The 57671-nt window shown below is 44.7% G+C and carries 54 protein-coding genes and 1 pseudogene (1 of these 55 only partly in view); 41 read left to right on the top strand and 14 right to left on the bottom strand.

Annotation, left to right across the window (positions count from 1 at the left end):
* Positions 1–595: 595 nt before the first annotated feature.
* Both CHX35_RS02015 and CHX35_RS02010 read left to right on the top strand, forming a co-directional pair.
* A complete protein-coding gene (locus CHX35_RS02015) occupies positions 596–1807 on the top strand; it encodes a protein kinase domain-containing protein (protein WP_091833042.1) in 1212 nt (403 codons plus the stop codon).
* Between the two features lie 264 nt (positions 1808–2071).
* The gene (locus CHX35_RS02010) at positions 2072–2380 is read left to right on the top strand and encodes a hypothetical protein (protein ID WP_091833039.1); all 309 of its coding nucleotides are present in this window, start codon (positions 2072–2074) and stop codon (positions 2378–2380) included.
* A 124-nt stretch (positions 2381–2504) separates the two neighbouring features.
* On the opposite strand, the gene CHX35_RS02005 is transcribed toward CHX35_RS02010, so the two are convergent.
* The gene (locus CHX35_RS02005; RefSeq protein WP_091833036.1) at positions 2505–2909 is read right to left on the bottom strand and encodes a DUF6841 family protein; all 405 of its coding nucleotides are present in this window, start codon (positions 2907–2909) and stop codon (positions 2505–2507) included.
* A 338-nt stretch (positions 2910–3247) separates the two neighbouring features.
* Between CHX35_RS02005 and CHX35_RS02000 the strand changes: the two genes are divergently transcribed.
* A complete protein-coding gene (locus CHX35_RS02000; protein WP_091833033.1) occupies positions 3248–4015 on the top strand; it encodes a TSUP family transporter in 768 nt (255 codons plus the stop codon).
* Between the two features lie 90 nt (positions 4016–4105).
* Here the strand turns inward: CHX35_RS02000 and CHX35_RS01995 are convergent, their stop codons facing one another.
* Together CHX35_RS01995 and CHX35_RS01990 are read right to left on the bottom strand one after the other, a co-directional pair.
* Positions 4106–4339, bottom strand: a complete 234-nt coding sequence (locus CHX35_RS01995) for a hypothetical protein (protein ID WP_091833030.1) — start codon at positions 4337–4339, stop codon at positions 4106–4108.
* Between the two features lie 131 nt (positions 4340–4470).
* On the bottom strand, positions 4471–5325 hold the full coding sequence (locus CHX35_RS01990; protein WP_091833026.1) for an SDR family oxidoreductase: 855 nt from the start codon (positions 5323–5325) through the stop codon (positions 4471–4473).
* 197 nt (positions 5326–5522) lie between these two features.
* On the opposite strand from CHX35_RS01990, the gene CHX35_RS01985 reads away from it, so the two are divergent.
* Positions 5523–5825, top strand: a complete 303-nt coding sequence (locus tag CHX35_RS01985; protein WP_140413521.1) for a hypothetical protein — start codon at positions 5523–5525, stop codon at positions 5823–5825.
* Between the two features lie 99 nt (positions 5826–5924).
* Here CHX35_RS01985 and CHX35_RS01980 read toward each other — a convergent pair whose 3' ends face one another.
* Positions 5925–6773, bottom strand: coding sequence for a metallophosphoesterase (locus tag CHX35_RS01980; RefSeq protein WP_091833019.1), 849 nt, complete (start codon positions 6771–6773; stop codon positions 5925–5927).
* 268 nt (positions 6774–7041) lie between these two features.
* Here CHX35_RS01980 and CHX35_RS01975 point away from each other — a divergent pair, with 268 nt between their 5' ends.
* The 7 genes from CHX35_RS01975 to kamE all read left to right on the top strand — a co-directional run bounded on the left by CHX35_RS01975 (position 7042) and on the right by kamE (position 16104).
* Positions 7042–8442: a sigma-54 interaction domain-containing protein gene (locus tag CHX35_RS01975; protein ID WP_091833016.1), complete on the top strand. Its 1401-nt coding sequence runs from the start codon at positions 7042–7044 to the stop codon at positions 8440–8442.
* 153 nt (positions 8443–8595) lie between these two features.
* Positions 8596–9657 carry an L-erythro-3,5-diaminohexanoate dehydrogenase gene (gene kdd, locus CHX35_RS01970; protein WP_091833012.1) on the top strand — a complete coding sequence of 354 codons (1062 nt, stop codon included), beginning with the start codon at positions 8596–8598 and terminating at the stop codon, positions 9655–9657.
* Positions 9658–9697: 40 nt separating this feature from the next.
* Entirely contained in the window at positions 9698–11020 is a 1323-nt protein-coding gene (kamA, locus tag CHX35_RS01965; protein WP_091833009.1) for a lysine 2,3-aminomutase, read from the top strand.
* Positions 10944–12083, top strand: a complete 1140-nt coding sequence (kamB, locus tag CHX35_RS01960; protein WP_140413520.1) for a lysine 5,6-aminomutase reactivase subunit KamB — start codon at positions 10944–10946, stop codon at positions 12081–12083. The genes kamA and kamB overlap by 77 nt, the downstream gene beginning before the upstream one ends.
* 12 nt (positions 12084–12095) lie before the next feature.
* Positions 12096–13772, top strand: coding sequence for a lysine 5,6-aminomutase reactivase ATPase KamC (gene kamC / locus CHX35_RS01955; protein ID WP_091833003.1), 1677 nt, complete (start codon positions 12096–12098; stop codon positions 13770–13772).
* On the top strand, positions 13757–15343 hold the full coding sequence (gene kamD / locus CHX35_RS01950) for a lysine 5,6-aminomutase subunit alpha (protein ID WP_091833000.1): 1587 nt from the start codon (positions 13757–13759) through the stop codon (positions 15341–15343). The genes kamC and kamD overlap by 16 nt, the downstream gene beginning before the upstream one ends.
* Positions 15340–16104 (top strand): lysine 5,6-aminomutase subunit beta, encoded by a 765-nt coding sequence (gene kamE / locus CHX35_RS01945; RefSeq protein ID WP_091832997.1) that lies wholly within the window; start codon positions 15340–15342, stop codon positions 16102–16104. The genes kamD and kamE overlap by 4 nt, the downstream gene beginning before the upstream one ends.
* Positions 16105–16489: 385 nt before the next feature.
* Here kamE and CHX35_RS01940 read toward each other — a convergent pair whose 3' ends face one another.
* From CHX35_RS01940 to CHX35_RS01930, 3 genes are read right to left on the bottom strand one after another with little or no spacing between them, the layout of a single operon-like run.
* Positions 16490–17278: an ABC transporter permease gene (locus tag CHX35_RS01940; protein ID WP_091832994.1), complete on the bottom strand. Its 789-nt coding sequence runs from the start codon at positions 17276–17278 to the stop codon at positions 16490–16492.
* Between the two features lie 5 nt (positions 17279–17283).
* Positions 17284–18075, bottom strand: coding sequence for an ABC transporter permease (locus tag CHX35_RS01935; RefSeq protein ID WP_091832991.1), 792 nt, complete (start codon positions 18073–18075; stop codon positions 17284–17286).
* Positions 18059–19072 (bottom strand): ABC transporter ATP-binding protein, encoded by a 1014-nt coding sequence (locus CHX35_RS01930; protein WP_091832989.1) that lies wholly within the window; start codon positions 19070–19072, stop codon positions 18059–18061. The genes CHX35_RS01935 and CHX35_RS01930 overlap by 17 nt, the downstream gene beginning before the upstream one ends.
* A 469-nt stretch (positions 19073–19541) precedes the next feature.
* Between CHX35_RS01930 and CHX35_RS18120 the strand changes: the two are divergent.
* A pseudogene (locus tag CHX35_RS18120) lies at positions 19542–20379 on the top strand (IS30 family transposase).
* 137 nt (positions 20380–20516) lie between these two features.
* Here the strand turns inward: CHX35_RS18120 and CHX35_RS01920 are convergent.
* A complete protein-coding gene (locus CHX35_RS01920; protein ID WP_091832986.1) occupies positions 20517–20804 on the bottom strand; it encodes a hypothetical protein in 288 nt (95 codons plus the stop codon).
* A 467-nt stretch (positions 20805–21271) separates the two neighbouring features.
* The gene (locus CHX35_RS01915; protein WP_091832984.1) at positions 21272–21796 is read right to left on the bottom strand and encodes a hypothetical protein; all 525 of its coding nucleotides are present in this window, start codon (positions 21794–21796) and stop codon (positions 21272–21274) included.
* 522 nt (positions 21797–22318) lie between these two features.
* Here CHX35_RS01915 and CHX35_RS01910 point away from each other — a divergent pair.
* The 5 genes from CHX35_RS01910 (at position 22319) to CHX35_RS01890 (ending at position 29155) form a co-directional block, all read left to right on the top strand.
* On the top strand, positions 22319–24466 hold the full coding sequence (locus tag CHX35_RS01910; RefSeq protein ID WP_091833466.1) for a (Fe-S)-binding protein: 2148 nt from the start codon (positions 22319–22321) through the stop codon (positions 24464–24466).
* Positions 24467–24546: 80 nt separating this feature from the next.
* Positions 24547–26220, top strand: a complete 1674-nt coding sequence (locus tag CHX35_RS01905) for a VanW family protein (protein WP_091832981.1) — start codon at positions 24547–24549, stop codon at positions 26218–26220.
* A 200-nt stretch (positions 26221–26420) separates the two neighbouring features.
* Positions 26421–26981 carry a GNAT family N-acetyltransferase gene (locus tag CHX35_RS01900; RefSeq protein ID WP_091832978.1) on the top strand — a complete coding sequence of 187 codons (561 nt, stop codon included), beginning with the start codon at positions 26421–26423 and terminating at the stop codon, positions 26979–26981.
* Between the two features lie 153 nt (positions 26982–27134).
* A complete protein-coding gene (locus tag CHX35_RS01895; protein ID WP_091833463.1) occupies positions 27135–27971 on the top strand; it encodes an aldo/keto reductase in 837 nt (278 codons plus the stop codon).
* A gap of 215 nt (positions 27972–28186) precedes the next feature.
* Complete coding sequence (locus CHX35_RS01890; protein ID WP_091832975.1) at positions 28187–29155, top strand: exonuclease/endonuclease/phosphatase family protein; 969 nt, start codon at positions 28187–28189, stop codon at positions 29153–29155.
* A 74-nt stretch (positions 29156–29229) separates the two neighbouring features.
* Here the strand turns inward: CHX35_RS01890 and CHX35_RS01885 are convergent, their stop codons facing one another.
* The 3 genes from CHX35_RS01885 to CHX35_RS01875 are packed head-to-tail and all read right to left on the bottom strand — an operon-like array spanning position 29230 to position 30338.
* Positions 29230–29799 carry a manganese catalase family protein gene (locus tag CHX35_RS01885; protein ID WP_091832972.1) on the bottom strand — a complete coding sequence of 190 codons (570 nt, stop codon included), beginning with the start codon at positions 29797–29799 and terminating at the stop codon, positions 29230–29232.
* A 21-nt stretch (positions 29800–29820) separates the two neighbouring features.
* A complete protein-coding gene (locus CHX35_RS01880) occupies positions 29821–30102 on the bottom strand; it encodes a spore coat protein CotJB (RefSeq protein WP_091832969.1) in 282 nt (93 codons plus the stop codon).
* Positions 30099–30338, bottom strand: a complete 240-nt coding sequence (locus tag CHX35_RS01875) for a spore coat associated protein CotJA (protein ID WP_091832966.1) — start codon at positions 30336–30338, stop codon at positions 30099–30101. Before CHX35_RS01875 ends, CHX35_RS01880 begins: the two co-directional genes overlap by 4 nt.
* Positions 30339–30922: 584 nt before the next feature.
* Here CHX35_RS01875 and desA point away from each other — a divergent pair.
* Positions 30923–31939 (top strand): Delta(5) desaturase DesA, encoded by a 1017-nt coding sequence (gene desA / locus CHX35_RS01870; RefSeq protein WP_176391827.1) that lies wholly within the window; start codon positions 30923–30925, stop codon positions 31937–31939.
* Between the two features lie 53 nt (positions 31940–31992).
* Here desA and CHX35_RS01865 read toward each other — a convergent pair whose 3' ends face one another.
* The gene (locus CHX35_RS01865) at positions 31993–32367 is read right to left on the bottom strand and encodes a carboxypeptidase-like regulatory domain-containing protein (protein WP_091832964.1); all 375 of its coding nucleotides are present in this window, start codon (positions 32365–32367) and stop codon (positions 31993–31995) included.
* Positions 32368–32431: 64 nt separating this feature from the next.
* Entirely contained in the window at positions 32432–33388 is a 957-nt protein-coding gene (locus tag CHX35_RS01860) for a trypsin-like serine peptidase (RefSeq protein ID WP_091832961.1), read from the bottom strand.
* Between the two features lie 538 nt (positions 33389–33926).
* Between CHX35_RS01860 and CHX35_RS01855 the strand changes: the two genes are divergently transcribed.
* The 23 genes from CHX35_RS01855 to rho all read left to right on the top strand — a co-directional run.
* Positions 33927–35105 (top strand): acetyl-CoA C-acetyltransferase, encoded by a 1179-nt coding sequence (locus tag CHX35_RS01855; RefSeq protein WP_091832958.1) that lies wholly within the window; start codon positions 33927–33929, stop codon positions 35103–35105.
* 36 nt (positions 35106–35141) lie between these two features.
* On the top strand, positions 35142–35999 hold the full coding sequence (locus CHX35_RS01850) for a 3-hydroxybutyryl-CoA dehydrogenase (RefSeq protein WP_091832955.1): 858 nt from the start codon (positions 35142–35144) through the stop codon (positions 35997–35999).
* A gap of 60 nt (positions 36000–36059) precedes the next feature.
* Positions 36060–37202 (top strand): acyl-CoA dehydrogenase, encoded by a 1143-nt coding sequence (locus CHX35_RS01845; protein ID WP_091832952.1) that lies wholly within the window; start codon positions 36060–36062, stop codon positions 37200–37202.
* Positions 37203–37271: 69 nt separating this feature from the next.
* A complete protein-coding gene (locus tag CHX35_RS01840) occupies positions 37272–38414 on the top strand; it encodes an acyl-CoA dehydrogenase (protein ID WP_091832949.1) in 1143 nt (380 codons plus the stop codon).
* Positions 38415–38438: 24 nt separating this feature from the next.
* Positions 38439–39395 (top strand): methylmalonyl Co-A mutase-associated GTPase MeaB, encoded by a 957-nt coding sequence (gene meaB / locus CHX35_RS01835; RefSeq protein ID WP_091832946.1) that lies wholly within the window; start codon positions 38439–38441, stop codon positions 39393–39395.
* Positions 39392–40057 (top strand): TetR/AcrR family transcriptional regulator, encoded by a 666-nt coding sequence (locus tag CHX35_RS01830; protein ID WP_091832943.1) that lies wholly within the window; start codon positions 39392–39394, stop codon positions 40055–40057. The genes meaB and CHX35_RS01830 overlap by 4 nt, the downstream gene beginning before the upstream one ends.
* A complete protein-coding gene (gene icmF / locus CHX35_RS01825; protein ID WP_091832940.1) occupies positions 40038–43289 on the top strand; it encodes a fused isobutyryl-CoA mutase/GTPase IcmF in 3252 nt (1083 codons plus the stop codon). The genes CHX35_RS01830 and icmF overlap by 20 nt, the downstream gene beginning before the upstream one ends.
* A gap of 372 nt (positions 43290–43661) precedes the next feature.
* Positions 43662–44141, top strand: a complete 480-nt coding sequence (rpoE, locus tag CHX35_RS01820; RefSeq protein WP_091832937.1) for a DNA-directed RNA polymerase subunit delta — start codon at positions 43662–43664, stop codon at positions 44139–44141.
* 122 nt (positions 44142–44263) lie between these two features.
* Positions 44264–44881, top strand: a complete 618-nt coding sequence (locus tag CHX35_RS01815) for a Yip1 family protein (RefSeq protein ID WP_091832934.1) — start codon at positions 44264–44266, stop codon at positions 44879–44881.
* A gap of 20 nt (positions 44882–44901) precedes the next feature.
* Positions 44902–45513, top strand: a complete 612-nt coding sequence (locus CHX35_RS01810) for a hypothetical protein (RefSeq protein WP_091832931.1) — start codon at positions 44902–44904, stop codon at positions 45511–45513.
* A gap of 25 nt (positions 45514–45538) precedes the next feature.
* Complete coding sequence (locus tag CHX35_RS01805) at positions 45539–47083, top strand: hypothetical protein (protein ID WP_091832929.1); 1545 nt, start codon at positions 45539–45541, stop codon at positions 47081–47083.
* Between the two features lie 13 nt (positions 47084–47096).
* Entirely contained in the window at positions 47097–47405 is a 309-nt protein-coding gene (locus CHX35_RS01800) for a hypothetical protein (RefSeq protein ID WP_091832926.1), read from the top strand.
* Positions 47406–47598: 193 nt separating this feature from the next.
* Complete coding sequence (locus tag CHX35_RS01795) at positions 47599–47988, top strand: hypothetical protein (protein ID WP_091832923.1); 390 nt, start codon at positions 47599–47601, stop codon at positions 47986–47988.
* 322 nt (positions 47989–48310) lie between these two features.
* Positions 48311–49924: a CTP synthase gene (locus CHX35_RS01790; RefSeq protein ID WP_091832920.1), complete on the top strand. Its 1614-nt coding sequence runs from the start codon at positions 48311–48313 to the stop codon at positions 49922–49924.
* Positions 49925–50241: 317 nt separating this feature from the next.
* Positions 50242–50622 (top strand): response regulator, encoded by a 381-nt coding sequence (locus CHX35_RS01785; protein ID WP_091833457.1) that lies wholly within the window; start codon positions 50242–50244, stop codon positions 50620–50622.
* Positions 50623–50641: 19 nt separating this feature from the next.
* Positions 50642–51037 (top strand): 3-aminobutyryl-CoA ammonia lyase, encoded by a 396-nt coding sequence (gene kal / locus CHX35_RS01780; protein WP_091832917.1) that lies wholly within the window; start codon positions 50642–50644, stop codon positions 51035–51037.
* A gap of 133 nt (positions 51038–51170) precedes the next feature.
* The gene (gene kce, locus CHX35_RS01775; RefSeq protein WP_091832914.1) at positions 51171–51992 is read left to right on the top strand and encodes a 3-keto-5-aminohexanoate cleavage enzyme; all 822 of its coding nucleotides are present in this window, start codon (positions 51171–51173) and stop codon (positions 51990–51992) included.
* 50 nt (positions 51993–52042) lie between these two features.
* Complete coding sequence (locus tag CHX35_RS01770) at positions 52043–52267, top strand: hypothetical protein (RefSeq protein WP_140413519.1); 225 nt, start codon at positions 52043–52045, stop codon at positions 52265–52267.
* A 249-nt stretch (positions 52268–52516) separates the two neighbouring features.
* The gene (gene fba / locus CHX35_RS01765) at positions 52517–53371 is read left to right on the top strand and encodes a class II fructose-1,6-bisphosphate aldolase (RefSeq protein ID WP_091832908.1); all 855 of its coding nucleotides are present in this window, start codon (positions 52517–52519) and stop codon (positions 53369–53371) included.
* 37 nt (positions 53372–53408) lie between these two features.
* Positions 53409–54062, top strand: coding sequence for a fructose-6-phosphate aldolase (gene fsa / locus CHX35_RS01760; RefSeq protein WP_091832905.1), 654 nt, complete (start codon positions 53409–53411; stop codon positions 54060–54062).
* Positions 54063–54203: 141 nt separating this feature from the next.
* Complete coding sequence (locus CHX35_RS01755; protein WP_091832901.1) at positions 54204–55457, top strand: UDP-N-acetylglucosamine 1-carboxyvinyltransferase; 1254 nt, start codon at positions 54204–54206, stop codon at positions 55455–55457.
* 181 nt (positions 55458–55638) lie between these two features.
* Positions 55639–56601, top strand: a complete 963-nt coding sequence (glpX, locus tag CHX35_RS01750; RefSeq protein ID WP_091832898.1) for a class II fructose-bisphosphatase — start codon at positions 55639–55641, stop codon at positions 56599–56601.
* 82 nt (positions 56602–56683) lie between these two features.
* Positions 56684–57671: the 5' portion of a transcription termination factor Rho gene (gene rho / locus CHX35_RS01745; RefSeq protein ID WP_425435289.1), read on the top strand. The gene runs 263 nt beyond the window's last position; 988 of the gene's 1251 nt are visible here — the first part of the coding sequence; its start codon is at positions 56684–56686; the stop codon falls past the right edge of the window.

Raw genomic sequence — 57671 nt, 5'->3', positions numbered from 1 at the left:
TTAAGTTAGCGCTTATGGAGATGGTATTAAATTGGTAGTCGCATCTTATAAAAAAGTTCCTGTTTTGGGTTTTGTCCCAGTGATGAATAATGCTATATAAGTTACTTATAATCATCGCTATTCGTTGGTATATCGTATTTAGGTTATGCGATATGGTTTTACAAACACCCACACGAGAATACAACATTACTTATTAGATCATTATCAGTGATGGTGGCTTTCTTGTAGTGACGAAGTTAAAGAAACTGAAAAGCATACTTCTCGACAAAATGCTCCCATACGCGTAATGTATGTGGGGCATTTTTTAATTTGTTTCAGATAGATACAGTACTTAAAGTCAAGGTGACGAACTTGTTATCACTGTAACTGTTATCATTATACTTATAACGTTCTATAACGATTGGGAAAAATGACTTAACGTAGGAGGGTAACTAGTCATTCGAAAAGAACTATTATAAGGATTGTGGTTTCTAGTAGTTAAATGATATTTGAGAGAGAAGGAGGAAATAGCCAAAGCTTATAAAAATAAGTCTGTGTATAATGCTCATCTTAGGAAATTTCAATAACAAACATAGAGATAGCAGGAGGCAACGATATGGAGAGGGTTCTTGATAATATTAACCAGGCTATTTATATTGATAGAAAAATAGATCATTATATAAAGGAATTTGAAATAGAAAATTTAAATACGTATATAATTGATTATAATAAATTGTATAATAATATAAAAATATCAAGTATTAGTATTTTTTTTGCTTTGTTTCACCGGGAGTTTAATGTATTATTTAAGTATACTAATACAAGAATACGTAATGGACGCATTACAGCAGATGAAAGTCGTCTGCTTTTATATCTAATAGATGAACTGAAAACTGTGCAAGCAAATGTTAGAAATACTCCATATGAATTTGAAGTAAATCAAGATTATGCAAGAATAATTGAGGAAATGGATAAATTTTTAGAAGAAAGTTATGGAAGTCCAATCCCTAATGGATTTGAACGAATAATTATATTAGAAAATATACCTATGTTTTATTTGAAATCAAGTGTAGAAACTACAACAGCAAAAGTTAAAGGGCTTTTTTCAACAAAACTAATAGGTGAAGGTTCTTACGCTACGGTTTACAAATACAAAGACGAATACTATAACCGATTCTTTGTCATTAAGAAGGCTCATAAGAGTCTTACAGAAAAAGAGCTCGAGAGATTTAGAATTGAGTTTGAAGAAATGCAAAAACTAAAATCTCCATATGTAATTGAAGTATATACATTTGATGAGATGAATTTTCAATATATTATGGAATATGCAGATGTAACACTTGATAAATACATATCCATAAACAACTCTATAATTAAGATGAATGAGAGAATCGGATTAGTTAGACAGATACTTCAGGCATTTATATACATTAGTAGTAAGGGAGTTTTTCATAGGGATATAAGTACTAGAAATATTTTAATAAAAAAATATGATGGATTAAATGTAATAAAGGTTTCTGATTTTGGGTTGGTAAAAAGAGAAAACAGTTGCCTAACAAGTAAAAATACACAATTCAAAGGTTCTTTAAATGATCCTAAACTTGAGGTGTATGGCTTTGATACTTACGAGATACGTCACGAAACATATGCTCTAACAAGATTAGTTTATTTTGTAATGACAGGAAGAATTAACATACGTAAGATGGATAACAATGATTTTGAAGCTTTTATTAATAAGGGGATATCAGATAATATGGAAGAGCGTTACAGTAGCGTGGAGGAACTAAAGTCGGAATTTAGTAAGGTAACAAATAATTATTTTGTATAATTATATCATCTTAGTGACCCAACTGCCTTTATTAAAATTTAAAAATAAAAGTTACGTAAATGTTCTAAAAGTATTGAACCCAAGTTTGTTTACTTGTAGCGATGTTTTTAGGCAAAATAGTAATTTATACTAATTTATGTAATTTATGAGGCGTAGTTATTTACCCAAACCCATTTTAGCCATACAGCGTAGGATATGACATCCGGATGGGTGTTATTTTTCCTAATGAAGCCCAACCTTTGTAAAGGAAAAGGATGTGATTGTATGGCAGTGGTGAGTTTTACGAACCGAAGTCGGAATAATGTTTTTCGATTTATTGTACGGTTTAGAGCGCCCGATCGGGATTGTTTTGTAACAAGAATTGTGCAACCTGGGCAGACCAAAGTAGCTCCGATTCATCCAACAGCTAGGGGCGATGTTCAAGTGACGGCAGGGGTACAGGGGCCACAATTACAGCCGCCCTCTACCGACCCTGAATTTCGGGTGGTATCTGTAAATACAACACCTCGACCGGTGAATATGTCATTGATAGGGAGAGAACGCTCGATTATAGTAAGTAAGGCATTTATCTAACTTCATTTCATACCATTTTTTATTTCATGGTATCGATACATCGATTTACAAAGAGGACCCGTCTCAGAAATGAGAAGGGTCCTCTTTCTTTGTTCATCACATGAATCATTGCTTGTTCGAAGTGTTATGAATGATGGATTGCCATGGAGGTGATTTTCCAACCTTGGTTCGTTTGGTTTACCCAGTAAGTAACGCGTATTCGTTGGATTTCCTCACCCTTGGTATTAAAGCGTTGCCAGGTAGCGCGAATCCAAGCGGCGCGGTTGTTGATGATTTCAAAGTGTTCATCCGTTGACCGACTATCCTCATAATCAAGCTGACGCAACTGTTCGAGTTGGGCCTGAAGATTTTGAGCCAATTCATCCTGGGATTGGGTCATAAGAAAGTCAGCATCTGTAATCATGGAAAGGGGTACATGAAAGAATTTCAAAAGGTTGGCGAGATCTTCTTCTGAAGACCGGGCACATCGAATATAGGTATCGGCATAATTGAAAAACCATTCTTTTAGGGAGTGTTCGGTTGTATTCAATGGAATCTCCTCCATCCAGCTTGTTTTATAAGCGATTAGGTACCTGATCGTCTTCATCATACCCGGAACCCTAGGTGTTAATCCAGTAGGAGACACAAGAATGGGAGATTTCAGATATGTGGATGGCCTATGGTTATGTACGGGAAAGAAGCGAATTTATTGTTGAGAAGTATGCCCTCTATATCTGTGGAGGTAAGATTGAGTTATAATAGATACGATAAAAGAGAATATGTATATTATTTAAAACAAAATAGATGATTATTGTTTGCGAGAATATATGATTGAATGTATCGATGCCGATTTGTTTTCTTTTTGTATGAAAAAGGGGATGTTTTTGAATGGAAGATATGAATGTTCAAATTCTAATATTCCTACTTTGCGCAGGCTTTCTGGCAGCCTTTGTAGATTCGGTAGTGGGCGGGGGTGGATTGATCGCGATTCCTGCTCTCTTATTTACAGGATTACCACCGGCCGTTGCCTTGGGTACTAATAAATTAGCAAGTACTCTTTGTTCCTTTACGAGTACCGTTTCCTTCTTGCGGTCGGGTCACATTCATTTTGGGTTTGTAAAGTGGCTCATTCCACTCTCCCTGATTGGCTCGGTCAGTGGTGCTTATCTCGTAAGACAGATACCTGCTGATTTTTTGAAGCCGTTAATTATTGTCTTATTGCTTTTTGTAACCCTCTATACGATCTTCAAAAAAGATTGGGGTACGGTTTCCTCTTATACAGGGGTCACGGCAAAAACAGGATTTCTTATTGCTTTGGCGTCCTTTGTCATTGGGTTTTATGATGGCTTTTTTGGTGCAGGGACAGGTTCTTTTCTCATGTTTTCTTTTTTAATGTTGGGATTTAACTTTGTCGAGTCTGCGGGCAATGCCAAGGTTTTAAATTTTGCCAGTAATTTTGCAGCACTGATGATGTTTATTTATTTAGATGCCGTCAACTATACGTATGGGGTGCCGATGGCAGGTGCGATGGTGTTAGGGGCACTCATTGGTTCCAAAGTGGCAATTACTCGAGGAACCGCATATGTTAAAGTGCTTTTTGTCTCGGTTTCCCTCTTGATGATTAGTAAACAATGTTGGGATTACTTCGCTTTATGAGAAAGAAGAATTAAGTGCGTTAGCGTAGAAAAACCTCCGCCGATTCATGAATCGGCGGAGGTTTTTCATAGGGCGAAGGGTAAGGTTCTTTTAGCGAGAACGAAATTTTTTCAAAGCCAAGCCAGATAATAACGTGGCACCTGTGGCAAAGGCTGCTTTTTTTCCGTGCTTTTTTAATAACAACATCGAGCCGGTGGAGATGGCGGCTTTTTGTGATTTGGAAAGTTTTTTCCGTCCTTTTTTCGAATCATCACTCCGTAGTTTTTCAATAAGAGTGGTAACAAAAGTGGAAAAAGCGGCTTTTTTTACTTGTTTTTTAAACAATGGGATTCCTCCTTATGTTATATATTCTTTTACCGGTTTGGTAATGGGCTAAACGCCTAATTGTACCCTATGCATGGAAGGGTTGGCTGGTGTGGTAAAGGTGATGAAGAAATTCATTTGCGCTTTTCCTTCTATCTTTTTAGAAAGGTCTCTTGAACGTAGTGCGTTTGGGCAAGTCCAGTCGGGTCGGCCTCGGTTTTAAAGCGGCAGAAGTTGTTGGACCAATCAGAAGTACGCATCCGAAGTGGCAGTTCGTCAGCGGCTAATTGGTTTACAATGATCGTAGCGATTTCTTCAGGCGTTTGTGAAATTCCCGCAGGTTGCTTCTCGCGACTTCCCAAATATGCTTGGAGAACAGGTTCATATACATCTTGTTGGAAGGCACCGGATTCATTTATTTGGCTGAGTACGGTATTTGCAAATTCAGATACAATCCCACCGGGTTCAACAATCATAAACTCGATACCAAAAAACGGTGTTAAATAGGTAGCTAAACTTTCATATAGGCCCTCTAATGCGAATTTAGAGGCACAGTAAATTTCATTTAAGGGTTGTCCAACTAGCCCACCTACCGAAGAGATTGCGACGATCCGCCCTTTTTGACGATCACGCATATGAGGAAGGATCGATTTAATGCATCGAATGACACCAAATGTATTAATATCAAATATATTTTTATATTCTTCTTCCGTTGCTTGTTCAACTGTACGAAGAAATCCCATGCCTGCGTTATTAATAAAGAGATCAATCGCTTCTTCTTTCTCTAGGATCCTTTGGATGGCTGTATCGATGGAGGATTGGGACTGAACATCTAACTGTAAGAGTTCAATACTTAATCCCGTATCCATTAACTCTTGAACTCCCTGTGCTTTATCCAAATTGCGCATGGTAGCATATACTTTCCATCCCGCCTTCGCAAGCGCTTCACTTAACGATAAACCTAAACCGGTCGAGGTACCTGTAATGACTGCTACATTTTTACCCATAGGATGTTACTTCCTCTCTGAAATGACGTGATCTCTACCTAGTAAAGCCCTCTTTGTTATCCTATCCTTAACCATCAACGGCATGGTTATCCTCAGGAAGTCCATCAGGATGAAATACAATGGGCGAAGGAAATGGGTACATCTGAATGGAAATGGATAATTCGATATGGCGACCTTACAATCATGATAGTTGGAGGGTGATGAGGATTTTACAAGAATGGATAGGTTCTATCGATATCGTCTCTCTTGTCGTGTTTCATATTTTTTTCGCTCCGATTGCCTCTTTAATTATTGGCGTCTTAGCCCAAATCATTACACGTAAAGTTTGGGTTGGGGTGATCATCACTTCGATTCTCACGGCGGTGATTACTGTCTGGTTGTATGGACTCGATCTTAGTACCTTTATTTTCATGGTGACGTATGGTGTGATTACCTTTTTAGGATCGATCATCGTGTTTTTTCTGCGTAAGCTATTGAAACGAAGAAAAAGCCCCAGATGAATGCTCTAAACGATGTGTAAAGAGACAACATGGGGTGCTGATCATTCGAGTGATGACAGGGAAAGGGAGTGGATCGAAAGTTCTAGGGGTACCTGATTCTCAATTTGACTGAGCTAAGGTGAATAATGTGAGTTCCGGGCGTGCACAAAAACGAAGCGGGAGGATGGTGGTTCCTAACCCGCGGTTGGTATAGACGAGGGTATCCTTTACTTGATAACGTCCCGTAGGGTACTTTTTTGCCATGGGGGGTGTCAATACTGGGCCGATGAATGGAAACGCGATTTGACCGCCATGACTGTGTCCTGAAAGTTGCATATCAATGATAGCGGGTGGTAACTGATCGGCAAAATCCGGTTCATGTACGAGCAAGATTTTACAGGTTTCATCGGAGATGTTGTTTAAGGGTTTCGCAAGATTGGGTGCTCCGTATAGGCAATCATCCAAGCCGATTAAATAGAGGATATCGTCTCCCCTTTGAATTGGGTGATTCTCATTAAGTAAGAGTTGAAAACCGGCTTGTGCATAAGCGGCACTCACCTTATCAACGCCTGCCTCATAGTCGTGATTACCAAGAATAGCGAACTTTCCTAATGGTGCTTTAATTTTGGCTAACTGGTCTACTACTTGTGGTAAGTAGGGAATATCAGAGGGCGCATCGAGCAGGTCGCCAGTAAATAGAACGATGTCGGGTTGCAAGCGATTTATTTTACTCACAATCTCGTGGATATCGTTGATGGAAATATGATGAGCTGCGTGAAGGTCACTAAATTGTACCACTTTACATCCAGTAAAAGATGCCGGAAGCCTTGGTAAGCGAATCGTTAACGAGTTGGTCTCGATCCAACGAGGTTCAAAGGTATAGGAATAAAGACTGGTGAAAGCCAGACTACCAAATAACCATGTGGCTACATTCTTCAAGAACCTTCGTCGTGTCATGGGTTTTTGCATAGTTTATAAATGTCCCTTCAATGTTGCAATCTATAAAAATAGGATTGATATCGTTTATTTGTTTTAATAATACAAGATATATCCATGAATAAAATTTTATCATAAAAATACCCCTTTGCGTGTCATTGTTTTGAAACGCTCAAATACCAAAAAAATCATTCTCGTGAATGCCAATAGACTAGGCAGAATTTTTCATTTACAATAGAAGTGATGGAAATTCGGCACTTACTGACCATTATTCGGCAGTCGGTGGTAAGGGGGATTCCAGATGGAGCCGGCGTTGTCTGAGCGTATGCTTTGGGAGGTTTTGCACTGCATCGATGAGGGCATTCACGTCGTAGACAGCAAGGGATTTACCGTGTTTTATAATCATGTGGCCGCGAATTTGGATGGATTGCTCCAGGGTGAAGTGATGGGGACACATGTTTTGGAAGCGTTTCCATCACTGACCCCTAAGACAAGCACTTTGATGCGAGTGCTTGAAACGGGGGAGCCTCTTCTTGATCAACGCCAAGCGTATACCAATCGACGGGGAAAACGTGTGGTGACGGTCAACAGCACTCTTCCTTTGCTTGTCAATGGGGTAAAGGTGGGGGCTTTAGAGGTGGCTAAGGACATTACCCGAATCCAAGAGTTATCGGATAAAGTGATTGATTTACAGACGCGTATTAAAAAGGAATCCGGAGATGAAGTAAAAAGTCCACGGGGGCTGTACAGCTTTGATGAGATTATCACTGGGGATGCACGGATGTTACAGGCGATTGAACGAGGTCGAAAGGCGGCGGCAACTCGTTCACCGGTGTTAGTCATTGGAGAGACAGGCACTGGAAAAGAACTTCTTGTGCAATCCATTCACTCGGCTTCTCCACGGCAAAATCGCCCCTTTATTGCACAAAATTGCGCGGCGTTGCCAGCGACTTTGTTGGAAGGGATTCTTTTTGGCACCACACGGGGGGCGTTTACAGGAGCGGAGGATCGTCCCGGTTTGTTTGAGTTAGCGGCGGGCGGCACGTTGTTTTTGGATGAGGTTCATGCGATGCCTGTCGATTTACAAGCTAAGCTTTTGCGTGCCTTAGAGGATCGGGTGGTGCGTAGGGTGGGGGATGTACGCACGCGGGTCGTAGATGTTCGAATTTTTGCCGCCACGAATGAACCCCCAGAAGTAAGTGTAAAGGAGGGGCGTTTACGTAAGGATCTTTATTATCGTTTGCATGTGGTTCGTGTTCAGTTACCTCCTTTGCGAGAACGTGGGAATGATGTAACCTTGTTGTCGCGTCACTTTCTCGATCAATTGAATCAACGTTTTGGCATGAATGTTCAGGGCTTTTCTGCTGAGGTGACCAAGCGGTTTGCTTCCTATGATTGGCCTGGAAATGTGCGCGAACTCGAAAATGTAATTGAAGGGGCGATGAATCTAGTTGAGGGGGAGGAAATCGAGCTGGAACACCTGCCTGTTCAGATGGAATCCTTTTCTCCTGAATTGAAATCGATGGAAGATTTTCCGGAGGGAATCCCCTTACCTGAAAGGTTGTCTCATGTGGAACGGTCCTGGGTGGAGCGCGCCTTACAAGAATGTGGGGGCAATGTTCATCAGGCGGCTATCCGTCTCGGTATACCAAGGCAAACCCTTCAATATAAACTGCGTAAGTTGCAACTGATCCAGTCGTAAGGGTTTAATTTGCCGAAAATTCGGCATCTGATTATATGGGATTCCTCTAAAAGTCGCGTGGGAGCGGCTTTTTTGTTTTGGCACGAATTTTGCATCTATTAAGATTGATTGAAGATTACGTCTCCTATTGGAGGAAGTGGGGGTGAAACGAACGTGGTAAGGAACGAAAAACAAGGCCATCGATTTGGATTGCATCGGGTAGTGGAGCCAAAAGGATTGTTGCCACAGCCTGCGTGGAAGTTGGATGCAAATCCAATCTGCCTAGACAATGAAATGATGATTGATGTCTCATGCCTCAATATCGATTCCGCTTCCTTTAATCAACTAAAAGAAAGTTGCGAACAGGATCCAGTGCGCATAAAGGAGCGCATTTTGCAAATTGTGCGGGAGCGTGGAAAAATGCACAATCCTGTGACGGGTTCCGGTGGCATGCTTATCGGACAAATTGAGCAGATTGGGGACGGGTTTCCTGATGAGGATATTCGGGTGGGAGACCGTGTAGCTACATTGGTTTCTCTGACGTTAACGCCACTTTCATTGGAAGAGATTAAATCAATCGATATGAAGACGGGTCAGGTGCACGTTCGGGGAAAAGCGATCTTATTTGCAAGTGGTCCCTTTGCGGTACTCCCACAGGATCTACCAGAAACCCTTTCGTTGGCGGTTCTCGATGTTTGCGGTGCACCTGCACAAACGGATCGGCTTGTGCAGGAAGGCGATACGGTGGTGGTCCTTGGTGCAGGTGGGAAGTCAGGGTTACTTTCCCTTTGCCGGGCCCGATTAAAAGCGGGATCCAGTGGTCAAGTGATTGCGCTGGAATCCAGTGAAGCCGCCTGCGAGCAAATTAAGGAACTGGGTTGGGCAGACCATGTGGCCCAAGTGGATGCTCGGGATCCGGTGGCGGTGATGGCTATGGTAGAAAAGTTAACTGATGGCAAGATGGCAGATCTGACGGTCAACTGTGTCAATGTTCCTGATACGGAGTTATCAGCGATTCTTGCTACACGGGAAGAGGGAATTGCCTATTTCTTTAGCACAGCCGTCAAATTTACTGCGGCAGCATTGGGAGCAGAGGGGCTAGGAAAGGATGTCCGCATGGAGATTGGCAACGGATTTGCCCCGGGACATGCGGCGCTCGCCTTGGATACTGTACGAAACTTTTCGTCCCTCCGGCGTCTATTTGAAGCGCGTTATGCGGCAACGGCAACTTCGTAAGGGTGAGACGGCTTTTTAATCAGCGAAAGGGAGTGGAATCATGGCACGAGATTGGCGTGAGATTGAACTGTGGAAAGATGTAACCGAGGAACAATGGAATGATTGGTTATGGCAGTTAACGCATACGATTCGCACCGTCGAGGATTTGAAGAAGGTAGTTAATCTAAAAGATCATGAAGTGGGCGGGGTTGGCATCTCCCATAAGACGATACCGCTCAATATTACTCCGTACTATGCCTTGCAAATGGATCCCGAAGACCCAACGGATCCGATCCGGATGCAGTCGGTACCGATCTCTTCCGAGTTGGAACATACCATTTATGATATGGAGGATCCACTCTTAGAGGATACGGATTCGCCAGTTCCAGGACTCACCCATCGGTATCCTGATCGTGTACTCTTCCTAGTCACCAACCAGTGTTCCATGTATTGCCGTTATTGTACACGACGTCGCTTCTCAGGGCAGGTAGGGATGGGCGTTGCCCGTCCACAAATGGATGCTTGTATTGATTATATTCGCAATAACCCACAAGTTCGGGATGTTCTCCTTTCAGGAGGAGACGGTCTCCTCATTAATGACCGAATTCTTGAATATGTGTTGAAAAATTTGCGGGAGATCCCTCATGTTGAGATTATTCGGATCGGAACGAGAGCGCCGGTCGTGTTTCCACAACGAATCACAGAAAACCTGTGCAATATCCTGAAGAAATACCATCCGGTTTGGCTGAATACCCACTTTAATCATCCCTGTGAAATTACACCGGAGGCCAAGAAATCCTGTGAGATGTTAGCAGATGCAGGGGTTCCTCTTGGTAACCAGGCGGTTATTCTAGCGGGGATCAATGATTGTCCCCATGTGATGAAACGGCTCAATTATGACCTCGTGAAAATCCGTGTACGCCCCTACTATATCTATCAATGCGATCTTTCCGAGGGGATTGGTCACTTTCGGGCCCCAGTTTCAAAAGGGCTGGAAATTATGGAGTATCTACGTGGACATAGCTCAGGTTACTCCGTTCCTACCTTTGTTGTTGATGCCCCCGGTGGTGGAGGGAAAATTCCGCTAGCTCCAAACTATATTATTTCGCAAAGTTCTAAGAAGACTGTGATCCGTAACTTTGAAGGGGTAATTACTTCTTACCCTGAGCCGAATGACTATCATGAGCATGATGCGGAGAACTGTGAATTCTGTAAAGCGGCAGAAGGAAAGAATTTGGGTATTGCTTCGTTGATGTCGGATGAGCGGATCAATTTAGAACCCAAAGTGCTTTCAAGGGAAGATCGTCGTGGGGAGTTCGAACGGCGGAAACGGAGAATTAAAGAGCCGAAGAAACAAGCAACCGAACCCACGGAAGCCAATTAACGTGTTGCGCCGACTCGTGACGGGGGATCCATCCCTCGCTGTGATCGGCCTCTCAAAAAACGCAGGGAAGACCACGGTGTTCAACGCCCTGGGGATGGAAGCCTCTCACCAAGGGATATCCACTGCTATGGTCAGTATCGGTGTGGATGGCGAGGAAAGAGATGTCTGGAGTGGAAGAGAAAAGCCGCCAGTTCGGGTGTATAGGGGTTTTCTAGTCGCAACGGCTTCCCCGTTGTTTGAGGAACGACCTGGGGATTGGGAGATCCAAGGAGTGACTCCCTTTACCTCAGCATTAGGTCCCATCGCCATTGCACGAGCCATGCGAGACACACGGGTGAAATTGGCGGGAGTGACCACCGTTGGGCGAGTACAGGAGCTGGAAGTCCTCTTTCGTCAGCATGGTGCAAAGCTTATCTTAGTGGATGGTGCCTATGATCGAAGAGCAGCCGCAAGCCCATTGGTCACCCGTGCAGCGGTTTGTGTAGTAGGAGCATCCCTTGGCACATCCCTCGATGAAGTCATCGAGAAGGCCCGTGGGGCGATCCGGTTACTTACCCTCCCTACCACTACGGATCCTTCTATGATCCAGGCCGTGGAAAAAGCGTGTGCCGAAGGGAAAGTGGTCGGCGTTGGAAAGGATACCATTACGGTTTTTCCAAATCGGTCCTTACTCGTTGGATGGGAAGAACTTCGAGAACGGTTGGCTTGTGATGAATGGAGGGGGCTAGCGCTTCCCGGGGCATTAACGGATACCGCATTAGAACGGTTGATTTCTTTAAGAAAGCCCCTATCCATTGGTTTGGTAGAACCGACGCGATGTTTTGCTTCGTGGAGTGGGATGAGGCGAATGGCCCGATTAGGGGGCGAGATTACTTGTTTACATGCCTTGGTGTTACGAGCCATTGCGATGAACCCAGTCTCTCCAGAAGGATGGAGCTTTGATCCTGCGGAGATGAAAGAGAAGATTGAACAAGTATGCCAGGGGATTCCTGTGGTCGATGTGTTACGCCACGACAGGACATTACCCGATCAGAATGGGCAGGAACATCAGGAGCGCAGATAGCGAGGTGACAACATGGACGCATGGACAAAGGAGGCGCTCCTGTGGCCAGAAGTTTGGGTGAAATTCCGCCCCCTTACTTCCATGGGACAGCGAGCCAAAGGGGCGCTGTCCCCTTTTATGCCAGGGGAAGAATTGGAATGGCAAGAAACACTTGAACGCCAGGTACACCTTCTCACCTTCGCCGAGGAAGATCCTGATGGGGCGGTTCGAATCGAGGGGGCTTTAAGTAAACTACCTGACATTGAGTCCATTCTATTGCACCTTGATCAGGGTGGGGTGCCTGGAATGACTGAATGGTTTCAATTGCAGGAATTTCTGCGCTGGGGAACGCGATTACAGAGATGGGTGAGGGACGGTTCCTTAAATGGATGGCCTGATCTGGATTTAACCGTGTGGCAGCAAGTGATCTCTCTTTTAAATCCAGGACCTGGCTCGCGTATTCAGGATTCCTTTTCCATAAACCGTGGGTTTGATCCGCGACTCGAAACCCTAACAAAACAACAGTTTCAGTTAGAACGGCGTTTCGTTGCGGAAAAAGAGCGTGTTGCAGACCGAATTGAGGATGATTATCCCATTTCTCGGAATCGGGATGGCGAATGGATTGTGGATCGCGGGGCTGCATTTCTGGATGCAATGCGACAGGATGGGCGCATGGAACGAGCGCGAGAAACCACCTTTGAAGTGCTCTTTCGTGCGCTTCCTTCCTCCGAAATGGTGAAGATTACGGAAGAAAAGGCGAGGGTTGAAAGGGAGCAAGTGACCGTCACGGAAGAAGTGTTTGCACGCCTAGCGACCCAGGTCCATCCCTTTGTTCCTGATTTACGAAGAGTACTGATTGCGATTACCCATTTGGATATCGATTGGGCTCGGATGAGAGCTGCGCAATCGTGGCAAGGAGTACGTCCGAGCGAGGGGGATTCCATTGTCATTGCTGCGGGGAGGCATCCTGTGATGGAACAGCGTCTAAAGGAAGAAGGACGGGTCTTTACCCCGGTTGATGTGGAAGTGAAGCGGGGGGTGACTGTTTTCATCGGTCCCAATATGGGTGGGAAAACCGTTGCGTTACGTACGATTGGGTTAATTGTCTCCTTGGGTCACTATGGATTCCTTGTACCGGCTAAGGAATGCAGTATGCCCTTAACTCCATGGGTGACAGCGGTGATTGGGGATGCCCAGGATGTTCATGCTGGACTTTCAACCTTTGGTGCGGAGGTGGTTCGTCTAGCGAAATGGGTAGATAGGTCGGATGCGGGGCTATTGTTATTGGATGAAATCGGTCGTGGAACCAATCCAGTAGAAGGAGAAGCGTTATCTGTTGCGCTCACCGACCATCTGGCTAAGGGACATGGATGGGTGGTTCATGCGACTCACTATCGCGAAACGATCGAGATAAAAAATGTCCGAGTATATCGGACAGGGGGTCTTAATCAAACAAAGAAGATGCCCGTTGTCAATGCTCCAGAAACAGCACGACAATGGCTTCTTGACCGAATGAATTTTTGTTTGCAACCATGGCAGCCAAGTGATGGTTTTCCCCAGGAAGCCTTGACGATTGCGGCTCAATTGGGATTACCGAGTGAAGTTATAGTAGGCGCTCAGAAGCGGATATTAGCAAAAAGCCCAGGGGATAAGTTGCCTGAGGGTGGGGCCAAACCGGGGAAGGGGGACCGACGATGGAAAACCGATTAAGGCTTGATGAGGGAAAGATCCTCCGAGCAAGACAAGCAGCAGGAAATATTGCGTCAGGAGTGGACCGCTTTATCGCCACCCGTACCACGGTGGCGGTTGAGCGGACGGTTCTTCGATTAATGGGAATCGATGGTGTTGATACCGAATGGGTGCCACTTCCCAATGTGGTGACTGACCATGTTCTCGAACGGGGAATGCTTGGTCAAGGAGTTTCACGTGCCGTTCTTAATGCGGTAATTCAATTAGGGATTACACCCCAGAAGGTGGCGGAACAAGTTGCTGTGGGTTCCTTGGATCTGGCCACAGTGCCATCAGTAGATGAGAACATCCTGATGGAAAAGGGAAGGGAACTGGCTTGTGTCGGGTTGAATCGTATACAAATGAACCGTCGGGAACGGGATCAGCGCATTCAACGTTTAGGGGAAGGGAAGAAGCCATATCTTTATGTAATTGTTGCGACCGGGGATATTTATGAGGATGCCATTCAAGGGAAATCCGCTGCTCGCCAGGGGGCCGATATTGTAGCGGTCATTCGTAGTACTGGACAAAGTCTCATCGACTATGTACCCTATGGGGCGACACGGGAAGGTTTTGGTGGTACGTACGCGACGCAGGAAAACTTTAAAATCATGCGCCAGGCACTTGATGAAGTTGGGGAAGATGTGGGGCGATATATTCGATTATGTAACTATTGTTCGGGACTTTGTATGCCAGAGATTGCCGCGATGGGTGCACTGGAGCGGTTGGATGTGATGCTCAACGATGCGTTGTATGGTATTTTGTTTCGGGATATTAATATGCAACGCACCTTAATTGATCAGGCTTTTTCGCGCATGATCAACGGCTATGCTGGGATTATGATCAATACAGGGGAGGACAACTATCTAACAACGGCCGATGCTGTGGAAGCTGCCCATACGGTGCTTGCTTCCCAATTTATTAATGAGCAGTTTGCTACCATGGCAGGATTGCCTGCAGAACAGATGGGACTCGGTCATGCTTTCGAGATGAATCCCGATCTGGAGGATGGGTTCCTCTTGGAATTAGCCCAGGCGCAGATGGCCCGGCAAATCTTCCCTAATGCTCCCTTAAAATATATGCCACCTACCAAACACATGACAGGCAATATATTTAAAGGACATATCCAAGATGCATTGTTTAACATGATAGGCATGTGGACCAATCAAGGCGTACAACTTCTGGGGATGATGACCGAGGCGATGCATACACCCCATATCCATGATCGTAAACTAGCGATTGAAAATGCACGCTATATCTTTAATAATCTCCGCCATTTAGGAGAGGAAATTCAATATAAACCGGGAGGTCGGATCGAAAAAAGAGCCCAGGATGTACTGGATAAATCGCTAGCGATGCTGGAGGAAGTAGAGAAGGTCGGGTTATTTACCGCCTTGGAACGAGGGTGGTTTGCTGATGTGAAGCGAGGGTTAACAGGAGGAAAAGGGCTCTCCGGTGTGTTAGAAAAAGAAGAAGGTTATTGGAATCCCTTTGAAGCTGAGTTGCGTGAACGATCAGGCCTTCCGAAGCGGGAGGAGGTGGGGACGCCATGAATCCTCAAGTAAGCCATATTGATTTGAAGCGGGTCAAGCCTTATGGGGATACCATGGGGGATGGTGCGGTTCAACTCAGTTTCTCCCTCCCAGTTCCCTATGGTGAAGAAGCCAAGGAAGCGGGCAGGCGGCTCGTCGCGAAGATGGGATTGGAGGAGCCCCAGGTCTACCATATGGCAGATCTTGGGGAAGGGTATACGTGGTTGATCGTTTATGGGAAATGTACACACACCATTGACTTTACGACAATCCGTGTGCCAAAAGTAGATGCTACCCGCCTTGATTTTTACGGAGTCAACCAATTTATCCGCGAACGGATCGGGCGGAAGGTCGTCGTCATTGGCGCCTGTACGGGCACCGATGCGCATACGGTGGGCATTGATGCCATCATGAATATGAAGGGGTACAACGGAGAGTATGGACTTGAGCGCTACCCTGAAATTGATGCGTATAACTTTGGTAGCCAAGTTCCCAATGAAGAAATGTTGGCGAAGGCGATGGAGCTACAGGCGGATGCCTTACTCGTCTCTCAAGTCGTCACCCAAAAGGGCGTTCATATTCAAAATCTAACCGAATTAGTTGAACTGGCAGAAGCTGAGGGAGTCCGTGACCAATTGCTTCTCATTTGTGGTGGCCCCCGCATTAATCACGAGATGGCACTGGAACTCGGGTTTGATGCTGGCTTTGGCCCAGGAACCCTAGCTCCCGATGTGGCTTCGTTTATTGTCCATGAGGTGGAACGGAGGATGGGGAAAAAGTAGGCATGTAGTGTGAGTAATCGTTTCTTCTAAGAAGAAATAAAATGAGATGTGCATAGGAAGGCCTTGTTTATCCAAAGGGAGCAAGGCTTACTGCACATCTTTTTTATGCATAGGATAAATAGTTATGGAGGCGTGTGAGGGGCGAAAAGGCTGTGCATTGACATAGTAGGCGGATCGTTCGTTAAGATAGGAGGGTTAGGGACAATCATCATCCTCGAATTCACCTTTTAAAGGGGATTCGCTCGCCTGATATCGTCCTTAACTAATTCGGAGACAAGCACTTTTTTACATCCGCGTCAATGGCAAGCTCTTGTTTTACCACACGTCTCTACGCTCCAACTTTGGATAACCAATACGTAGGCAGTATTATGTACAAAGGGATTAGTTAACTACTAGCACTTGAATACCACCGCAGAGAGTATTTCCAGAAAAAAATACTGAATAATACATAAAATATTGTCGAAACAATAAATAATATTAAGTGATTAATATTCACTCCATTTAAAAGAATCGAGACAGGAACATTGGTGATGGTAACTATAGGAATGAGAAAAACAAAAAGTAGGCGTCCGATTCCTTTATAAATGGACTGAGGAAACCTCATTAATGTCATTGCACTTAAAAAGAATTCATGCATCCCATCAATTTGTTGCAACCATATAGACAGCGTCATCACGGAGAACCAAATGGCATAGGCAAGCAAGATACTGCATAGAACCAGAAAGACATATACGAGTGTATTGAAAGATAAGAATGGAGTCCCTATTTGGTAACAACTGTATCCAATTAAAAAAAGAGCTGGAAGTATATTTCCGAAGTTACCAAAATCGAAACGCCGAAGCGAAACATAAAACTGGCTATTGATTGGTTTTAATAAGATTCCATCAATATCTCCGGAGTTAACCATGCGAGGAAGACCTGCTAGATTTTCGATAAAAAGGACAAATAACATGGACTTAACCAACTCAGCCGTCCCGATTAAAAGCATTAGCTTATTGAAATCCCAACCTTTAATCGTAGTGACTTGACCAAAAATAGTATGGAAAAATAATAATGTGATAGCGAACCAGACAATGCTATCGAGTACATTCAAAAAAAAGTTTGCTCGATACATGAGTGCCATTTTCATATTCATCGCCAATAACCTTTTTATTACACGCGTATAGTATTGCATTCATTTCACGCCCCGACTGAATCGTATTTTTTAAGCCCCCAAAGCCAAAGTAGACGGGATGTTAGCAAAAATACAAGAATCCAGGTTCCTTGGATACAAAGTCCCCACCATATTTCCTTATGTAAAAATTTACCTAAATATATACTCGTAGGAAAATAAATGAGGTAGGAAAAAGGTAGATATTTTAGTATTTCATACAACCAATTAGGTAGTAGGCTTAGAGGAATAATTGTTCCAGCCAAAAATTCTAGTAAAATGTCTACAGTAAAGAAAAAAGAAGATACATCAATAAACCATATTGTTAGTAGACTTATTTGGTAATACATTAAAAAATATAAAATAAAGGAACCTAGAACGGAGAGCAAAAATAATAATACATTATGTTGTTGTATAGGAAGTGTATAGGCTTTCATGGACCCAATGATCCACACGATTGGGATGATAGCCAGGACAAAATGAGAGGTTCTGACCGCTAGATTTCGTGCAAACCAATAGCGTGAGTAAGAGAGTGGTTTTACTAGATATTTAGATAATTCACCCTTACGAATTTCGGTGTTAATTGACCAATGAAAATCAGGTAATAGCAACACTTCGAGTAATTTAGCAAGCAGAACATAGGTAATCATCTCTTGAAGAGAAAATCCTTGAATCGTATCTTTCCCCTCATAAATGGTTATCCACAAATATAACATCGCTAATAAAGGAAGAAACCCAAAAATAATGAACATAAAAATATTCATACGGTATTGAAATAATTGCTGTAATGACAGGCGGAAAATCTTATTGTATGGCTTCATGTTGATCTCTCCCATTACTCACCTTATTCGGTTCAGAAAAGATATGCTCAAGTACATCCTGTACAGGGATACGTTCTTCGCTATAGTCCACAACCGAATAACAAGAGGTGATGTGTTGAAGAACCTCCTTGGCATTCGCAGAAGCAACTCGAATAACTAATGTTTGTCTGTCAATTTCTTCTACTTGATCGTAGAGATTGATGGTATGGGGAATTACAGTTTTGAAGGTGAATCGTAGGTATTTGTAATCACTAATGAATGATTGAATGCTTTGTAATTTTCCATCATAAAATAGGGTCCCGCTTTTCATAATGAGAACTCGATCACATAAATAATGTATATCATCCATATAATGACTAGTCAGTATGACAGTAATTTTCTTTTCTACACAATATTGTTTAAGAAAAGAACGTATTTTTTTCTGTGAGATAATATCCAGACCGATGGTGGGTTCATCCAAAAAAAGAATTTTTGGTCGATGCAAAAGTGAGGCGATTAGCTCACATTTCATCCTTTCTCCAAGAGATAGATTACGGACAGGAGTGGTTAAAACATGCTCGACCCTAAGAAGTTGGGTCAGTTCTTGAAATGAGATGTTGAACTCTTCTTCCGGAATATTATAAATTTCTTGATGGAGTTTAAATGTCTCAACGGGGGAGAGATCCCACCACAACTGATTCTTTTGTCCAAGAACTACACCAATTTGTTGTTTAAATGCATTTTTTTTATCTGTGGGTTTAAAATCAAATACTTTTACCGTTCCTTGAGAGGGATGAATTAATCCGCAAAGTGTTTTGATCAACGTCGATTTACCTGCACCATTAGGACCGATTAATCCTACCATTTCACCTTGTTCAAGTGAGAAGGAAACATTTTCGAGTGCCTTGACAGTTTCAAAGTTTCGGAATACAAGGGATTTTAGGGAATTCCACAACCCTTCTTCTGTACGAACTCTGCGATAGTTTTTGGATACATGATCAACGGTAATGGTATTCATTTTGAGCCCCTGTTCACTATAAATTTTCTTCCCAATACTTACAGTACATTCTATTTTTCATTATTCTACTAGTTTTCTAGTATTTATCAATACAATATATAAGTGAATTCGGTGGACATACCGTACCTGTAACACCCACCATGACTGATACATCAATTCCAAGAATATCTCGCAAGAAGCCGCAGGATCCTTGCTGTTGGGATGGCGGTCTAAGCTTGGAAGTTATTCGGTTAGTAGACGGTAATTACAATAATTCCTATATTTTTGTGTTGGTGTAGGTGGGGGGAGGTTCTAATGGCGAAACTCATCATGAAATAAAGAGAAACAATATGAATCAGAGCACGATTATCTTATTATTATGACGGATTGTAAAATGAAGTGTGATACCCTATAAGGGTAAAAAATGGCCCATGGCCGATTCGTGTAAAATGGGAGTTACCAGACCACCATTTACAGAGGAGAATCAACCATGGGTTATTCACACCTTACTACATACGAGCGTGGACAGCTAGCCACCTTGCACGAGCTTGGTTGGTCAACACGAGCCATCGAAAACCTCTCACATGGCTTATCAGAGGCCTAGAGATCCAAGGGGGAATGGTCGCCACAGCTGGCTCAGGAGATCGAAGGAAAAGCTTACCCAAACAGGGTCTCCTGAGCAAATCTCTCAGCGAAAAAAAACCGATTTGTTCCCAGGGATTTCGTTTAAAATCATCTACCGCTGGCTGTATCAGAAGCGCTTGGTTAAAGGAGACGTTTATGTATTCCGTCACAAAGGGAAACGCCGCCAACCGGTGGAGAAACGTGGGAGATTCACCATGGGGAAATCGATCAGGCAACGCCCAACCGCGTAAGAAAATGAGAAGAAGTTGGCCATTGGGAGCTGAATACAGTGGTATCCCGCCGCGGGAAAAGTAAGGCATGTGTAGCTGCGTTTGCTGAACGTAAGGCGCAGTTATACTTAGCAGTCCGTACCGCTGCCTCCATGGAAAAAGCGGTGGGATGGATCGCGGATCGATTTCCTCAAGATACCTTTCAAATTTCCACTCTCGACCGTGGAAATGGGTTCCCTGCTATGCAACAGCTAGATATCACTTTGCAGACGCTTACTCCTCATGGCCACGAGGAATCAACGAAAATGCTAACGGACTGTTACGGGAATTTTCCCCAAGGGAACCGATTTCGCTATGGTTTCTGACGAAGAACTCAATCACTCCATCTTTCTCATAAACAATCGCCCGAGAAAATGCCTAGGCTGGAAATCCGCTGACGAATCGTTTCTTGAGGCTGTATTGCACTTAGCTTGACAATCCGTCTGGGTTATGTGCATATGGCTTGCAGGTAAAACGACTGAAACCTTTGATAGCATTAGTATTTACCAAGGTTGTTGTACCTCCACTTAAGGAATACCTTATGTGGAGGCGTATTGATTAATGGAATTGATTTAGTCTCCTCCAGGAGCAGCTTTTCCGAATGCTACGATTTTATCTGCAAGAATCGTCATCAAACCACCGACAGGTAATTGCTCAAATGCTTGGGACAACGCTACACGGATATAAGTGATTCCCGCTGTTCCAGCATCCGCAATAGCAATCAGTGTGCCTTTGACGACACGTGGAGCCCCGCCCTCCATTACAAAAACTGCAGTATCCCCAATTGTAATATTACTTGCTTGAAGCAATGCAAACCAATCGGATGCTTGAGATGTAGTTACATCATTGCTATTCTCCATGCGATCCCTCCATATCTACTCAAATTAGATGATTGAGTTTATAAAAAATATTCGAAAAGTAAACATAATATGAAAAAATTATTTTAGCAAAGGTTAGACTTTGCTTATATGAGACGAAAAGACAGCCCCTTAAAAATTATTCCCTCTTAAATGGTTGGCCATCTTTATCTAGATCAAATCAAGAGAAGATCCTTCATTGATTATAAAAAGGGAGCCAGGTCATTTGACCCAGCTCCCTACAGAAGAATAGGAAATTCTCTTAGTAATATAAAAGGGTTCCCAGCGGGTGCAAACGTTCGTTAGTTGTCAGATGTTAGCACGTAAGCTGTTCCTTGTAACCTGTGATCGTTATGATTCATCATGGGTTTCCATGGATGCGCTCATGGAAGGCGATTCCTATTCTTCTGAGACCTTACGGTCTGCAATCACCAAGATGCGTCGTGATGATTGCAGACTGTAAGGTCATTTCATTCATCGGCTAAGTAATCGGTTGCCTCTGGGAAATGAAGTTTAATTTCGTGGTTTTTCGCTTCAATCAAACTAGATAAGCGGTTCACTTGTTTGCTAATCTGCAATGTTTTCTCTTTATATGTCGAGGGTTCAAACTGGGCATGTGTAATCATCATGGTGTCACTTCCATAGTCCGAACGATAGCTTTGTTTATCACTTGTAGCAAACTTCTTTAGTGCAGAGATCTCGCCTCTCATTTGCTTCGCTAATTCAATCGCTGTCACAATCGAATGAAGTTGATCCTTCCATTGAATGGTATGTTGAACATTGGCTTGGTGAATTAGATAATCCAGCTGTAAATACTGGGTGCGTACGCGATCTAATTGACCCGATAGTTCATCGACGGTTTGAGCAGGAGCATCATATTTCTCACCTTTTGGAGCCGTCACATAAGCTACTTGGTTTCTATCAGCAATCAACTCTTGAATGCGTTTTGCAATTTGATTGCGCAGCACAATCGCATCGGCTAGGGTTATTTGCACCATATCCACTCCAAATTATGTACGTATAGTAAATTGAACCATGATGAAAAAGAATACACGATGGTTAATTATGTGGCAAGGGTAAAAGCGATGAAAATCAGCATCATTCCCTTGATCTATTTAACGGTGATGAAATAGTCAGTAGTCAAGTGGTGCAATTCATCTCAACGTTTGCAAAAACTGACTGCTAACCCAGTAAATTTTATCTCATAAAGATGAGAATACTCCTACCTCAACAAAGTTGGTGGGGGAGGTTCAAATGCGCAATTAATCATGAAATAATAAGGATGAAACACTATCAATCAGAGCATGATTATCTTATTATTATAAAAAAGAAATGGTTGTGTTTTGTCCTTTCATATGGAAGTGGATGGAAGGAAATTAATGAATGAATGACCACTCATTTTGTGATACAATAGCCACAAAAGACAAACTAAGTGATCAGTCGAAGGGTTGAAACCGTTATCAAACTTAGGGCCTATATACTAGTCTTCTAACATGTTAGCGCTACAATTCTTCCCGATGCGTAAGGTGAAGAGCGAACACGCATCATTAACTCGGAGCAAGGGAGTGGAAACATTGACTTTTCAAACGATTAACCTCATCCTCTTCCTCGCCGTTTTTGGTTATGGTTTTTTCCTAGCTGCGAGGGCGATCTATGGTCGTTATACCTTTCTCAAATTAGGGGAACCGGCGGATCTGAAGACGGATTGGCAATCATTTTGGACCAATGTTTTTGGTCAAAAGAAGCTCTTAAAGGATAAGAAGAGCGGTTGGATGCACGTTGTGATGTTTTATGGCTTTATTCTTATTCAATTTGGTGCGTTGGATCTTTTTATTAAAGGGCTAACGGGAGGCAAGTATCACTTGCCACTACCAGCATACCCTGTATTTAATCTGTTACAGGAAATTACCACCTTTGCCGTATTGGTAGCGACCCTGTATGCCTTTTATCGTCGGTATATTGAAAAACTGGCTCGTTTGAAGCGGGGATTTAAAGCTGGATTGGTTTATTTGTTCCTGATTCCGTTGATGTTCTCAATCTTGCTGGGTGCAAGTTTTGAACATGTATGGCAAGGGCATACTCTCCCAGCCTGGGCTACCCCCATTTCGGGTACAATTTCCATGTTTTTTGAATGGATGTCGACGGGATCTGCTGAGGTCATGTTCTATGTTTTCTGGTGGATTCATGCGCTTGTGGTTCTTTCTTTCCTTGTGTATGTCCCCCAATCGAAGCACTTTCACTTGCTTGTGGGACCGATTAACACGTTATTCAAGCGACAAGGACCTCCTAAGTTAACTCCGATTGACTTTGAAGATGAGTCGATCACCGAATACGGGAAAAGCAAAATCGAACAATTTAATCAAAAACAATTGATTGACCTATATGCTTGTGTGGAGTGCGGCCGTTGTACCAATGTATGTCCTGCGGCAGGCACTGGGAAGATGCTTTCTCCAATGGATCTTTTGGTTAAGATGCGGGATCATTTGACCGAAAAGGGATCTGCTATTACGTCGAATAGCCCTTGGATGCCTACTTTTGCCTTTGCTGGTGCGAATTCAGCAACCAATATGACGGTATCGAAGGAAGAAGATGGTACCTACGAATATCCGATCAATTTGATTGGTGATGTCATTACAGAAGAAGAGCTGTGGGCTTGTACAACCTGTCGGAACTGCGAAGATGCATGTCCTGTTTCGAATGAGCATGTGGATAAAATTATTGATATGCGTCGCCACTTGGTCATGACCCAAGGAGAAATGCCTGCAGAAGCGACTCGGACCTTTAACAACATTGAGCGGCAAGGGAATCCTTGGGGAATTAGTCGTAAGGATCGGGAAAAATGGACCGAGGGCTTGGAAGAAGGATTGAATGCACCTACGGTAAAGGAAGAGAAGGATTTTGAGTACCTCTTCTTTGTCGGATCGATGGGCTCCTATGATAACCGGAGTCAAAAAATCACGCGTGCTTTGGTGCAATTGCTGGATCATGCGGGCGTGAAATTTGCTACGCTCGGTAAGAAAGAGAAAAACTCCGGCGATACCGCACGACGGATGGGGAATGAGTTCTTGTTCCAGCAACTGGCAATGGACAACATCGCAACCTTTGAGAAACATGGTGTGAAAAAGATTGTTACAGCGGATCCTCATGCTTACAATGTATTTAAGAATGAGTATCCTGACTTTGGTCTCGAAGGCGTGGAAGTATACCACCACACTCAATTGTTGGCTCAACTCATGCGTGAAGGGCGCTTAAAGCCGGTTCATGAGGTGAAAGAGCGGATTACCTATCACGATTCCTGTTACTTGGGTCGTTATAATGAAGAGTTTGATAATCCCCGCTATATCCTTAAATCGATTCCTGGTGTAGAATTGGTAGAGATGGAACGGAAACGGGAGAATGGAATGTGCTGTGGTGCTGGCGGTGGCATGATGTGGGTCGAGGAGCAATCGGGTGTACGGGTAAATACGGCTCGTACCGAACAGGCTCTTGCTGTTAAGCCGAGTGTCATTGGTAGCGCTTGTCCTTATTGCTTGACGATGATGAGTGATGGGACGAAGGCAAAAGAAGTTGAGGATGAAGTGAAAACAATGGACGTGGCTGAAGTGTTGGCACTCTCTGTGGATTTTGATGAGAAACCAGCTGAAGTCGCACCTGGCGTTCATTAATCCGCACTTTAAGTATAGGATCTCCACGGGCGGATTCCCGTGGAGATTTTTCTAATGAATGACTCGGAAGGAAGACACCGATGAGAGACGATTATGAGGTTTTGGGAGTCGCCAAAAATGCATCCGAGATGGAGATTAAACGGGCCTATCGCCGTCTTGTACGGTTGTACCATCCCGATGTCAATCCATCTGTATCAGCCGAACGCCGCTTTCGGGAAGTTAGAAGTGCCTACGAACGGTTGACGCAACAGAAAAACGATCCGTCCCCGGGTGTAACGCCTGAGCAACAACCGGAAGAAGTCGCACCGATGGATGAAATCGATTTAGAACTTCGTAAAGAGTTTTCTCCAGGCTGGCGCCGCTATGCCAAGCGTTATAATGAGGTACAGCCGCAAAAAAAGGCGAAAAGTTGGTTTGCTGTTAGTTTATTGGCACTCTTTTTAGTTGCTCTCTTAATTTTTTCTTATTTTTGGTTAACCGGTAAGTTTAGTGATCCCATGAATTTGGTCTTGGCTAATGGGGATAAAGAGTGGAAGATGGATTTGAAAAAAGTCGGCTACAATGGTAAAGACCCAGCAACCTTAGACCAAGAATCCATCCTTCATTGGTTGAACAAAATTGGTAAGGAAGTGAATGAACCCGCACAAGATGCGACGCTTACGCGGTGGGGGGAAAAGGTCGAACCAGGAAAAGTTGGGCAGGTTCTTGATATTGAAAAAATCCGGGAGGATTGGCTACCTAAGGTGAATCAGATGTTGAACAAACCACAGTCCCTCCCCATGAAAAAGGATCTTCCTCATGTGACTAAGAAGGATTTAACAACGTGTGATCAACAACGCATCGGTACCTACACCACCTATTTTAATAACCAAAATATCAATCGAGTCCACAACATTCGGGAGTCTGCGAAAGCGCTCAATAATCGCATTATCAATCCTGGCAAACTATTTTCCTTTAATCAAGTGGTAGGTGAACGTCGAGCTCAAAGAGGCTATTTACCCGTCGCACAAAAAATGGCGGCGGAATTTAGTGAAGGAATCGGTGGAGGGGTTTCACAAACCTCCTCCACCTTATTTAATAGTGTGGATGCAGCAGGGCTTGAGACGGTTTATCGTTTTTCGTTTAATCGACAGGATACCTATATTCCAAAAGGGCGAGATGCGACTGTTGCATGGGATACACCCGATTATGAATTTCGCAATAACCTGAAAGAACCCATTTTAATTAAGAGTGAAATGGGAACCAACTATATTCGTATTGAGATTTTTTCAACACCGGATGCAAAAGCAGTTCCTCGTACAGTGGTGGCTGCACTGACAAATCTGCCAAGGGAAGAAGCAGCCAAAGACCCCAAACGACCTTCTGCGGTTTTGGATGAGAAGACGATTAAGCAAGGTACGAAAGAATCCAAAGAAGATAAATCGGATTCAGATAATAGCGATCGTCATCACGATGACGGTAGTCATGAAGATCGAGGGCATCATGAGTCAGGGGACGGTGATTCGACTTCGACTGCCCCAGCGACCACCGATGCGGGGCCTTGGAATCCACCTAATCAGCCAGGTGCGACTACTGGAGGTGAAGATACGGGGACGGAGACGACAGGAGGTGACCCTTCGACAACAACCGGTGGAGATGATCCCAATACGGAGGACGGGGATACCGTTGGAGGCAATGCAGAGAACCCCCCTGATCCAGTTACCGCTGCGGATGGAATGGATCGAGTCCTCATAACGAGTCGCACGAGAAATTGATCGCAAAGTGAACACCGAGGGTGGCTTGGTGAATGATCAGAAGATTGCTTAGCATCATCTAGGGTGATCCCATGATAAAAAAGGCACAACAGGTGTCTTTTTTTTTGTTGGCTTTGAAGTAGGGTTCAACATAGAAAAGAAGATCGATCGACATACTAGGAGCACCATCTATTTGTCATGAGTAAAAAGGAGTATACCGTATGGTAACTACACAATACCAACCCTTTCAAAAGGTACAACAATGGGAACAGGATGGGCATGTGCTTCTCATACGTCCTGCTTGTGGGGAGGATGCTGAAGAGTTATACAATCAATTGGCACATGTGGTTGGGGAGGGAATCTATTTAAATGAAACACCTGAATCCCTACCCAACATCAATCAACAACGAGAAGAAATCCTTTCGATTCAACGGGATGGCGGGATGTATACGGTGGTGCTTGTCGATCAGCAAATTGTTGGGGCAGCGATCCTCAGACGGGGATTAAGAGGCACCAGTGATCATATTGTTAAATTCCGTACGTGGTTAACGTCACAAGTTCGAGGGTTTGGGCTGGGTAAAAATCTACTTGAGTATTCGGTCACTTGGGCAGAATCACATCCGGCAATACGAAAAATTAACCTGGATGTTTGGGCCAATAATGAACGTGCGGTTCAATTATACGAAAAGACGGGTTTTAAGGTAGAAGGACGTCGTCCACAGCAAGCCTGGTTAAACGGGGAATATGTCGATGAGTTATACATGGGGAAGTTTGTTTCGTGAGTTGTAGAGAAAAGAAATTGGAAAAAATGATCGTTTCTTCTTTAATAGAGGTGTACGAACCTCCTTTAGGTGGTAATACTTCTGGGCGGGGTACTATATAAGTCCCAAAGAGCATAGAAGGATTACAGTCAATGGAGGAGGTAGATGATGAGTATTCCCCACACGCTTTCTGATACGGTTACGTTAAATAACGGTGTAAATATGCCATGGCTTGGTCTGGGTGTCTGGCAAGCACGAGGACAGGAAGTAGAGGAAGCCGTATCCACAGCCCTCCGCTTCGGATATCGCAGCATTGATACAGCGATGATCTATGGCAATGAAGAAGGGGTTGGACGTGGCATTCGTCAATCAGGTGTTCCCCGTGAAGAAATCTTTGTAACGACAAAGGTATGGAACCGGGATCAAGGGTATGACAAGACATTGAATGCCTTTGATGAGAGTCTAGCACGATTGGGCTTGGACTATGTTGACTTATATCTAATTCATTGGCCTGGGAAGGATCGTTATATTGATACGTGGCGTGCCTTGGAGCACCTTCAGAAGGAGGGAAGAGCCCGGGCGATTGGGGTATGTAATTTTCAAGTTCATCACTTACAGGAATTGATCCAACGCACGGATACGGTGCCAGCGGTCAATCAGGTGGAATATCACCCCCGCCTCGCACAAAAGGAATTGGCCGCATATTGTCAGCAACAAGGCATCCGTTTAGAAGCATGGAGTCCACTAATGCAAGGGGGATTACTCAATCATTCCACTCTGCAAAAGATCGCTGATCGCCATGGGAAAAGTGTAGCGCAGATTATTTTACGCTGGGATATTCAAAATGGCGTGGTTACCATTCCAAAATCGGTTAAAGAACATCGCATTCGTTCCAATGCGGATATCTTTGACTTCACCCTTTCTTCTGAGGACATGGCGCTCATTGATGAGTTGAATCGAGAGGAGCGTATCGGTCCAAGTCCGGATGAGTTTATGATTGATTTTAATTAATGGAAGAGTTTATCCAATTATATAAAGCGAAGCTGAATGAATAGAAAAAGGTGCTCTCATGAATGGGGGCACCTTTTTCTATTCATTGCGCCGAGAATACTTCCATCCTTTCAAGGTTTTGGAGTGCTGTCTGAAAAATCACTCAACACACCTGCCGTGTCTCCCTTAATCCTTCTTTCATATAATCTAGTATTCTACTAGAAAGAAGGGTAGTAATGGTAAGAAATCGAAACGTCTCCGTTATGGATTATAATGTCTATTTGGGTGCCAATTTAAATCTTATTCTTCAAACCACACGGGCACAACTCCCTCCCCTTGCTACCGAACTCTTGCAACAATTTCTTGCTAATAATTTTCCATTACGCGCGAGGTCCATTGCGCAAGAAATTAAAAAAACGAGCCCAGATCTTATTGGATTGCAAGAAATGAGTCGAGTAGAGCTTATTCCTTTCATTGGTACCAGCGCGCCTCGGGTAACCTACGACTTTCTCACGATTTTGCTTCGTGCATTGCGACAACAGGGATTAAATTATCGCCCCATTGCTGTAGGAAATAATTTTAGTGGCCGGAGTCTATCCACGACGGGATATCTCATTCGTACTCTTGATCGAAATGTCATACTCGCCCGTGTAAATGCTCCTTTTACCTACTCCAATGTTCAAAACAATACCTTTTCCACAAACCTCGTTACCACGGTGGGAGGACAACGGACGGTTGTGAATTTAGGGTGGTCCTCTGTCGATGTAAGGGCATACGGAACCGTGTTTCGTTTTGTAAACACCCGTCTGCAATCCTCCGCTGCGGCTGCACCCATTCGGATGGCTCAAGCCACACAACTGATTCAAAGCTTAAATCGACGCGCGATTCCTACTATTTTAGTAGGCGATTTTAAAAGCGATGCCAATATCAATGCACCCACATATCGGCAATTCCTTCAAGCAGGGTATACGGATGCGTGGCGTGTTGGGGGTAGAGGTGTTGGCAACACCTGTTGTCAAAACTTCAATCTGTTAAATACTCAAAGTACCCTCTCCCAGCGAGTGGACTATATCTTATATCGGCCTCGTAGGCGATTGAATTTGCTAGGTATTGGCCGAGTAGGGATAAGTCAGCGTTCACGCACTCCTCCCCTTTGGCCTTCTCTTTATGCAGGCCTTGTAGCCCGCTTTCGCCTCACACCCTAAGACACCTAACGTTACTTGAACATAAAAAAAACAGACCGCTATATATTGCGGTCTGTTTTTTTTATGTTCATTCATTAAAAGATTTTTTTAGTGGACTGATCTTCTTTAATAATCTCTACAGCTTCCCGAAAGCGCTGGGAATGAATGATTTCTCGTTCTCTTAGGAAAGTGAGGCTATCGATGAGGTCGGTGTCATCGGTCATGTTAATCAGCCATTGATAGGTGGCGCGTGCCTTTTCTTCGGCGGCAATATCTTCGTAGAGGTCGGCGATGGGGTCACCCTTGGCAGTAAAATAAGTGGCTGAAAAGGGGTTCCCTGAGGCGTCATTAAAGAATAGGGCTTTATCATGGCTGGCATAATGTGCGCCAAGTCCTGCTTCTTTCATCTGCTCGGCTGTTGCATCCTTCGTTAATTTATAAACCATGGTTGCAATCATTTCTAAGTGAGACAATTCCTCGGTTCCGATGTCATTCACAAGGCCAATCACTTTTTCTGGTAGCGTATATCGCTGGTTCAAATAACGAAGAGCGGCGGCTAATTCGCCATCTGCACCCCCATATTGTTCAATCAGATACTTAGCCATCCGGGGATCGCACTTATTGACCCGGACGGGGTATTGTAATTTCTTTTCATAAATCCACAAAAGTACTTCCTCCTCCCATGATTACACCTGCCAGGGCCAAGGGGCATCCTTCCAATTCCAGGGGGTTCCAGAGGGACTAGCACCAAATTGGTACAGTGGGCCATATAGCTGTTGATATTGTTGTTTTAATTGATTGCTTTGTAGCGAGGTCGTATTAAATTGTTGGATGGCTTGGGTATCTTCGGGATGGGTATCGAGGTAGAGGGTTAATTCCACAAGGACAAAGTCGAGGGCCTGAATTTGCTTGAGTAGGGTGTAGTAGGCTTGGGTGGACTCATTATTACTCGACTGCTTTTCTGTCAATCCTGTTCCCCTCCTTCCTCTGAAGTGGGAACCTTATAAGGATTGGGATAGGGAGCAAAAAGATCGGGCCACAGTGTTCCGGTCCGTAGCGCATCTTGTGGGGAGTTTTGAGGCAGATTGTATGGTTGGAATCCAAGATAGAGTTGTGGGGGGGTTTCGTAACTCCGATATGGCAAGGGAGGACAGGGATCGAAGGGGCCGATATATGGCCGGTAGTATTTCCGATAGGTGTACATCATGCTCCTCCTTCGAAAACATTCTTCTCTTCAGTTTATTGGGTACGATACAGGGGTTAGAACAACAAAAAGAAGGATAACAAGGGACAAAGTGATCGATTTAGTTTATAGATAGATTTGGATAAAAGTATTAATGTGGATTGTTGAATAATAAAAAATAATATAGTAAATAATCGATGTTGTTGTTTTAATGTATTTTTTATGTAATATTTTATGTGTTCAAGTAGATTTGATGAAAAGTAGATGATAGGGTGTGGTCTTCATTCCTGTATATTTAGGGATGAATGGGTGACTGATAAGTAATAGACCCTATATTACGGTGTAAACCAAAAGGAAGAGGCGACAGCGCCTCTTCCTTTTGTTTACAACAGTGTTTGCTTGCCAATTTCACGGATACAAAGTACCATCATAAAGAAGCGTCATTTTTAATTGGCGATGGGGTAGATGAATGCGTTAGACCCATGAGGGTAACTGTGAATGCATCACCATGTAAAAGGTAGTAAAATTGATCTTGTTTTCATGAGAATGGCTATGGGTTGAGGAAGCAGTAGGGGTGTATTCCGAATTTGGAGGGAGATCTTCTAGTGTTCGAATCTGGAGTGAAAGCAAGTTGGCGGAAAATTATAGCGCCTTATGAACAATCGAGTGTCTTGCGGAGTATTTGGCAGATCATTAATACACTTGTCCCGTTTTTTCTGCTTTGGTATATAGCGTACTGGAGTTTATCAATCTCCTATTGGTTAACTATCATTCCTTGTATATTGGCATCTGGTTTATTGGTACGGGCCTTTATTATTTTTCATGATTGTTGCCATGGTTCGTTCTTTCCTAACCAAAGAGCAAATGAAATTGTGGGAACCCTTGTGGGTATATTAAATTTTTCGCCATTCTATCAGTGGCGATATAGTCATTCCGTTCACCATGCAACCAGTGGGAACTTGGATCGCCATGGGGTCGGAGATATATGGACCCTGACTGTGGATGAGTATCTTGCTATGCCCTGGTGGAAGCGATTAGCATACCGCATGTATCGTAATCCAATCGTCTTGTTTGGATTGGGGCCTTCGTATATCTTCTTGATTAATTATCGATTTAACCGCAGAGGAGCCAGAAGAAAAGAACGACTCAACACCTATATCGTTAATCTTTCCCTTATTCTAATCATTGGTGGACTTTGTTGGCTAATTGGGTGGAAAGCATTTGTTTTAATTCAAGGACCCATCTTCTTGCTTTCAACCTTGGCAGGCGTGTGGTTATTTTACGTACAACACCAATTTGAAGATGCTTATTTTGAAAAGGGTGAGCAGTGGAACTACGTGGATGCAGCGCTTAAAGGAAGTTCATTTTATCGATTGCCAAGAATATTACATTGGTTTACGGGCAATATTGGGTTCCATCATATCCACCATTTAAGCCCGCGTGTTCCAAACTATAACCTCAATCGTGCCCATCATGAAAATCCGATGTTTCAAGATGTGCGCCCTGTAACATTGCTTTCCAGCTTTCGCGCTCTGACTTATCGGATTTGGGATGAGAATCGCAAGAAGTTGATGGGATTTGGGTATATCAAGCGGTTTCGTATGGAACAAAGTAAGAAATAACCTTTGTGGTATGGTTTGCGCTACTTTTCCTGCGCATGTAGAGGGTCATGGGGTTAGTGGTGGGATTTTTGTAATACGATGGTTGTGGAAGCGGTCTTTTGTTTTGTGGAGAGATTAATCCGTTGGGTGGCTCTTTTATAGCCATCTTTAAAAACGGATAGATCATAAGGGCCGGGTTTAAGGTGCCACACAAAGGTTCCATCTTCATCGGTGTAAACGGTCTTCTCCGGTACCTCGACAGGGGGATTTGCCTTTGATTCGGGAACTACGCTCGCTTGAGCGATAGGGTTTCCTTTTTCGTCGGTGACGGTTCCTTTTAGCATAATGGTTTCCTTTGCTTTGGGTTGGTTATGGGAAAACGAACAACCGGTCACGATTGCGACTAAAAATAATATCAGAGAAATGAAGATCCACCGAGTACGATACACAGCCTACCCACTCCTTTTGATGAAAAATACAACCAGGGAGCTTTGACTCCCTGGTTGTATTGTATTAAAGATCTCGCCAATAGAGAAGGTTATTAAAGACATCTTCGGTAATGCGTGTTCCACGGTTATAGGGATTTCCCCCATATACTCCGTTGGTGTGAATGGCGATACTGTGATAGTCACTCTTATAGACAGGGGAACCACTTTGGCCCCCATAGGTATCATTAGCATAATGCAATTTCCGGGCGTAGGTTTGCCGGATTTGATCACTATGCCGCCATTGGGTCCCGTAGGGTTTATCACCTGGATAGCCACTGATGGTTTCCGCTGTGCCAGTTAGGGAGGCGGATTGCCAGAGGAGTCCAAACCATCCAGTGGTCGATCCAATGTTGGAATTGATTTTTATTGCTCCGTAGTCGTAGTTGGTATCTTCGTTTGTCACCCAACCGACTACCGAGTGAAAGCTGACCGCGCTTGCTGTCCCATAAGGGGCACTGCTGCCATCTTTACCAGGGGTGATCGTTGCCCAGGTTGCCCATTTGTTGGTGCTGGTGTTATAAACACAATGACCAGCGGTAACGATGGTATTCTGATTAATAAACCATCCGGTGCACCCACCGATATCACTCGAGATATGGGCAATTGCCCGGTAGGGGTACGAACTAGCAGGCGTGACACGGACACGACTGTCGGTACCAATGATGGACTTGACACCGATAAATGGCAAGTCGTTTTTAACCGTGGTTTTTTTAGTGACAATGGAGGTGGTTTTGTTGCTAACCATCTTCCCTGTTCCTTTGTAACTGGAGGTAGAAGCACCATCCCAATGATTGGTAAATTCATTACTAGAGGGAGCAGTCGGCGTAGTTACCTTGCCATCGTTGGAGACCATGGTATTTGGCGACAGTTTTGTCTTGGCGGCAGATGCAGGACTCGAGAACCCCATCATAGGTACTGCGATGATACAAGCTACAACCAGACCAAACAGCGGGACACGGATACCTTTTTTTCGATTGATCACAAACGTGCCTCCCTAAATTTTCTAATTTTCTTGAAAATTATATCCAGTTAACTAAATATTGTCAATTGTGTGGACAAGCAATCAAAAGTTTGTTTTGTTTGAGTGGGGAGTATTTTATTTATTTAATTTATATAATAAATTTTGTATAATTAATCTATATATAAAATAAATTAATTTAAATTAAATATAAATAGATATTTTATGATTTTTTAATTAACAAAATATTTACCCCTAACAACAGAATTTTAACATTTAAAAATATTCATAATATTTAAACCGTATAAAATTCTTATTACATAAAGGGTACAGGTTTTCGAGGGGTTACCCGACGGTCTTTGACCTTCATCAAGTTCGAACAGAGTCATAGTCGACTTGGGTAAATAAATTTCTGTGTTCAGGAACATTCAATTAGTGCGGACCATTTGCCAATCGAGTGAAAAGAGAGTAATCTTGACTATGGAAGCGTTTTATTTTTTAGGCAATATCTGAACGAGCGCTCGGTTGGAATCTTCATAACTATTACGGAGGTGCGAAGGATATGGCTGAAACAGTAATCTTGGGTGGGGCACGAACCCCTTTTGGTAAATTTGGTGGAGGATTAAAGGATTTATCCGCAGCGGAATTGGGCGGTATCGCGATTCGTGGTGCATTAACGAAAGCGGGTGTTCCAGATGAAGCGGTGGAAGAAGTCATCATGGGGATGGTTCTTCAGGGCGGAGCCGGTCAAATTCCTTCGCGCCAAGCAGCCCGTCATGCCGGACTTCCTTGGGAGATTCGTACGGAGACGATTAATAAGGTATGTGCATCCGGGATGCGCAGCGCAACCCTTGCCGATCAAATTATCCGTGCGGGTGATGCGGATGTCATGGTCGCAGGCGGAATGGAGAGCATGTCCAATGCTCCTTATGCGTTAAAAGGTGCTCGTTGGGGACAACGTATGGGTGATGGTCAAATGACCGACCTGATGATTCATGATGGTCTCTGGTGTGCTTTTCATGATGTGCATATGATTGTCCACGGTAGCAATACGGCCGCTGAGCACGAGGTTACACGAGAAGAACAGGATGAATGGGCTTTGCGGAGTCACCAACGTGCGGCAGCAGCTATTGAAGCTGGGAAGTTAGCTGATGAGATCGTACCCGTTACAGTGAAGAGCCGCAAAGGGGAGATGATTATCGATACGGATGAAGCCCCTCGTAAAGATACGACCGTTGAAAAGCTATCCGGGTTAAAAGCGGTATTTAAAAAGGACGGCACCGTGACTGCAGGGAATGCCCCAGGTGTAAACGACGGAGCTTGCGCCATGGTACTTTCTTCCTCACAAAAGGCGGAGGCGCTCGGTGTGAAACCCATGGCAAAAATCCTTGGTCATGCGGCGATTGGCATGGCGGCAAAGGATTTTCCAATTACGCCTGCCTATGCGATTAAAAAACTATTGCAAAAGCATGATTTATCCGTGGATGCCATTGATCTGTTTGAGGTAAACGAAGCCTTTGCCGCGGTTGCCTTGGCTAATGGAAAGATCCTGGGTTGGGATCACGAGAAAGTAAATGTCAATGGGGGGGCAGTCGCCCTAGGCCATCCCATAGGCGCAAGTGGTGCCCGAATTATCTTGACAATGATCCATGAGTTACGTCGTCGCGGCGGAGGCCTGGGTGTAGCCGGTATTTGTAGTGGGGCGGCTCAAGGGGATGCGGTATTAATTCGTGTGGACTAATGGTTCAATTGAACTCGATATAAAGGGGATGGGATCGTGAGGATTCAACAGGTAACCGTGATCGGGGCGGGTCAAATGGGCAGTGGAATTGCTCAAGTAGCTGCTCAAGCAGGTCTGGTGGTGAAGCTAAACGATCTGAAAGAGGAGTTTACGGCTAAGGGAATGGCCGTGATCGAAAAGAATTTGACCCGTCAAGTGACAAAGGGCCGTCTTTCAGAAGGGGAGCGGGATGTAATTCTTGGTCGAATTACACCAACCACTGACTTAACAGAGGCAGCGTCCAAGGCGGATCTCGTGATCGAAGCGGCTGTCGAAAATATGGAGATAAAGACGGAGTTGTTTCGTCGCTTGGATGGGATTTGTCCAGGGCATACGATTCTAGCAAGCAATACCTCCTCTTTGCCAATTACAGAGATTGCTGCGGCTACCAATCGCCCTGAGCAAGTGATTGGGATGCACTTTATGAACCCAGTTCCGGTCATGGAATTAGTAGAAGTGATCCGAGGGTTAGCAACAAAGGATGAGGTTTATCAAGCGGTGGAGACCCTGGCGAAGGAGATGGGTAAAACACCTGTGGAAGTGAATGATTTCCCTGGTTTTGTCTCCAACCGAATTTTGTTGCCCATGATTAATGAAGCGATTACCGCCGTTTATGAAGGGGTTGCTGAACCTGAAGCGATTGATCAGGTGATGAAACTAGGAATGAACCATCCCATGGGCCCCCTTACCTTAGCGGATTTTATTGGTTTGGATACTTGTCTGTACATTATGGAAACCTTGCATGAAGGGTTTGGGGATTCAAAATATCGTCCCTGCCCCCTCTTGCGTAAATATGTCAAAGCAGGATGGCTGGGGCGTAAAACGGGACGCGGTTTTTACGTTTATGAAAATTGAAAGTCGCGTTTGACGGTAAGGGTCTAGTCATCTGGATCTAGTGAAGTGGGAGAGATGGAGATGAAACTCCAATTAACCGAAGAGCAACACATGATGCGAAGAATGGTACGGGATTTTGCAAAAAAAGAGATATCGCCATGGATCGAATCGATGGATCAAGAAGATCGCTTTCCTAAAGAAGTGGTGAGCCAAATGGGTGAAGTCGGTCTGATGGGGATTCCGATTCCAGAGGCCTATGGGGGAAGCGGAGCGGATTATCTTTCCTATATCATCGCCCTTGAAGAGATTTCAAGGGTGAGTGCTACCGCTGGAGTTATCCTGTCAGTGCATACCTCTGTTGGGACGTATCCAATTCTGCAATATGGTAGCCAAAAGCAACAAGAAACATATCTTCGTCCCCTTGCAATGGGGACCTATCTGGGTGCATTCGCTTTGACAGAACCTCAAGCCGGCTCGGATGCAAAGGGTATTCGTACCCGTGCCGAACGAAAAGGGGATGCCTATATCCTCAATGGTAGTAAGGTATTTATCACCAACGGGGGTGCCGCTGATACCTATATTACCTTTGCGGTGACGGATCCACAAAAGGGTTCGAAGGGAATTACGGCTTTTATTGTAGAGAAGGATACCCCGGGTTTTCACATTGGTAAAAAAGAGAAAAAGATGGGCTTAGGAGGCTCGAACACGGTTTCCTTAACCTTTGAAGAGGCTGAGGTACCCGTGTCGCAACGGTTAGGGGAAGAGGGACAGGGGTATGAGATTGCCCTTGCTAATCTAGCCGGTGGTCGCATTGGTATTGGTGCCCAAGCATTAGGGATCGCTCAAGCTGCATTGGATGCGGCAACCGCCTATGCAAAGGAGCGAGAGCAATTTGGGGGTCCAATTGGTCGCTTGCAGGGGGTTCAATTTAAACTAGCGGATATGGCTACACAAGTTGAAGCGGCACGTCTACTAATTTACCGCGCTGCGACGCTTCGTGAAGCAGGGCACCCTTGTCGACGGGAGTCCTCAATGGCCAAGATGTTTGCTTCTGATACTGCGATGGCTGTGACAACGGAGGCCATTCAAGTATTTGGCGGATATGGCTATACGCGGGAGATGCCTGTGGAACGACTCTTCCGTGATGCGAAAATCACACAAATCTATGAGGGAACCAATGAAATTCAGCGTTTGGTGATTGCACAGGATCTTCTGAGCGATTAAATTCATCCCTTTCCCTTGATCAAACAATGGAAACAGCACATCGGGTTGCTGGAAAAGGAGCGTTAAAGAATGGATTTTCGTCTGAGTGAAGAACATGAAATGATGCGGAAAATGGTACGGGACTTTGCCCTGAAAGAAGTGGCCCCTACCGCTGCCATTCGAGATGAAGAGGAACGTTTTGATCGTTCGATTTTTGACAAAATGGGAGCACTTGGTTTGACGGGGATCCCATGGGAAGAAAAATGGAATGGTGCGGATTCTGATTTTTTAAGTTATGTGATTGCAGTCGAAGAGCTATCCCGTGTGTGTGGATCCATGGGGGTTACCCTTTCTGCTCACCTATCTTTGGCGAGTTGGCCCTTGTGGAAGTTTGGATCCGAAGAACAGAAAGAACGTTTCTTAAAGCCACTGGCTGAAGGAGCGAAAATGGGTGCTTATGGATTGACAGAGCCAGGTTCGGGGTCGGACTCTGCAGGAATGAAGACGACAGCGGTGCGAGATGGCGACCATTATGTCCTCAATGGAAATAAAATTTTTATTACCAATGGGGGCGAAGCAGAGATTTATGTGGTCTTTGCGGTGACGGATGCAAGTCAAAAGCATCGCGGCATTACTGCTTTCATCGTGGAGAAGGATACCCCTGGTTTTTCAATCGGGAAAAAAGAACAGAAATTAGGGATTCGTTCCTCTCCGACTACGGAAATCATCTTTGAAGATTGCCGAGTTCCGGTAGAAAATCGCCTTGGTGAAGAAGGGCAAGGCTTTAAAATCGCCATGATGACCCTTGATGGTGGACGGAATGGTATTGCAGCACAAGCAGTAGGGATTGCACAAGGGGCATTGGATGCGGCAACGGCGTATGCAAAGGAACGGAAGCAGTTTGGACAACCTATCGGAAAGCTTCAGGGGATCCAATTTAAATTAGCGGATATGGCGACGCAAATCGAAGCGGCACGGTTGTTGACCTATCAAGCTGCTTGGTTAGAGTCCAAAGGGCTTCCCTATGGTAAAGCATCCGCTATGGCTAAATTATACGCCGGTGATGCAGCGATGAACGTTACCACCGAAGCAGTTCAAGTCTTCGGCGGTTATGGTTACACCCGGGAGTATCCTGTGGAGCGGTTTATGCGGGATGCGAAAATCACGCAAATTTACGAAGGGACCAATGAGATTCAACGCGTTGTTATTGCGAATTTCTTATTAAAGGAATAATCCATAGGGGAGGAGGGGGTCTCCGTGCAGGATTGGGTTGATCGAATCCGCCAAGGTGAGCGACGCAAAGTGGCCCGTGCGATTAGTTGGATTGAAAATGGGGATGAGCGTCGTGAACCGTTATTGAAAGCCCTTTTTCCTTATACAGGGAAAGCTTGTCTTATCGGGGTTACGGGGGCCCCGGGTGCAGGAAAAAGTACCTTAGTGGATGAGCTGGTTAGTCAAGCGCGTAAACGAGGGAAAAAAGTTGGAGTGATTGCAGTTGACCCGACGAGTCCCTTTACAGGGGGGGCATTGCTCGGGGACCGTGTTCGGATGACTCGTCATGCCCTCGATGCGGGCGTTTATATTCGGAGCATGGGTACACGGGGACATCTGGGTGGATTAGCCCGGGCAGCGAAGGAAGCGACACGTGTGCTGGATGCTGCTGGAATGGACGTAATCTTTATTGAAACCGTTGGCGTAGGACAGTCGGAAATCGATATCATGCATTTGGCGGATACCGTGGCACTTGTTCTCACCCCAGGGAGTGGCGATGCTGTACAGGTGTTCAAAGCCGGTATTATGGAAACAGCCGATCTATTTGTGATTAATAAAGCGGATATGGACGGAACAAAGAAGTTGGTGCATGACGTGGAGGAGATGCTCCACTTAGCAAAAAGTGAAGCCTCTTGGCATCCGCCAATCTGTGAAACCATTAGCAAAGATGGTAGAGGGATGGAAGAACTTTGGACGGAGTTGACCTCCCACCTCGCTTACCTGAAAGAGAGTGGTGAATGGGAAACAAGGCGCTTTGCTCGGCTCCGACGCGAGGTTCAGGAAATTATGGGGGAGGAACTGTCGCGTCGTCTGCAAGAACATGTGAAGGATCCCGCCTTTCAACGTGACTTGGATGAGGTCCAAGCACGGGAGCAAGTTCCCCATGAAGTAGCCCGGCGATGGCTAGCCCGGTTAGCAGTTGAAGGAGGCGACACCCCATGATGGGTGACGAGAATGGGATTCCCTCCCTGGTAAAAAACCAGCGCTTGGTACAAGAACGACGAAGGCAGATTATTCAGGGGGCATTTACGTTATTTGTCCGTAAGGGCTTTCATAAGACGACAACCCGGGAGATTGCCCGGGAATGTGGTCTGTCCATCGGGACAATGTATGAGTACATTCAAAGCAAAGAAGATGTCTTATACCTCGTATGCGATCACATTCATACGGAGTTAGAGCGTCGATTGCGGGAAGCTGTGATGGGGATCTCCACAGGAAAAGAGGGTCTTACTCGCGCGGTCGCAGAACATTTCCGTTTAATGGGTGAGATGAGTGACTATGTTCTTCTGATCTATCAGGAGACAAAATCCTTATCGGAGGAGGCAAAAAAGCGCATCCTCGATAAGGAAAAGGAGATTACCGCAATTTTTGAGGGAATTCTCCAACGTGGAATTCAGGATGGAACATTAACCTTGGAGCCTTCTTTTGTAAAACTTATGGCCCACAATATTATGGTGTTAGGACAAATGTGGACGTTTCGTCGATGGGCCTTGGGAGGGCATTATACGCTGGAAGAGTACACACGCCGGCAAACCGCCCTTCTTTTAAGTGAATGCACCCAAGGGGATTTGGGAGGCGACTACGATGACGAACGAGAGAGTTAAACCGCAGTACCCAGTAAGATTTGTGACTGCAGCGAGTCTCTTTGATGGACATGATGCATCCATTAATTTGTTCCGTCGCTTGTTACAGGGAACGGGAGTGGAAGTGATTCATTTAGGGCATGACCGCTCTGTCGATTTAATTGTTGATGCGGCGATTCAAGAAGATGTACAAGGGATTGCGGTGTCCTCCTATCAAGGAGGGCATATGGAATACTTTCAATATATGATTGATCGCCTACGTGAACGTGGTGGGGAACACATCAAGGTCTTTGCCGGGGGAGGTGGGGTTATTGTTCCCCGGGAAATAAAGGAACTCCATGAATACGGGGTCGCCCGTATCTTTTCGCCGGAGGATGGCCGTGTGATGGGTCTGCAAGGCATGATTAATCATATGGTGAAGGCTTGTGACTTTCCTACTGTGAAGGCGATTACTTGGGAAGCGGAAAAAGCGGTTACGGGTGATCCAGCGGCAGTGGCGCGTTTGATCACCCTTGCAGAAATGGAGCAGGAGACGGGTGCCCAAGGAAGTGTAGCAGCTAAACTTGCCTCCCTTGTGCCGCAACGTGAGAAAAAAGTCCCTGTTGTCGGTTTGACCGGAACCGGTGGAGCTGGGAAAAGTTCACTTACTGATGAATGGGTACGCCGCTTTCTAGCGGACTTTCCTGATAAGCGTGTTGCAATCCTATCGATTGACCCATCGAAACAGCGGACAGGTGGAGCTTTATTGGGCGACCGTATTCGGATGAATGCAGTTCATCATCCCCGGGTTTATATGCGTAGTCTTGCGACACGGAAATTTCGCTCGGAGATCTCCGCAGCTACCAAAGATGCCATTGCCGTGTTAAAGAATGCGGGGTTTGACATGGTGGTTGTAGAGACCAGTGGGATTGGGCAAGGGGACGCGGATATCATTGAGGTGAGTGATGTATCCGTCTACGTGATGACCTCTGAATTTGGAGCACCTTCTCAGTTAGAGAAAATTGAGATGCTCGATTATGCTGATCTGGTGGCGATTAACAAATTTGATCGCAAGGGATCAGAGGATGCGCTACGTGATGTGAAGAAGCAGTATCGTCGGAATCACAATCGCTTTGAAGTTTCCGATGAGGATATCCCAGTTTATGGAACCATGGCCAGCCGTTTTAATGATCCAGGAACGGATCGCTTCTACCGTGCAGTTATCGATCATCTAGTGAAAAAATGCTCCCTTAATTGGAAATCAGGCTGGGGAACAGGTGGAGATTCTGAAGCCGCTCGGATTATCCCGCCAGAGCGTACGCACTACCTACGTGATATTGCGACAACGGTTCGTAACTATCACAAACACACCGAGGAGCAGTCCTCACTGGCCCGGCAATTGTTCCAAATACAAGGGGTGAAAACTCTCCTTCAAGAACAAGGAAAAACGGACGAGGAATCCTCATTGGAAGCATTAGTCGAAGCGGAAGAAGCCATCCAAGAGACCCTTGTGCCAGAAGCAAAAAAAGCCCTAAAAGCCTGGCCTAATATTAAGAAGACCTATGCTCAAGACGAGTTGGTTGTGAAGGTCCGGGATCGGGAAATTCGTAATTCCCTCTATACGGAAACCCTTTCTGGGACGAAAATCCCCAAAGTTTCCTTGCCTCGATACAACGACTGGGGAGATATTCTTCGTTGGCAGATGCAAGAGAATGTTCCAGGCCAGTTTCCCTTCACTGCGGGAGTATTTCCCTTAAAGCGTGGGGATGAGGATCCTAAGCGAATGTTTGCGGGTGAGGGGACACCTGAGCGAACCAATAAGCGTTTTCATTATCTATCTGAAGGGGAGCCAGCGAAACGTCTCTCTACCGCCTTTGATAGTGTGACCCTGTACGGGCGTGATCCGGATGAGCGTCCGGATATCTATGGGAAGATTGGTGAGTCAGGGGTTAGCATCTGTACGTTAGAGGATATGAAGAAGTTGTATGCGGGTTTTGATCTGTGTGCTCCATCAACGAGTGTATCCATGACGATTAATGGACCTGCACCGATTATTCTTGCGATGTTCCTCAATACTGCGATCGACCAGCAAGTGGTGCGATTCCGGGAACGAGAGGGACGGAGCCCTTCAACTGAGGAATTCCAGGAGATACGAAGTAAAGCACTTGCAGCTGTACGTGGTACCGTCCAAGCGGATATCCTGAAGGAAGATCAAGGGCAAAACACCTGTATTTTCTCAACCGAGTTTGCTTTGAAGATGATGGGGGATATTCAACAATACTTCATTGATCAAGGTGTGCGAAACTATTATTCGGTGAGTATTAGTGGATATCATATCGCTGAAGCCGGGGCAAACCCTATTTCCCAATTGGCGTTTACCTTAGCCAATGCCTTTACCTACGTGGAGTACTATCTTTCCCGGGGAATGAAGATCGACCACTTTGCTCCCAATTTATCATTCTTCTTCTCCAATGGACTCGATGCCGAGTATGCGGTAATCGGACGGGTGGCGAGAAGAATATGGGCCGTTGTAATGAAGCGATTGTATGGAGCCAATGAGCGCAGTCAAAAGTTGAAATACCATGTGCAAACCTCCGGGCGTAGTCTTCATGCTCAAGAGGTGAATTTCAACGACATCCGCACGACCCTACAAGCGTTAATGGCGCTTAACGATCAATGTAATTCCCTTCATACCAATGCCTATGATGAAGCGATTACCACGCCTACTGAAGACTCAGTACGGCGGGCGATGGCCATTCAAATGATTATTACAAAGGAATTGGGTCTTGCTAAAAATGAAAACTCTCTTCAGGGTTCCTTTATCATCGAAGAGTTAACCGATCTAGTAGAGGAAACGGTCCTGCAAGAATTTGAACGGATCTCCGATCGCGGTGGGGTACTGGGGGCGATGGAAACCCAGTATCAACGTGGAAAGATTCAAGAGGAATCCCTTTACTATGAGACGAAGAAACACTCTGGGGAGCTTCCGATTATTGGGGTAAATACCTTCCTGAAGGAAGGGGAAGTTGAAGAGATGGAATATGAACTAACACGTGCAACCACGGAAGAAAAGAATGCACAAATAAATAACCTTCGCGCCTTCCAAGAAAAACATGAGAGTCAGGCCGATAAAGCCCTTCAACGATTAAAGGAAGCGGCACGCCAAGGGGAGAATCTCTTTTCTGAACTAATGGAGACCGTGAAAGTGGCAAGCCTTGGTCAAATTACCGAAGCCCTCTTTGAAGTGGGTGGACAGTATCGTCGTAATATGTAGTGGTAGGTAGTTGATAAGACCCGCCCATTGATGAGGGCGGGTTTTATTTATTAAAGCTTTTTAAGAACTTCACAGGTATGCGGTTGGGGAGAAGATAATAACCTTACCAATGATATTTTCTGTATGGTGCATCCATGAAGCCTCCGAAATTATCTTTGTGGAGTTTCAACAGGGGGAGTCAAGGCAATACTTCGTGTAGAGAAAGATGCTCATTTTTACGGATCCCTGACCTTAAACGCTATTCGACACTTTTTGTTGCCGGTTGGTTGACTTCACATTCAATTTGGTTAAAATAGACATACAATGACCCATGTACGTACCTAGATGGAGCGGTATACCGTCCCACTATGGATTTAGGAAGGAAGTGTCCTCATGCCTGAAAACTTGGCCAAAAATCTTCCCCTTGAGGAGATTCGCGAGACTGCGATGGTCGACCTGGCCTATGATATATTTCGTGAAAAGGGAGAGCCGATCTTATTTCGCACGCTGATGGATCAAATCTCTAAAATGAAGGGGTTTACCAAGGACCAACTGAACCACTATATGGCCCAACTCTATACGGAAATTAACATTGATGGCCGTTTCATCTGTGTTGGGAAAAGTCTGTGGGGTTTACGTGCTTGGTACCCTACGGAGCAAGCAACAGACTCTGCTGTCGCTCAAAATGTGAAAGATGACTTTACCGATGAGGATGAAGATGAACTCTATGATGAGGAAGCTCCATTCGATATCGATAACGAAGATTCTGGTGAAGAGGATTATGATGGCGATGAAGCCGATTTCGAAGAAGAAGAGGAAGAAGGTTTTGAAGAAGAGGAAGAAGATGATGAACTTGATGACGATGAAGATTAATTGAGAAAATAATTATTGTTATACCCAAGGGAAGCACCTAAATTTCGAGGTGCTTCCCTTGTTGTGTTTCCATTTTTCTAATATAATAAGTGTATAAATTTACTTTTTAGGCGGGTGTTTTTATGGGTCTTTATTATGAGGAGGAAAAATTAAATCCACTTTGGGGAATATGGCTCCGAACGCGTGAGGTAATTGGGGAAAGAATTCATGCCACCACAAAAATGCAAAAATTAGTATTATTAATATTATTCGGTCTTACCCTTAATTTGGAAAGCGCTTCCATTAGGGGGCTGGGTGACCGAATGGAACTTTCTATGATCCTCATTGTGAGTGTCCTATCGTCGATCGTCGTGGGTTTCATATGGTGGTGGGTGATCAGTTTTCTGCTCCATTGGATGAGTCGATTACTGGGAGGAACCGCTACCTTTCTTGAAACACGTCAAGCAATACTATGGGCAACCCTTGCCTATACGGCAAAACTAGTGATTTGGATTCCTCAACTACTGATCTTTGGAAAAGAAATGTTTACGGATCAGACACCGGTTTTAGATAGTAGCATGGTGTTGCAACTGTTGTTTATTTTGTTTGTCATTATCAGTGCAGTTTTTTCTATTTGGCTCTTCGTGATTCTCTCGAAGGCCTTAGCAGAAGTACATGATTTAACAAATTTCAGAGGGTTTGGCGCTATTATTATTCCTATCTCCGTATTGATAGTGCTTAAGGCCATCATTTCAATATAAATCAAGGAGAATGAATGGTTATGTTTAAGAAGAATATTTTAAACTATCTATTTCGGCCGAATGACGAGATGGACAGCGTCCTATCTTCTCAGCCATATTGGAGTATTTTGTGGGCAGCTCTTTTCGGTGTAACGTTCTTAGGTACACAGGTGTTTGTTATGAATGGAGGCGAACGGTATGCCTTCCCTGAATTTTTCATCGAAATCTTATACAAAGGGCCTATTATAGGAATTCTCTTTTGCGGCATTTATGGTACCACCGTATTTTTATTGGCCAAGTTAATTCGTGGTGAGGGTTCCTATCTGGCCACATTGACTTCCTATGCTTGGTCGACGTTGATTTACAGTGGTCGGTTACTTCTTGTCCCCTTGCAATTGCTCTTATTTGGAGGCGATATGTTTTCGAAAGTGACGGTCGCTTCGGATGGAAGCTTTATACTGATAACCATTTACATACTCGTTGTAATCGTTGACATCCTTTTGCTGGGATGGTTTATCCGTACGGTGGTTCTCAATACCATGGAAATTCATGAATTCCGATGGTGGCAGTCCTTATTGATCCATTTCTTATCCATTAGCATGGTATGGTGGACTTCGTTAAAAGGGCTTAATATCTTATTTTTTCCTGTTTAAAAATTAGTTTGGAAAGGATAAAAAAATGGGAAAAATTAAAAATATTTTTAATAAAAAAGGCTCATCAACACTTGAGTATGTCATTATAATAGCTGCTGGAGTAGCAATAGCAGGCTTGTTACTAATGGCGGTACAAAACTTAAATGCCGAAGGATCTTTAAAGAAAAAGATCATTGCTGCAATAAATGGAGAAATTTCACCGGGTGGGGGAAGTGGGGAAGTTTCTGCTCCTAAACAGAATGAGATTGAAAATAAAGATCAACCAGGGGACAAGCTTGCAAATAACGATAAGGAAAAAGATCACGAGGATAAGACCTGGGCAGATAAGATGGAGGAGGTCCCAGGGCTCGGTTGGGTTGTCAAGAAAACGCGCGATCCTGTGAACAATACCGTTGGGAAATTTTATGGGGATCATATCAAAGGTACCCTCGGTGGAGACATCATTGATGGGGTCGTTGGTTTCTTTGATCCGAGTGCGGGCATCTATGAAGAAACCACGGGGAAAGAATGGGATACCGGTGAAAAGTTAGGTTGGTATGATCGGTATGCTGAACCTATTGGAGCCTATTTCATCGAAAAAAAGATTGGCAAAGGGGGTAAATTACTTAAGAAATTAGACGGCAAACTCTTTGGTGGTTGGACAACAAAGAAATTTGATAAATATATCGGTAAACCGTTAGGCGAAAAGCGTGATGATTTTGTTGACTGGGCTTGTGATCGCAATTCATCCAGTGGGATCACTCCAATCGGCGTCCAGGTGGCATTTGCAAGTGGTGGGGATGATAAAGGTTTTGGTTGTGATCTGGCGGAACAAGTATTAGGTGGAGGCGATAAGAAAGACCCCGGTGATAAAAAAGACCATGACTCGAGCAAAGGGAATGGAAATTCTTCTAAATATACGAATGATCAAACGAAAAAACATGTCCATGAAGGTGAAACCACTTATGCTTCACAATCTCCTTACGATGGAAAGTGGAGCGGGGAAGGGCTTCATAACTGGAAAAAAATGAAAGAACGAGTGAAGGAAGATGGATATGAGTTTGATGAGATCTTATTGGATGAAAACACCGGGGTGCGTATGGTGACTGTAAGGAAGGTTGGACATGATCCACAGAAGATGAAGAGATATGAGCGGGCAAAAGAAGTACTCGAAGAATTAAAAGATCCAAATCTCAGTGACAAACGAAGGAAAAAATTGGAGAAGCAAGTGCCGCCAGATGTAAAGGGGAAAGATCCAGAGGATATCGATCCGAAAGCACTCTCCAGAGTAGAGAGTACCGTTCCAGATAAGACAGTCTACCCGGAAAAATATTCCAATACAGAGATCAATGAGTTGGGTGACAAGGCGTTAGAAGGTTATATGAAGAAGAATAATGGACCATTACCCTACAATCTGAATCCGAATGGCAAGGTGAAGCCGGTTAAGTTTAAATCCAAAGTGAAAGGTCCTGATGGTAAAACCTTTGAAGTAGAAGGGTATGTGGTACCTAAACCAGATGGTTCCATCGATTATATCGACACCCACTATCCGAAGTTTGATGAAAGTGGGAGCGTGAAGAAAGAAAAATAAAGGAGGGTGGGGAATGGATCAACGTCTACTTTCCTTTTTAGAAGCGCATCGACCGGATAATATTGATGTTGAGGTGGTATGGGACTATTTGATCATGTTCGTAGAGGATGAAGAGCTAACTCTGCAACAGTTAATGAACGAATATCAGCGATACATGGACGGAAAAATGTGCGGATCACAAGGCATTGCTTTTATTAGTCAATGGGATGGAACGATGAGAGCAGGAGTCGGAATGAATAAAGAAACTTGTGATGAGACTCTTTTTCTCGATCATTGGAAAAAAGTGATGGAGGAGTATAGAACGAAATACGGGGAGAAATAACTCCCTCTAAACTAAAACGCCCACCTGTACAATCCAGGTGGTCGTTTTAGTTTAGAGGATCCAACAGTGGTGCTCTTCAACTGTGCCATCCATATGCTAAGATACTCATTTGGTATAGGGACTGATAGAGAGTCACTCATTGGTCTTCTTCCTCGTATACTAGCAGTAGTTCCATAGTAGGAGAGGAAGCCCCTTGACCGATAATCAACCGTGGGATCGCATTCTGAACAAATTGGATGCGATTCAGTCGGAAGTACATGGGATGAAAGTACAATTAGCTTTACTTGAGCAGGCACAGGAGCAACAGAAAGGGTTAGAGAGTGGAGTTAGTCACGATCAATTAAAACAGGCGATGAATTCCCTACAAAGTCAACTTGCCACCATCAGTGAAGAGTTGCGAGGAGATTCAGTTTTGAAGATGGAAATGGTTCAAGGGAAGCTCAACAAAAAAGTGGAGATTGTGCGTGGGGAGATCCATCAGATGAAAGCGTCCCTTCTAACAACCTTGATTACCACAGCAGGTGTTTCCATTACACTCTTAAGCCTGATATTCGGAGTCCTTTTACGCTATCTTGCATTGTAAGGTCAAGCTTAAGCCAACTTGAAAAATGGCAACCCTCCTTTTAGGGACTAGCGGATAGATGCGGCGGTTAATAAAGAATCAAAGCTGAAAATACTGGTATAGTCAAATGATTTTGGAGGAATTCCCCTGCTTGACAAAGCCCCCTGCCGAAGATAAACTAAGCGATGGGCTAATGGAGCTTGTTCGAGGAACAAGCCAAAAATCTGCGGTGTGTATATCCGCAGATCGATGATATATGCAAAAAGCGCCCCCTACTTTAGGGTGGTGCTTTTTTTCATTGTGAAAGGATAATTGGGTACGATAATCGGAGGAGGGCCGATCCATGACCAAGTTTATTTTTGTTACCGGCGGTGTTGTCTCATCCCTTGGGAAGGGAATCACAGCGGCATCTCTCGGCCGGCTGTTGAAAAACCGGGGGCTGACTGTTACCATTCAAAAGTTTGATCCGTATATTAATGTGGACCCAGGTACGATGAGTCCGTATCAGCATGGGGAGGTTTTTGTTACCGATGATGGAGCGGAAACAGACCTTGATTTGGGTCATTATGAACGTTTTATTGATATTAATCTCTCAAAAAACTCCAATGTAACGACGGGGAAAGTTTATTCTTCGGTGATTAATAAGGAGCGTCGGGGGGATTATCTGGGTGGTACAGTGCAAGTGATTCCGCACATTACCAATGAGATTAAAGATCGTGTGTATCGTGCCGCGCGGGAAACTCACCCCGATGTGGTAATCACAGAAATTGGTGGGACTGTGGGGGATATTGAAAGTTTGCCATTCCTCGAATCCATCCGGCAAATCAAGAGTGAAGTGGGTCGAGATCGCGTGATGTACATTCATTGCACGTTGATCCCAGAACTCTCAGCAACGAAAGAACTAAAAACAAAACCGACTCAACATAGCGTGAAAGAATTGCGTGGGATTGGGATTCAGCCCAATGTGATTGTTTGTCGGACAGAGCATTCGCTGTCCGAGGATATGAAGCGGAAACTTGCGCTATTTTGTGATATTGATTTTGATGCCGTTATTGAATGTAAAGATGCAGAGACCTTATATGAAGTACCGCTGATGTTACAAAAGCAAGGCTTAGATGAAATTGTGGTGAATCACCTTGGGTTAGGTGGTAATGCACCGGATATGAGTGAATGGGTTGCCCTCGTGGATAAGGTGAAAAATTTATCAAGCAAAATTAAGATTGCAATCGTGGGTAAATATGTCGCATTGCATGATGCTTATATGAGTGTGGTGGAAGCTCTTCGCCATGCAGGCTTTTATAATGATACCGATATTGAAATTATGTGGGTTGATGCGGAAGAAGTGACCCCGCACAATGTAAAGGATTTGCTCACAGGAGCGGATGGAATCCTTGTGCCTGGTGGTTTTGGTGATCGAGGAATTGAAGGGAAAATTACGGCGGTGCGTTTCGCCCGGGAACAACAAATTCCGATGCTTGGCATTTGCCTAGGAATGCAAGTAGCAACGATTGAAGGGGCTCGCAATTTGCTTGGTCTCGATGGGGCAAACAGTTCCGAAATTGATCCAGAGACACCCCATGCCCTGATCGATTTGCTTCCAGAGCAAAAGGAAATTGAGGATCTTGGTGGGACGATGCGTCTTGGTTTGTATCCATGTAAGTTGGAGTCAGAAAGCTTGGCACATCAAGCGTATGATACCGGATTGGTTTATGAACGTCATCGTCACCGATATGAATTTAATAATGAGTACCGTGAACAGCTAATTGAAGCGGGCTATCGATTCTCTGGAACCTCACCAGATGGTCGGCTTGTGGAAATCGTTGAGTTTACCAATCATCCGTGGTTCGTGGGTTGCCAATTCCACCCGGAATTTACTTCTCGTCCAAATCGTCCACAACCGCTGTTTCGGGACTTTGTTGCCGCATCTTTACAGGAACATTTAAAGGCTACTAAGTAGTAAAATCGTTGTTCGAAAAGAAACCTCTTTAACTTAAAGGGGTTTCTTTTTTTTTTTTTGAAGGGGCCTTGCGAGGGAGTGGAGAGGAATCCGCCTTAGCGATGAAAAGGTCTTTTTGAAAGGGTTTTTCAGGTGCAGAGGAGGAATTTTGGGGGGACGTACGAATTAATTAAAGAAAGCAGTCCATAGGTTGTAAGACCAAAGACCAATATCTAACCAGTTTCGCCTATATAAAAAAAGAGGTAGGTATACTGGTGGAAGAGGAGGGGATTCCCATCGAAGCGGGTAGGGCTGAATCGCATGAAAGAGGAACATCGGTGTCACTTTCGGATAAAAAGGTCCTTGTTGTCGATGATCAGTTTGGGATTCGTGTGCTACTGAAAGAAGTATTCAGTAGGGAGGGTTTTCAGGTTTTGCAAGCGGCAAATGGAAATGTAGCCCTTGAGATTATACAAGTGGAAGACCCGGATCTCGTTTTGTTGGATATGAAAATGCCAGGGATGGATGGATTAGAGTTATTGCGGCATCTTCGAAAGGAAGATCTCTCCCCTCGCGTGATTATGATGACAGCATATGGTGAATTAGATATGGTGAAGGAAGCTTCTAAACTGGGTGCTCTCGCCCATTTTACTAAACCCTTTGATATTGAGGAGTTACGTGCAGAAGTTTTGCGGCAATTAACGACCGAACTAGAATAACCGATTGAGGAGGGATAGCATGTTAGAGGCAAAACTTCGTTTGAGAATGAGTCAAGCTGATGCTCATTATGGGGGCGACTTGGTAGATGGTGCACGCATGACCGCCCTTTTTGGCGATTTAGCGACAGAACTTCTTATTCGTCATGATGGTGATGAAGGGTTATTTGTTGCTTATGACAATGTTGAATTTTTAGCTCCGGTCTATGCGGGTGACTACATCGAAGCGAGCGCAACCATTACGAAAGTAGGAAATACTTCTCGCAAAATGTCATTTAAAGCGATGAAGGTAATTGAAGCCAAAATTGATACGGCGGTTCCTTCTGCAGCGAGGGTATTGGATGAACCGATCCAAGTGGCACGTGCTTCAGGAACCTGTGTGGTTCCCAAGGATAAACAGCGATTACAAAAGGGTTAAATTGATTCATCATCAAACAGTGTGAATCATTTGAACTTTATGTTCTTGTTCATGTTTGATTAAATGCCTTTCCTATAATGGAGGCCAAGGGGCCTCTTTTTTTCAACTTACGAGAGAGGTTGGAGACCGATTTATGGACCCATTGATTATTACAGCCGCGTTGGTTGGCGCAGAAGTGACACGCAAAGATACTCCTCATTTGCCGTTAACTCCCCAAGAGATCGCGGAACAAGCAGCAGAGGCTTGTGAAAAAGGAGCATCGATCGCCCACATTCATGTGCGGGATACAGAGGGACACCCGAGTCAAAATCGAGATCTTTATGAAGAAACCATTCTTGAGATTGAGAAGCGGTGCGATATGATCGTTCAGGTTTCTACAGGAGGAGCAGTTGGTATGACTCCTGAAGAACGCTTGCAACCGGTGACACTTTCCCCTGAGATGGCAACGTTAACAACGGGGTCTGTTAACTTTGGTCATGGTGTTTTTTACAATTCCCACGCGGATATTCAACAGTTTGCTGCTACTTTGCAAAAGTATCAAGTACGACCGGAGTTTGAAATTTTTGATACAGGGATGGTTCAGACAGCATTGTCTTTGGTGAAGGAGGGGTTGGTTGACGGCCATCTCCATTTTGATTTCGTATTGGGTGTGCCTGGGGGGATTCCCGCTGATGCAAGACATTTGTTGTTGATGGTAGATCAACTGCCAGCAGGGGCTACCTGGACCGTTGCTGCTGTGGGTCGTCATCAATTGCCCATGTCTGCTTTGGGAATTACATTAGGAGGCCACGTAAGGGTGGGGTTGGAGGATAATCTCTATTATCGCAAGGGTGAATTGGCGACTAATGCTTCATTGGTCGCTCGAGTAAATCGATTAGCCAAGGAATTGGAACGACCCATCGCGACTCCTGAAGAGGCACGGAAAATTTTGCATATCAATAAAAAAAGGGGTTAAAGGAAGGATTAGAGGGAAAACCCCTTTAATGGATAAAGGGGAGAAAGCGAATGCAGAGAAAGCGACTGTGGAGGTTTTATATTTCATTGCATTATCTACTCGCAGGGCTATTTTGGCTGATGATTAGTGTGATGGTCTATACCAATCAAATTTGGATTTCGCGTAATGATTGGTTGCAATCCTTTTATCCTTTTATCTGTTTCCTTCTTTTTGCGACGAACCTTTGGAAGTGGGTTGGCTCCCTCCGAATTACGAAGGAGAGAGAAATTCCATAATCATAATTTTATGTGCAATCGGGTAAAAGAACAGAGAATGCGATTGGGTTAGAATCAATTGGAATGGGTGAAGAGGTCTTCCAATTGATGGATCACTATCGGATTCTTAGAGCGAGTGATATAATAGCAGAATGAGTGGCTTACCTCTTCGCGCTGTGATCCAGTGGTATGTACATAGACTGCGTCGGGTCAATACCTTGATCACATCAAGTGCGAAGGGTTGATTTTTATCTCAAGGAGGATATTTCTATGCCTTTAGTACCAATGACCGCGTTTCTCCCTCGTGCAAAAAAAGAAGGGTTTGCGGTAGGCCAGTTTAATATGAACAACCTTGAATTTGTACAGGGGATTGCAGCGGCTGCGAAAGAAGAGCAATCTCCTTTTATCTTTGGTGTATCAGAAGGGGCCATGCGCTACATGGGACTTGAATATGTTGTTGCAATGGCTGAAATTGCAGCAAAGGAATCCGGTGTTCCTGTAGCACTCCATTTGGATCATGGTAGCAACTTTGATGTTGTGATGAAGTGTATTCAGGCAGGATTTTCTTCGGTCATGTTTGATGGCTCTCATCATCCTTATGAAGAGAATATCGCGCTTACCAAAGAAGTCGTTAAAGCAGCTCATGCTGTAGGGGTATCTGTGGAAGGGGAACTCGGCACCATCGGTGGGGTTGAAGATGATTTAGAAGTAGATGAAGCGGATGCAGCGATGGCAAAGCCGGATGAAGCGATTCGTTTCTGGGAAGAGACAAAAGTAGATGCCTTGGCGATTGCTGTAGGGACTGCACATGGAATGTACAAAGGTGAACCTAAAATTCACTTTGATATTATCGATGAGGTTGCCAAACAAGTGGAAGCACCGATTGTGCTTCACGGGGGAAGTGGAGTACCCGATGCAGCGATTCAGGAATCAATTCGCCTAGGCGTAGGCAAAATTAATGTAAACACCGAAAGTCAGGTGGCTTGTACAGCGGTGATTCGTGAAAAATTGGGTAATCAGCCAGAGATGATCGATCCACGTAAATACCTCGGCCCTGGTCGTGATGCGATTAAGGAAACTGTACAAGGGAAGATGCGCCTGTTCGGAAGTTCAGGGAAGGCCTAACTCAATTGTTTTTTACCATTTTCAAGAGGTGAAGCATATGAAATTCTTTATTGATACAGCAGATGTGGAAGAGATCAAGAAAGTGCATTCTTGGGGACTCCTATCCGGTGTTACGACCAACCCCAGCCTTATTGCTAAATCCGGTAGGGAATTTACCGATGTCTTGAACGAAATTTGTGATATTGCAAGCGATGTGGAATCGATTAGTGCTGAAGTGATGTCTGATGATGCCGAGGGGATGATCAAAGAGGCAGAGCCCCTTGTGAAAATCTCTGATAAAATCACGATTAAGGTACCAATGACGATTGAAGGGCTAAAGGCCGTCAGTCATTTTGCTCAACATGGTATCCGTACCAATGTCACCTTAATATTCTCTGCCAATCAAGCATTAATGGCAGCCAGGGCAGGCGCTTCTTATGTGAGTCCTTTTCTTGGTCGATTAGATGACATCAGCCACGATGGTGTGGAATTGGTTGCACAAATCGCCCGGGTTTTTGATCTTCATGGAATCGATACACAGATTATTGCTGCGAGTGTGCGTCATCCTCTGCACTTCACCCAATCGGCGGAAGTAGGAGCTGATATTGCTACGCTGCCTTACAAGGTTATGGAACAGATGATTAAGCACCCGTTGACAGATCAAGGGATAACGAAGTTTAAGGAAGACTGGTCCAAAGCAAATCAACGTTAAATCGATCACCAACAAAGGGTTACCGGTGAGGCCAAGGCCTTGCTGGTCTCCCCTTTTTTGATTGTTAAGAAAAATTTTCCATAAACCATTTGAACATCCTCCTTCTTTAGTGAAGAAGGGATGTAGGAGAGGTGGGCGAGCATGGAAAAGTTAATGATCAAGGGAGGTAAACCGCTTAGTGGAGAAATTAGCGTAAGCGGGGCTAAGAATAGTGCAGTGGCTTTGATTCCAGCTACATTACTTGGAGGATCACCTACTGTGATTGAAAATCTTCCTCAAATTAGTGATGTAGAGATATACGAAGAAATTTTGCGGGATTTTGGGGCAACTGTTACACGGGATAGCGATTGTTTAACCATCGATACCTCCTGTGTAATCAATACACCCATGCCCAATGGAAAAGTAAAGAAGTTAAGGGCCTCCTATTATCTGATGGGGGCGTTGTTGGGCAGGTTCGGCGAAGCGACAGTGGGTTTACCCGGGGGGTGTAATCTAGGTCCTCGTCCAATTGACCAACATATTAAAGGTTTTGAAGCATTGGGAGCAGAGGTTTCCCATCGCAATGGGGCTATTCACCTTTGGGCGAAAAAGCTGACGGGGGCGCGAATCTACCTGGATGTGGTGAGTGTAGGGGCTACGATTAATATCATGTTAGCGGCCTCCCGTGCTGAGGGAAGAACCATTATTGAAAATGCTGCCAAAGAACCTGAGATTATTGATGTCGCCACCTTACTTACTGCAATGGGGGCCCGAATCCATGGAGCAGGTACGGATGTCATCCGCATTGTAGGGAATTCCGACTTAATGGGGTGTCGGCATTCGATTATCCCGGATCGCATTGAAGCAGGAACGTATATGATTGCTGCTGCTGCAACAGGTGGAGAGGTTACGGTGACCAACTTGATCCCAAAACATATGGAACCGGTAACGGCGAAGTTACGTGAAATGGGAGTGACCATCGATGAGGGTGATGAAGCCTTACGAGTCAGAGGCATGGGTCCATATCAAGGGATTGATGTGAAAACACTTCCATACCCGGGTTTTCCCACCGATTTGCAGCAGCCTCTTACCACTTTGTTGACACGGGCAGAAGGGACAAGCTTAGTCACAGATAATATCTACGCGGCTCGCTTTAAACACGTGGATGAGTTAGGCCGTATGGGTGCTTATTTACGAGTGGAAGGGCGTACTGCTGTGGTTGAAGGGGGAACGCCTCTCCATGGAGCCCAGGTGCGGGCTACCGATTTACGGGCCGGAGCGGCCCTGGTTATTGCGGGGTTAATGGCAGAGGGGGTAACGGAGATTGCCGGAGTAGAACATGTTGATCGAGGATATGAGAACTTGGAAGAAAAGTTACGTACGTTAGGTGCCGAGTTGTGGCGTGAACAGAAGTAAGGATGACTTTTAGGTTTGACATATCCTATGGGTGCCTAAAATAGGGATATGTCCCTCTAAATGACGCGATAATTCAACACGCAACGACGAAGAAATGTGTTACGTTTATCTATGGATGTTACCAAATACCCGTCCCAACGGGAGGATTGTTTCTTTAGATAAAGGAAAGAGGGGATTCAGTATGGAAAGAAGTCTAACGTTAGAACTCGTTCGGGTGACGGAAGCCGCGGCTGTCGCCTCGGGTAGATGGATGGGTTTTGGTAAAAAAGATGAAGCAGATGATGCTGCCACAACTGCAATGCGTAAAGTCTTTGACACAATTCCTATGAGAGGGACTGTGGTGATTGGTGAAGGGGAAATGGATGAAGCGCCCATGCTCTATATTGGTGAAAAATTGGGCCTTGGCTACATGCCAGAAGTTGATGTAGCTGTCGATCCCCTTGAGGGTACAAACATTGTAGCCAAAGGAACATGGAATGCGTTGGCGGTGGTAGCTGTCGCAGAGAAGGGCAATTTACTTCACGCCCCTGATATGTATATGGATAAAATTGCCGTTGGTCCTCGTGCGGTAGGGCATATTGATATTGATGCGCCGGTGGAGGATAATTTAAAAGCGACGGCGCGTGCGTTAGGAAAAGATGTGAAAGACCTCGTAGCGGTGATTCTTGATCGTCCTCGCCATGATAAACTGATCGAAGAAGTCCGGAAAATGGGGGCCCGTATCAAATTAATCTCTGATGGTGATGTTGCCGCTGCGATTAATACCGCCTTCCCCAATACGGGGGTCGATATTTTACTTGGTTCTGGCGGAGCTCCCGAGGGAGTCTTATCGGCAGTTGCTTTGAAATGCCTTGGAGGCGAGATTCAGGGACGGCTTCTTCCCGAAGATGAAGAACAGGCTGAACGATGCCGGAAAATGGGAATTTCCGATCCGCATCAAGTGCTCCACATGCAGGATTTAGTAAAAGGCGAGGACGCGATCTTTGCTGCTACAGGGGTAACGGACGGTGAGTTATTAAAAGGGGTTCGTTATGAGGGCCAACATGCAACCACTCATTCTGTCGTGATGAGGGCTGCAACGGGCACGGTTCGTTTTATCGATGGAAAACATCGTCTCGATAAAAAGCCATTTTCTCTTGAATGATGGCTTTCCTATTCGCGATTGATGGAACCTTGGAAAGAAGAGTGTGGTGAAGGAATTGCAGACGGATATCTCACTCCGGGAGATGGAGAATCAACGTTTGACTGATCTATATCAGCTAGCGAAGGAATATCAAGTGCCGTATTATGCACAACTGAAAAAACGGGAATTGATCTTTGCCATATTAAAAGGGAAGGCAGAAAAAGCAGGATTGCTGTTCATGGACGGAGTCTTAGATATTTTACCGGAAGGGTACGGATTCCTGAGAACGATTAACTACCTGCCTTCGACAGAGGATATTTATATTTCTTCTTCGCAAATTCGGCGTTTTGATCTCCGTTCGGGTGACGTTATATCAGGAAAAGTACGACCGCCAAAAGAAAACGAACGTTATTATGGTCTATTGCACGTGGACGCTGTCAATGGTGAGGCCCCGGATGCTGCAGCGAAGCGGCCTCATTTTCCGGCATTAACGCCACTCTATCCGGAAGAACGACTGGTGATGGAGACGCCATCCGAACGTCTTCCTGGGAGAGTGATGGACTTAATCACTCCAGTGGGTCTTGGACAACGAGGTCTTATAGTTGCTCAGCCAAAAGCCGGAAAAACAATGCTTCTTAAAGAAATTGCCAATAGTATCAGTACGAATCGACCGGATATTGACTTATTTGTTCTTCTTATCGATGAACGTCCGGAAGAAGTGACGGATATGCAGCGCTCTGTTCAAGGAGAAGTGATTAGCTCTACCTTTGATGAAATGCCAGAGAATCATATTAAAGTAGCGGAGTTAGTTCTGGAGCGGGCGCAACGATTAGTGGAGCATGGGCGGAATGTGGTGATTTTGATGGATTCCATTACCCGTTTGGCACGTGCCTACAACTTAGTGATTCCTCCCTCTGGCCGGACCCTTTCTGGGGGAATTGACCCTGCGGCCTTTCATAAACCCAAGCGTTTCTTTGGCTCTGCCCGTAATATTGAAGAGGGTGGGAGCTTGACGATTTTAGCAACTGCTTTGGTGGACACCGGATCGCGCATGGATGATGTGATTTACGAAGAATTTAAAGGGACAGGCA

Origin of the sequence: Marininema halotolerans, assembly GCF_900116235.1 — a bacterium.
Classification (GTDB): domain Bacteria; phylum Bacillota; class Bacilli; order Thermoactinomycetales; family DSM-45169; genus Marininema; species Marininema halotolerans.
This window is presented reverse-complemented; position numbering and strand designations above follow the sequence as displayed.

Coding starts and splice junctions, on each gene's coding strand:
- CHX35_RS01830 (WP_091832943.1), top strand. CDS start 39,392: ATGATGGGTGACGAGAATGGGATTCCCTCCCTGGTAAAAAACCAGCGC.
- CHX35_RS02000 (WP_091833033.1), top strand. CDS start 3,248: ATGGAAGATATGAATGTTCAAATTCTAATATTCCTACTTTGCGCAGGC.
- CHX35_RS01940 (WP_091832994.1), bottom strand. CDS start 17,278: ATGCAATACTATACGCGTGTAATAAAAAGGTTATTGGCGATGAATATG.
- CHX35_RS01770 (WP_140413519.1), top strand. CDS start 52,043: ATGCAGAGAAAGCGACTGTGGAGGTTTTATATTTCATTGCATTATCTA.
- CHX35_RS01990 (WP_091833026.1), bottom strand. CDS start 5,325: ATGGGTAAAAATGTAGCAGTCATTACAGGTACCTCGACCGGTTTAGGT.
- icmF (WP_091832940.1), top strand. CDS start 40,038: ATGACGAACGAGAGAGTTAAACCGCAGTACCCAGTAAGATTTGTGACT.
- CHX35_RS01875 (WP_091832966.1), bottom strand. CDS start 30,338: ATGTACACCTATCGGAAATACTACCGGCCATATATCGGCCCCTTCGAT.
- kamE (WP_091832997.1), top strand. CDS start 15,340: ATGAATCCTCAAGTAAGCCATATTGATTTGAAGCGGGTCAAGCCTTAT.
- CHX35_RS01890 (WP_091832975.1), top strand. CDS start 28,187: ATGGTAAGAAATCGAAACGTCTCCGTTATGGATTATAATGTCTATTTG.
- CHX35_RS01800 (WP_091832926.1), top strand. CDS start 47,097: ATGGATCAACGTCTACTTTCCTTTTTAGAAGCGCATCGACCGGATAAT.
- CHX35_RS01905 (WP_091832981.1), top strand. CDS start 24,547: ATGAGAGACGATTATGAGGTTTTGGGAGTCGCCAAAAATGCATCCGAG.
- CHX35_RS01855 (WP_091832958.1), top strand. CDS start 33,927: ATGGCTGAAACAGTAATCTTGGGTGGGGCACGAACCCCTTTTGGTAAA.
- CHX35_RS01755 (WP_091832901.1), top strand. CDS start 54,204: ATGGAAAAGTTAATGATCAAGGGAGGTAAACCGCTTAGTGGAGAAATT.
- kal (WP_091832917.1), top strand. CDS start 50,642: ATGTTAGAGGCAAAACTTCGTTTGAGAATGAGTCAAGCTGATGCTCAT.
- CHX35_RS01910 (WP_091833466.1), top strand. CDS start 22,319: ATGCGTAAGGTGAAGAGCGAACACGCATCATTAACTCGGAGCAAGGGA.
- CHX35_RS02015 (WP_091833042.1), top strand. CDS start 596: ATGGAGAGGGTTCTTGATAATATTAACCAGGCTATTTATATTGATAGA.
- CHX35_RS01810 (WP_091832931.1), top strand. CDS start 44,902: ATGTTTAAGAAGAATATTTTAAACTATCTATTTCGGCCGAATGACGAG.
- CHX35_RS01815 (WP_091832934.1), top strand. CDS start 44,264: ATGGGTCTTTATTATGAGGAGGAAAAATTAAATCCACTTTGGGGAATA.
- CHX35_RS01790 (WP_091832920.1), top strand. CDS start 48,311: ATGACCAAGTTTATTTTTGTTACCGGCGGTGTTGTCTCATCCCTTGGG.
- CHX35_RS01840 (WP_091832949.1), top strand. CDS start 37,272: ATGGATTTTCGTCTGAGTGAAGAACATGAAATGATGCGGAAAATGGTA.
- CHX35_RS01805 (WP_091832929.1), top strand. CDS start 45,539: ATGGGAAAAATTAAAAATATTTTTAATAAAAAAGGCTCATCAACACTT.
- CHX35_RS01900 (WP_091832978.1), top strand. CDS start 26,421: ATGGTAACTACACAATACCAACCCTTTCAAAAGGTACAACAATGGGAA.
- CHX35_RS01845 (WP_091832952.1), top strand. CDS start 36,060: ATGAAACTCCAATTAACCGAAGAGCAACACATGATGCGAAGAATGGTA.
- kamC (WP_091833003.1), top strand. CDS start 12,096: ATGGACGCATGGACAAAGGAGGCGCTCCTGTGGCCAGAAGTTTGGGTG.
- CHX35_RS01975 (WP_091833016.1), top strand. CDS start 7,042: ATGGAGCCGGCGTTGTCTGAGCGTATGCTTTGGGAGGTTTTGCACTGC.
- kamD (WP_091833000.1), top strand. CDS start 13,757: ATGGAAAACCGATTAAGGCTTGATGAGGGAAAGATCCTCCGAGCAAGA.
- kamA (WP_091833009.1), top strand. CDS start 9,698: ATGGCACGAGATTGGCGTGAGATTGAACTGTGGAAAGATGTAACCGAG.
- CHX35_RS01980 (WP_091833019.1), bottom strand. CDS start 6,773: ATGCAAAAACCCATGACACGACGAAGGTTCTTGAAGAATGTAGCCACA.
- kce (WP_091832914.1), top strand. CDS start 51,171: ATGGACCCATTGATTATTACAGCCGCGTTGGTTGGCGCAGAAGTGACA.
- CHX35_RS01935 (WP_091832991.1), bottom strand. CDS start 18,075: ATGAAGCCATACAATAAGATTTTCCGCCTGTCATTACAGCAATTATTT.
- fsa (WP_091832905.1), top strand. CDS start 53,409: ATGAAATTCTTTATTGATACAGCAGATGTGGAAGAGATCAAGAAAGTG.
- CHX35_RS01920 (WP_091832986.1), bottom strand. CDS start 20,804: ATGGAGAATAGCAATGATGTAACTACATCTCAAGCATCCGATTGGTTT.
- rpoE (WP_091832937.1), top strand. CDS start 43,662: ATGCCTGAAAACTTGGCCAAAAATCTTCCCCTTGAGGAGATTCGCGAG.
- fba (WP_091832908.1), top strand. CDS start 52,517: ATGCCTTTAGTACCAATGACCGCGTTTCTCCCTCGTGCAAAAAAAGAA.
- glpX (WP_091832898.1), top strand. CDS start 55,639: ATGGAAAGAAGTCTAACGTTAGAACTCGTTCGGGTGACGGAAGCCGCG.
- CHX35_RS02010 (WP_091833039.1), top strand. CDS start 2,072: ATGGCAGTGGTGAGTTTTACGAACCGAAGTCGGAATAATGTTTTTCGA.
- CHX35_RS01930 (WP_091832989.1), bottom strand. CDS start 19,072: ATGAATACCATTACCGTTGATCATGTATCCAAAAACTATCGCAGAGTT.